Annotated in this window: 55 protein-coding genes, 1 tRNA gene and 1 pseudogene (2 of these 57 running past the window's edge); 22 read left to right on the top strand and 35 right to left on the bottom strand. The window is 62.9% G+C overall.

Annotated features, from left to right (window positions below):
* Positions 1-87 carry the beginning of a DHA2 family efflux MFS transporter permease subunit gene (locus tag GQ59_RS16230; RefSeq protein ID WP_037082984.1) on the bottom strand. 1,326 nt of this gene lie to the left of the window's left edge, so the window shows 87 of its 1,413 coding nt (coding positions 1-87); its start codon is at positions 85-87; the stop codon falls past the left edge of the window.
* Positions 88-338: 251 nt separating this feature from the next.
* On the opposite strand from GQ59_RS16230, the gene GQ59_RS16225 reads away from it, so the two are divergent.
* The 3 genes from GQ59_RS16225 (at position 339) to GQ59_RS16215 (ending at position 4,525) form a co-directional block, all read left to right on the top strand.
* The gene (locus tag GQ59_RS16225) at positions 339-1,157 is read left to right on the top strand and encodes an IclR family transcriptional regulator (protein WP_167336303.1); all 819 of its coding nucleotides are present in this window, start codon (positions 339-341) and stop codon (positions 1,155-1,157) included.
* Between the two features lie 276 nt (positions 1,158-1,433).
* Entirely contained in the window at positions 1,434-2,669 is a 1,236-nt protein-coding gene (gene pepT / locus GQ59_RS16220; RefSeq protein WP_037082982.1) for a peptidase T, read from the top strand.
* Between the two features lie 278 nt (positions 2,670-2,947).
* Positions 2,948-4,525 carry an ABC-F family ATP-binding cassette domain-containing protein gene (locus tag GQ59_RS16215; RefSeq protein WP_037082980.1) on the top strand — a complete coding sequence of 526 codons (1,578 nt, stop codon included), beginning with the start codon at positions 2,948-2,950 and terminating at the stop codon, positions 4,523-4,525.
* Between the two features lie 6 nt (positions 4,526-4,531).
* Here GQ59_RS16215 and GQ59_RS16210 read toward each other — a convergent pair whose 3' ends face one another.
* The 5 genes from GQ59_RS16210 to GQ59_RS16190 form a co-directional block, all read right to left on the bottom strand.
* Positions 4,532-5,089, bottom strand: a complete 558-nt coding sequence (locus tag GQ59_RS16210; protein WP_037082978.1) for an isochorismatase family protein — start codon at positions 5,087-5,089, stop codon at positions 4,532-4,534.
* 224 nt (positions 5,090-5,313) lie between these two features.
* Positions 5,314-5,547: a hypothetical protein gene (locus GQ59_RS16205; protein WP_037082976.1), complete on the bottom strand. Its 234-nt coding sequence runs from the start codon at positions 5,545-5,547 to the stop codon at positions 5,314-5,316.
* A gap of 157 nt (positions 5,548-5,704) precedes the next feature.
* Entirely contained in the window at positions 5,705-6,487 is a 783-nt protein-coding gene (locus GQ59_RS16200) for an SDR family oxidoreductase (protein WP_037082974.1), read from the bottom strand.
* A 76-nt stretch (positions 6,488-6,563) separates the two neighbouring features.
* Entirely contained in the window at positions 6,564-6,983 is a 420-nt protein-coding gene (locus GQ59_RS16195) for an HD domain-containing protein (protein WP_037082972.1), read from the bottom strand.
* A 59-nt stretch (positions 6,984-7,042) separates the two neighbouring features.
* Complete coding sequence (locus tag GQ59_RS16190; protein WP_037082967.1) at positions 7,043-7,417, bottom strand: GFA family protein; 375 nt, start codon at positions 7,415-7,417, stop codon at positions 7,043-7,045.
* Between the two features lie 154 nt (positions 7,418-7,571).
* On the opposite strand from GQ59_RS16190, the gene GQ59_RS16185 reads away from it, so the two are divergent.
* Complete coding sequence (locus GQ59_RS16185) at positions 7,572-8,075, top strand: hypothetical protein (protein WP_037082964.1); 504 nt, start codon at positions 7,572-7,574, stop codon at positions 8,073-8,075.
* 23 nt (positions 8,076-8,098) lie between these two features.
* Here the strand turns inward: GQ59_RS16185 and GQ59_RS16180 are convergent, their stop codons facing one another.
* The 6 genes from GQ59_RS16180 to GQ59_RS16155 all read right to left on the bottom strand — a co-directional run bounded on the left by GQ59_RS16180 (position 8,099) and on the right by GQ59_RS16155 (position 16,540).
* Complete coding sequence (locus GQ59_RS16180) at positions 8,099-9,475, bottom strand: FAD-binding oxidoreductase (RefSeq protein ID WP_037082961.1); 1,377 nt, start codon at positions 9,473-9,475, stop codon at positions 8,099-8,101.
* Positions 9,472-11,148, bottom strand: coding sequence for a thiamine pyrophosphate-requiring protein (locus tag GQ59_RS16175; RefSeq protein WP_280114050.1), 1,677 nt, complete (start codon positions 11,146-11,148; stop codon positions 9,472-9,474). Before GQ59_RS16175 ends, GQ59_RS16180 begins: the two co-directional genes overlap by 4 nt.
* An 8-nt stretch (positions 11,149-11,156) precedes the next feature.
* Positions 11,157-12,386, bottom strand: a complete 1,230-nt coding sequence (locus tag GQ59_RS16170; RefSeq protein WP_037082955.1) for an alpha-hydroxy acid oxidase — start codon at positions 12,384-12,386, stop codon at positions 11,157-11,159.
* Between the two features lie 12 nt (positions 12,387-12,398).
* Positions 12,399-14,099, bottom strand: coding sequence for a thiamine pyrophosphate-requiring protein (locus GQ59_RS16165; protein ID WP_037082953.1), 1,701 nt, complete (start codon positions 14,097-14,099; stop codon positions 12,399-12,401).
* Positions 14,100-14,146: 47 nt separating this feature from the next.
* The gene (locus tag GQ59_RS16160; RefSeq protein WP_051903997.1) at positions 14,147-15,610 is read right to left on the bottom strand and encodes an NAD-dependent succinate-semialdehyde dehydrogenase; all 1,464 of its coding nucleotides are present in this window, start codon (positions 15,608-15,610) and stop codon (positions 14,147-14,149) included.
* Positions 15,611-15,748: 138 nt separating this feature from the next.
* Entirely contained in the window at positions 15,749-16,540 is a 792-nt protein-coding gene (locus GQ59_RS16155) for an SDR family NAD(P)-dependent oxidoreductase (protein WP_037082951.1), read from the bottom strand.
* 368 nt (positions 16,541-16,908) lie between these two features.
* Between GQ59_RS16155 and GQ59_RS16150 the strand changes: the two genes are divergently transcribed.
* From GQ59_RS16150 to GQ59_RS16135, 4 genes are all read left to right on the top strand, one after another.
* A complete protein-coding gene (locus GQ59_RS16150; RefSeq protein WP_037082949.1) occupies positions 16,909-17,694 on the top strand; it encodes an alpha/beta fold hydrolase in 786 nt (261 codons plus the stop codon).
* Positions 17,691-18,851 carry an LLM class flavin-dependent oxidoreductase gene (locus tag GQ59_RS16145; protein WP_037082947.1) on the top strand — a complete coding sequence of 387 codons (1,161 nt, stop codon included), beginning with the start codon at positions 17,691-17,693 and terminating at the stop codon, positions 18,849-18,851. The genes GQ59_RS16150 and GQ59_RS16145 overlap by 4 nt, the downstream gene beginning before the upstream one ends.
* Before the next feature lie 374 nt (positions 18,852-19,225).
* Entirely contained in the window at positions 19,226-19,441 is a 216-nt protein-coding gene (locus GQ59_RS16140; RefSeq protein ID WP_152564349.1) for a hypothetical protein, read from the top strand.
* Between the two features lie 185 nt (positions 19,442-19,626).
* Positions 19,627-20,298, top strand: a complete 672-nt coding sequence (locus GQ59_RS16135; RefSeq protein WP_037082941.1) for a spermidine synthase — start codon at positions 19,627-19,629, stop codon at positions 20,296-20,298.
* A gap of 54 nt (positions 20,299-20,352) precedes the next feature.
* Here GQ59_RS16135 and GQ59_RS16130 read toward each other — a convergent pair whose 3' ends face one another.
* Positions 20,353-21,060 (bottom strand): GntR family transcriptional regulator, encoded by a 708-nt coding sequence (locus GQ59_RS16130; RefSeq protein ID WP_037082939.1) that lies wholly within the window; start codon positions 21,058-21,060, stop codon positions 20,353-20,355.
* A gap of 195 nt (positions 21,061-21,255) precedes the next feature.
* On the opposite strand from GQ59_RS16130, the gene GQ59_RS16125 reads away from it, so the two are divergent.
* The 5 genes from GQ59_RS16125 (at position 21,256) to GQ59_RS16105 (ending at position 27,208) form a co-directional block, all read left to right on the top strand.
* The gene (locus GQ59_RS16125) at positions 21,256-21,867 is read left to right on the top strand and encodes an NADPH-dependent FMN reductase (RefSeq protein ID WP_037082937.1); all 612 of its coding nucleotides are present in this window, start codon (positions 21,256-21,258) and stop codon (positions 21,865-21,867) included.
* Positions 21,868-21,930: 63 nt separating this feature from the next.
* Positions 21,931-23,055: an LLM class flavin-dependent oxidoreductase gene (locus GQ59_RS16120; protein ID WP_037082935.1), complete on the top strand. Its 1,125-nt coding sequence runs from the start codon at positions 21,931-21,933 to the stop codon at positions 23,053-23,055.
* Between the two features lie 14 nt (positions 23,056-23,069).
* Positions 23,070-23,849 (top strand): alpha/beta fold hydrolase, encoded by a 780-nt coding sequence (locus tag GQ59_RS16115; protein WP_037082932.1) that lies wholly within the window; start codon positions 23,070-23,072, stop codon positions 23,847-23,849.
* Between the two features lie 274 nt (positions 23,850-24,123).
* On the top strand, positions 24,124-26,475 hold the full coding sequence (locus GQ59_RS16110; protein ID WP_037082931.1) for a xanthine dehydrogenase family protein molybdopterin-binding subunit: 2,352 nt from the start codon (positions 24,124-24,126) through the stop codon (positions 26,473-26,475).
* A 10-nt stretch (positions 26,476-26,485) separates the two neighbouring features.
* Entirely contained in the window at positions 26,486-27,208 is a 723-nt protein-coding gene (locus GQ59_RS16105) for an enoyl-CoA hydratase/isomerase family protein (protein ID WP_051903996.1), read from the top strand.
* Between the two features lie 158 nt (positions 27,209-27,366).
* On the opposite strand, the gene GQ59_RS16100 is transcribed toward GQ59_RS16105, so the two are convergent.
* The 13 genes from GQ59_RS16100 to speB form a co-directional block, all read right to left on the bottom strand.
* Complete coding sequence (locus GQ59_RS16100) at positions 27,367-28,314, bottom strand: thioesterase family protein (protein WP_152564348.1); 948 nt, start codon at positions 28,312-28,314, stop codon at positions 27,367-27,369.
* Positions 28,311-29,369 (bottom strand): alcohol dehydrogenase, encoded by a 1,059-nt coding sequence (locus GQ59_RS16095; RefSeq protein WP_037082927.1) that lies wholly within the window; start codon positions 29,367-29,369, stop codon positions 28,311-28,313. Before GQ59_RS16095 ends, GQ59_RS16100 begins: the two co-directional genes overlap by 4 nt.
* 312 nt (positions 29,370-29,681) lie before the next feature.
* Positions 29,682-30,185 (bottom strand): MarR family winged helix-turn-helix transcriptional regulator, encoded by a 504-nt coding sequence (locus tag GQ59_RS16090; protein ID WP_037082926.1) that lies wholly within the window; start codon positions 30,183-30,185, stop codon positions 29,682-29,684.
* Entirely contained in the window at positions 30,182-31,051 is an 870-nt protein-coding gene (locus GQ59_RS16085; RefSeq protein WP_037082925.1) for a fumarylacetoacetate hydrolase family protein, read from the bottom strand. Before GQ59_RS16085 ends, GQ59_RS16090 begins: the two co-directional genes overlap by 4 nt.
* Positions 31,052-31,076: 25 nt before the next feature.
* Complete coding sequence (gene gtdA, locus GQ59_RS16080; protein ID WP_084683189.1) at positions 31,077-32,126, bottom strand: gentisate 1,2-dioxygenase; 1,050 nt, start codon at positions 32,124-32,126, stop codon at positions 31,077-31,079.
* Positions 32,127-32,288: 162 nt separating this feature from the next.
* Complete coding sequence (locus GQ59_RS16075; RefSeq protein WP_051903995.1) at positions 32,289-33,191, bottom strand: IclR family transcriptional regulator; 903 nt, start codon at positions 33,189-33,191, stop codon at positions 32,289-32,291.
* A 58-nt stretch (positions 33,192-33,249) separates the two neighbouring features.
* Positions 33,250-34,329 carry an iron-containing alcohol dehydrogenase gene (locus GQ59_RS16070; RefSeq protein ID WP_051903994.1) on the bottom strand — a complete coding sequence of 360 codons (1,080 nt, stop codon included), beginning with the start codon at positions 34,327-34,329 and terminating at the stop codon, positions 33,250-33,252.
* A gap of 87 nt (positions 34,330-34,416) precedes the next feature.
* Entirely contained in the window at positions 34,417-35,187 is a 771-nt protein-coding gene (locus GQ59_RS16065) for a carbon-nitrogen hydrolase family protein (protein ID WP_037082924.1), read from the bottom strand.
* A gap of 12 nt (positions 35,188-35,199) precedes the next feature.
* Positions 35,200-35,994, bottom strand: coding sequence for an ABC transporter permease (locus tag GQ59_RS16060; RefSeq protein WP_037082923.1), 795 nt, complete (start codon positions 35,992-35,994; stop codon positions 35,200-35,202).
* Positions 35,991-36,845, bottom strand: a complete 855-nt coding sequence (locus GQ59_RS16055) for an ABC transporter permease (RefSeq protein ID WP_037082922.1) — start codon at positions 36,843-36,845, stop codon at positions 35,991-35,993. Before GQ59_RS16055 ends, GQ59_RS16060 begins: the two co-directional genes overlap by 4 nt.
* Entirely contained in the window at positions 36,842-37,879 is a 1,038-nt protein-coding gene (locus tag GQ59_RS16050) for an ABC transporter ATP-binding protein (RefSeq protein ID WP_037083156.1), read from the bottom strand. The genes GQ59_RS16055 and GQ59_RS16050 overlap by 4 nt, the downstream gene beginning before the upstream one ends.
* 214 nt (positions 37,880-38,093) lie before the next feature.
* Entirely contained in the window at positions 38,094-39,182 is a 1,089-nt protein-coding gene (locus GQ59_RS16045) for an ABC transporter substrate-binding protein (RefSeq protein ID WP_037082921.1), read from the bottom strand.
* 73 nt (positions 39,183-39,255) lie between these two features.
* Positions 39,256-40,314, bottom strand: a complete 1,059-nt coding sequence (gene speB, locus GQ59_RS16040) for an agmatinase (RefSeq protein WP_037082920.1) — start codon at positions 40,312-40,314, stop codon at positions 39,256-39,258.
* Positions 40,315-40,486: 172 nt separating this feature from the next.
* Here speB and gcvA point away from each other — a divergent pair, with 172 nt between their 5' ends.
* The 3 genes from gcvA to GQ59_RS16025 all read left to right on the top strand — a co-directional run bounded on the left by gcvA (position 40,487) and on the right by GQ59_RS16025 (position 44,003).
* Positions 40,487-41,428 (top strand): transcriptional regulator GcvA, encoded by a 942-nt coding sequence (gcvA, locus tag GQ59_RS16035; protein WP_037082918.1) that lies wholly within the window; start codon positions 40,487-40,489, stop codon positions 41,426-41,428.
* Between the two features lie 124 nt (positions 41,429-41,552).
* Entirely contained in the window at positions 41,553-43,271 is a 1,719-nt protein-coding gene (locus GQ59_RS16030) for an ABC transporter ATP-binding protein (RefSeq protein WP_037082915.1), read from the top strand.
* Between the two features lie 36 nt (positions 43,272-43,307).
* A complete protein-coding gene (locus tag GQ59_RS16025; protein ID WP_037082912.1) occupies positions 43,308-44,003 on the top strand; it encodes a DUF2161 domain-containing phosphodiesterase in 696 nt (231 codons plus the stop codon).
* 95 nt (positions 44,004-44,098) lie between these two features.
* Here GQ59_RS16025 and GQ59_RS31215 read toward each other — a convergent pair whose 3' ends face one another.
* Positions 44,099-44,422 carry a hypothetical protein gene (locus GQ59_RS31215; protein ID WP_084683187.1) on the bottom strand — a complete coding sequence of 108 codons (324 nt, stop codon included), beginning with the start codon at positions 44,420-44,422 and terminating at the stop codon, positions 44,099-44,101.
* Between the two features lie 87 nt (positions 44,423-44,509).
* Positions 44,510-45,372: pseudogene (locus GQ59_RS16020) on the bottom strand (DMT family transporter).
* Positions 45,373-45,585: 213 nt separating this feature from the next.
* On the opposite strand from GQ59_RS16020, the gene GQ59_RS16015 reads away from it, so the two are divergent.
* On the top strand, positions 45,586-46,941 hold the full coding sequence (locus tag GQ59_RS16015) for an aminotransferase-like domain-containing protein (RefSeq protein WP_051904010.1): 1,356 nt from the start codon (positions 45,586-45,588) through the stop codon (positions 46,939-46,941).
* Between the two features lie 31 nt (positions 46,942-46,972).
* On the opposite strand, the gene GQ59_RS16010 is transcribed toward GQ59_RS16015, so the two are convergent.
* Positions 46,973-48,016 (bottom strand): GlxA family transcriptional regulator, encoded by a 1,044-nt coding sequence (locus tag GQ59_RS16010; protein WP_037082906.1) that lies wholly within the window; start codon positions 48,014-48,016, stop codon positions 46,973-46,975.
* Positions 48,017-48,164: 148 nt separating this feature from the next.
* Here GQ59_RS16010 and GQ59_RS16005 point away from each other — a divergent pair, with 148 nt between their 5' ends.
* Positions 48,165-49,241, top strand: a complete 1,077-nt coding sequence (locus GQ59_RS16005) for a class I SAM-dependent methyltransferase (RefSeq protein WP_037082903.1) — start codon at positions 48,165-48,167, stop codon at positions 49,239-49,241.
* Positions 49,242-49,333: 92 nt separating this feature from the next.
* Here GQ59_RS16005 and GQ59_RS16000 read toward each other — a convergent pair whose 3' ends face one another.
* The 3 genes from GQ59_RS16000 to GQ59_RS15990 all read right to left on the bottom strand — a co-directional run bounded on the left by GQ59_RS16000 (position 49,334) and on the right by GQ59_RS15990 (position 51,598).
* Positions 49,334-50,407 (bottom strand): glycoside hydrolase family 25 protein, encoded by a 1,074-nt coding sequence (locus GQ59_RS16000; RefSeq protein ID WP_037082899.1) that lies wholly within the window; start codon positions 50,405-50,407, stop codon positions 49,334-49,336.
* Positions 50,408-50,534: 127 nt separating this feature from the next.
* Positions 50,535-51,089 (bottom strand): sugar O-acetyltransferase, encoded by a 555-nt coding sequence (locus tag GQ59_RS15995; protein ID WP_037082896.1) that lies wholly within the window; start codon positions 51,087-51,089, stop codon positions 50,535-50,537.
* 23 nt (positions 51,090-51,112) lie between these two features.
* On the bottom strand, positions 51,113-51,598 hold the full coding sequence (locus GQ59_RS15990; RefSeq protein ID WP_037082893.1) for a GFA family protein: 486 nt from the start codon (positions 51,596-51,598) through the stop codon (positions 51,113-51,115).
* Positions 51,599-51,718: 120 nt separating this feature from the next.
* On the opposite strand from GQ59_RS15990, the gene GQ59_RS15985 reads away from it, so the two are divergent.
* Positions 51,719-52,606 (top strand): NAD(P)-dependent oxidoreductase, encoded by an 888-nt coding sequence (locus GQ59_RS15985; RefSeq protein ID WP_037082890.1) that lies wholly within the window; start codon positions 51,719-51,721, stop codon positions 52,604-52,606.
* Between the two features lie 33 nt (positions 52,607-52,639).
* Here the strand turns inward: GQ59_RS15985 and GQ59_RS15980 are convergent, their stop codons facing one another.
* Positions 52,640-53,089: a DoxX family protein gene (locus GQ59_RS15980; RefSeq protein ID WP_037082887.1), complete on the bottom strand. Its 450-nt coding sequence runs from the start codon at positions 53,087-53,089 to the stop codon at positions 52,640-52,642.
* Positions 53,090-53,239: 150 nt separating this feature from the next.
* Here GQ59_RS15980 and GQ59_RS15975 point away from each other — a divergent pair, with 150 nt between their 5' ends.
* Positions 53,240-53,542 (top strand): Rdx family protein, encoded by a 303-nt coding sequence (locus tag GQ59_RS15975; RefSeq protein ID WP_037082885.1) that lies wholly within the window; start codon positions 53,240-53,242, stop codon positions 53,540-53,542.
* 102 nt (positions 53,543-53,644) lie between these two features.
* Positions 53,645-53,731, top strand: a tRNA-Leu gene (locus GQ59_RS15970).
* Positions 53,732-53,734: 3 nt separating this feature from the next.
* Here GQ59_RS15970 and GQ59_RS32810 read toward each other — a convergent pair.
* Positions 53,735-53,935, bottom strand: coding sequence for a hypothetical protein (locus tag GQ59_RS32810; protein WP_037082882.1), 201 nt, complete (start codon positions 53,933-53,935; stop codon positions 53,735-53,737).
* Between the two features lie 749 nt (positions 53,936-54,684).
* Here GQ59_RS32810 and GQ59_RS15960 point away from each other — a divergent pair.
* Positions 54,685-55,671: a winged helix-turn-helix transcriptional regulator gene (locus GQ59_RS15960; protein ID WP_244447976.1), complete on the top strand. Its 987-nt coding sequence runs from the start codon at positions 54,685-54,687 to the stop codon at positions 55,669-55,671.
* An 18-nt stretch (positions 55,672-55,689) separates the two neighbouring features.
* On the opposite strand, the gene GQ59_RS15955 is transcribed toward GQ59_RS15960, so the two are convergent.
* A protein-coding gene (locus GQ59_RS15955; protein WP_037082880.1) for a xanthine dehydrogenase family protein molybdopterin-binding subunit crosses the window boundary here: on the bottom strand, positions 55,690-56,085 show its end. 2,004 nt of this gene lie beyond the right edge of the window; only the last 396 of its 2,400 coding nucleotides appear in the window; its start codon lies beyond the right edge, outside the window; its stop codon occupies positions 55,690-55,692.

Raw genomic sequence — 56,085 nt, 5'->3', positions numbered from 1 at the left:
CAGGGCCGTGGCGATCGCCGTCGAATCGATCTGCTGCATGATGAGTGCTGATGCGACGATCAACGGTACGGTCTTGCGGGTATCCAAGTGGTTGGTCTTTCGGTTTAAGTCCTTGTTCGGTAAGCGCGGCACCAGGCATGCCAACAAACCGCGCGGCCACCGATGGCGTTTCCGCTTGCTTCGGTCGTCGTTGTGTGTTCTTCTATACGGAACAATGGTCCACATACAGGATATTCCCTTGGATATTGGGCTGTCAACGGCGCTTTTGAAATCGCTGGGTTGACGGCGCCTGTTGCCCGGATGCGGGCCGGCAGATTGTCATGGGAGCGACAACCGACATGAAGACCACGAGGGAAATGGGCGCGCAGGACGAGGACCGGAAGGGTCGGCTCTCCTCGGTTTCGATGGCGATCCGCATCCTCAAAGCCTTCGAGGGCGACGAGGCTGAGATCGGCGTCACCGAACTTGCCCGTCGTCTCGGTATCGCCAAGAGCACCGTACACCGGCTGGTCGTCACGCTGATGGCGGAGGATTTTCTGGAGCAGAACCGCGAGACCGGCCGTTACCGGCTGGGGCTCGGGCTGTTCGGCCTTGGCTCGCTGGTGCGAAACCGCATGGATCTCTCCACCGAAGCGCGCACGCTGCTGATGGATCTCAGGCAGGAGACGGACGAAACGGTGCTGCTTGCCGTGCCGACCGGGCCTGAGATCATGTATCTCCGCGTCCAGCCCTCCCGGCAGGCGGTGCGCATCAGCGCGGAGATCGGCATGCGCGCGCCTTATCATTCGACGGCCGCCGGCCGGGCGCTGCTCGCCTTCCTGCCGGAAAGCCGTATGGCTGCGCTCACCGCGGCGCCCTTGCCGCTGCGAACCCCGAAAACCGTCACCGATCCCGACAAGCTGCAGAAACTGCTCGGCAATATCCGGCGCCTCGGTTACGCGGTGGAGGATGAAGAGAACGAACTCGGCATGCGCGCCATCGCCGCGCCCATCCGCGACGCCCAGGCCGAAGTTGTCGGCGCGGTCGCCATCGCCGGTCCGGTCCAGCGCCTGTCGCTGAAAAATCTGAACGGTTTTGCCGAGCCGCTGCTCGTCGCGGCACGGGCGATATCCGCCCGGCTGGGGCATCGCGGCTCGCTCGCAGGCAGCGAATCCTGACAAGCGGCAGCGTGAACGATTAATGGTCCAGAAGGGCTGCCGCGGGTTGGCCCCAAGATGGTTGCGTTAGATCGCTCGGCTCGATCTCATCGGTGCACTTCGTTGCGGCGGTCAGCGACCTTTTCTCGCCGGGGAGGGTCTCCTATGGGATGAAGGGCAGAGGTGGCTGGACGCTTGATCATATCCAGCCACCCACCTTCATTTCTCGCCTTCACGCGACCCATTCCTCTCGCTACAACTCCCATTATTCCGTTCCACAATTTGGATTTGAGAGCCATGGCCGACAGCGTTACCGATCGTTTTCTCCGTTATGTCGTCATCGACACCCAATCGGACGCCAAGTCCCCGTCCCAGCCGTCGACGATGAAGCAGAAGGATCTCGGCCGGCTGCTGGTCGAGGAAATGCTGGCGATCGGCATTACCGACGCGCATCTCGACGAGCATGGTTATATCTACGGGACGATCCCGGCGACGACGTCGAAGAACAACGTGCCGGTCATCTGCTTCTGCGCCCATATGGACACGGCGCCTGATTTCACCGGTACCAATGTCAAGCCGCAGATCGTCAGGAACTACCAGGGCGGTGATATCCAGCTCACCGGCGACAAAAGCCAGGTCATCAAGGTATCCGAACATCCGGTGCTGAAGGACCAGATCGGCAACGACATCATCACCTCCGACGGCACCACGCTTTTGGGCGCCGACGACAAGGCCGGCATTGCCGAGATCATGTCGGCTGCCGAATTCTTCATCAACAACCCGGATGTCAAGCACGGCGCGATCCGTATTCTGTTCACCACCGACGAGGAGATCGGCCGCGGCGTCGACAAGGTCGACCTCGCAAAGCTCGGCGCCGATTTCGGCTATACGCTGGACGGCGAGACCGCCGGTACGATCGAGGACGAGACGTTTTCAGCCGATGCGGTGGAGATCGCCATTAAGGGTGTCGCCATGCATCCCGGCTTCGCCTTCGGCAAGATGGAAAACGCCATCAAGATCGCCGGCGGCATCGTCGCCAGATTGCCGAAGGACATGACGCCCGAGACCACCAGGGGCCGCGACGGCTTCATCCATCCGACCGGCATGTCCGGCGTGATGGAAAAGGCGAACCTCTCCTTCATCATCCGCGATTTCACCGAAGAGGGCCTGAAGAGCAAGGAGACCCTTCTCGAGGAGATCACCAGGCAAGTCATCGCCGATTACCCAGGCTCGTCCTACACCTTCACGGTCAAGGAACAGTACCGCAACATGAAGGTGGTGCTCGACCAGCATCCGGGCATCGTCGATTACGCGGTCGAGGCGATCAGCCGGGCCGGCATGACCCCGGTGCGGGGCAGCATCCGCGGTGGCACGGACGGTTCTCGCCTCTCCTTCATGGGCCTGCCCTGTGCCAACCTCTTCGCCGGCGGCCACGCCTTCCACTCGCCATTGGAATTCGTCAGCAGCCAGGACATGGAACTGGCGGTGAAGACGGTGGTGGAGCTTGCAAAACTGTGGGAGGAGCGGGCTTAGCCGCTCTATCCAGCGCCATCCTGATACACCCAAAAATGGTCGATCCCGAGCGACAGCGATATCCCATGCCTGTGCTTCAGGCCCACGAGGCATCTCCTGGTGCCTCCAGCCAACAGGCAAGGAACCCTCGCGCTCCCCCGCGAGCATCTCCGGCCCAGTCTTGAACGCGCCGCATTTTCCGCATAGAAAATCGCCATCTGCAGCACCAGCAGGATGGTGGATCATGGACCTCAACCGAAACGCAACGCCGCTTTGCCTTGCCATTCGGGAATCTGTCCATGCCTTCCATTGCGCTTGCCAATCTTTCGTGGTCCACGCCTGACGGCCGGCCGCTTTTCTCTAATCTGAACCTCAGCTTCGGGCCTGAACGCGTCGGCCTTGTCGGGCGTAACGGCGTCGGCAAGACGACGCTGCTCAGGCTGATCACCGGTGAACTGAGGCCCGCATCCGGCACGGTCTCCGTTTCCGGCAGCCTCGACGTGTTGCGCCAGAGCGTGCAGGCCACGTCCGGTGAGACGATCGCCGACCTCTTTGGCACATCCGATGGATTGGCTATCCTTGCCCGCGCCGAAGCGGGCGAGGCGTCCGCAGAGGAACTGGCCAAGGCCGACTGGACGCTGGAGGCTCGCATGGCCGAAGCGCTGTCGCGGGCAGGCCTCGATGCGGATGCCAGCACGCCGCTCCAAGCGCTTTCGGGCGGCCAGCGCACCCGCGCGGGGCTGGCGGCTCTGATTTTCGCCGAGCCGGATTTCCTGATCCTCGACGAACCCACCAACAATCTCGACCGGGACGGAAGGCGGGCGGTGATCGATCTTCTGGCCGGCTGGCGCGGCGGGGCGATCATCGTCAGCCACGACCGCGAACTTCTGGAAACCGTCGATGCGATCGCCGATTTGACTTCGCTCGGCGCCACCCGCTACGGCGGCAACTGGAACCGCTACCGGGAGCGCAAGGCGCTGGAACTGGCGGCCGCCGAGCACGATCTCACCGACGCCGAAAAGCGGATGGCGGAGGCCCGCCGCGTTGGGCAGGAAACCACCGAGCGCAAGGCGCGCAAGGACAGCGTCGGCAAGAAGAAGGCCGCCCGGGACGACATGCCGCGCATCGTCGCCGGCGGCATGAAGCGGCGGGCGGAAAACACCAGCGGCGACAATGCCCGGCTTGCCGAGCGGCTGCGAACCCAGGCGGCTGACGACATCTCCGCTGCGCGCGAAAAGATCGAGATCCTGCAGCCGTTTTCCGTGACGCTGCCGCCAACCGGCCTGCCCGCAAGCCGGGTCGTGCTCGGGATCGACAACGTCACCGCCGGTTACGAGGCCCGAAAGCCGGTCCTGCGCGATATTTCCCTCGAGATCACCGGGCCGGAGCGCATCGCCGTCATCGGTCCGAACGGGTCGGGAAAGACGACGCTCCTGTCGCTGATTTCCGGCAGCCTGCCGCCCTTCTCTGGCACGGTGCGTGTGTCCGTCAGATCTGCCATGCTCGACCAGCGGGTGAGTCTGCTCGATCCGACGCTGTCAATCCGCGACAATTTCCGGCACCTCAATCCGCAGGCGGGCGAAAATGCCGGCCGCGCGGCGCTCGCCCGCTTCATGTTCCGTGCTGATGCCGCCCTGCAGGTGGTCGGCACGCTCTCGGGCGGACAGATGCTGCGGGCGGGGCTCGCCTGCGTGCTCGGCGGGCCGGAGCCGCCGTCGCTGCTCATCCTGGATGAGCCGACCAACCATCTGGATATCGATTCCATAGCCGCGGTCGAAGCCGGATTGCGCGCCTATGATGGCGCGCTGCTGGTGGTCAGCCATGACGAGGTGTTTCTCGAGGCGATCGGCATTACCCGCCGGCTGGAGCTGGGCTAGAACCGTTCAGGCGGCCGAGGAGCCGGTCAGCGCTTCGGTCGTCACCAGATTGACGCCGGCCTCGGCGAACTGGGCATTGTAGCGATGGATGATGGTGGCGGCGCTCTCCGGCGGCTGGTCGAGCGTGCTATGGGCATCGGAAACCACCGTCACCTTGAACCCGGCCGCGAGAGCGCCCTGCACCGTGCCGGCGATGCAGAAATCCGTCTGCGCGCCGAGGATCACCACTTCGGGTGCCCCCTGGCTCTCGACCCAGGCGCCGAGTTGCGGGTTGCTGAAGGCATCCCGGACGGTCTTCGAGAAGGTCGGCTCGTCGTCCCGCTGTCCGAGCGCCGGCCAGACGGGCCAGCCCGGCTCCCCCGGCGCCAGGGGATCGCCTTCCGGCCCGTCATGGCGCACGAAGCCAATCGCCCGACCTTCCCGCCGCGCCCAGTCGATCACCTTGCGGGCGCGGTCGGTGAGGAGATCCGCATCATGAAGAGGCGGCTCGACAAGGCCGTCGAACATGTTGGTCTGCAGGTCGATGACGATGACCGGTGCTTTTCCCGCCGATATGCTGGACATGGCTTGCCTCCATTGAGGACAGAAAAATTGCCGGATTCCTCGGGCATTTCAACGGAATTTTGACGGCTGCCCGCAGGATTGATCGCAGGCATATTCGGACCTATCGACGGGCCTCCTCAGCCGCAAGGCGATCCAGAAGCTCCGGTGCGCGTCCCGATCGGTTTTCCCGAGGGAGAGGGCGCCGGCCCGATCGCCGCCGCCCTCTATCGTTTGCGGTCCGGCGATCAGCGGCAGACGCGGGTGGTCTTGACGACGACCCGGCCGTGGTAGCGTGTCTTCACCTTCTTGACCATGCAGTCGCGATTGCGGGGACGATACGGACGGTAGACTTCGCGAACGGTGTGACGCGGCGCGACCCGCTCATTTGTGGTGATGGTGACACTCGCGGCATCGGACGGGCCGGCGACCGAGAGAATGGAAGAAATGGCCAGGGCCGATGCGAGAAGCAGGTTCTTCATTGGGTGTTTCCTCAAGCTTTTGCGCGACATGAACGCGGATCGAGGGTCCGGGTTCCACGAAACGGATTGGGACTGAAGTCCTATGCCCGCCTTTCCACCGGCCGGTTTCCCCCTCGACGGCACCACGTCGGCAGCGCCGATCAAGCGGAAAACAATCCTACCTCAGCAGCCCCTGGCCGCCGTCCACGTAGATCGGGGTGCCGGTCACATGCCGGGCGCGGGCGGAGGCGAGGAAGGCGATGACTTCGGCGACGTCCTCGCTTTTTCCCGGCCTGCCGTCGCTGATCGGGACCTGGCCCTGCGGCCATTCCACCGGAATCGCGGTTTCCCGCTCGTGGCGGAGCTTGGTGTTGTCGCGAATATTGGTCTCGATCTCGCCGGGGCAGACGGCGTTGACGCGGATGTGGTGCTTGCCGAGTTCCAGCGCCAGCTGCTGCACCATCGCCACCTGCGCGGCCTTGGTGGCGGTATAGGCGGTGGCGCCAGGTGTCGTGAAGGTGCGGTTGCCGTTGATCGACGAGACGACGATGATCGAGCCGGCGCCCTGCGCCTTCAGATGCGGCACGGTGAGATGCAGCGTCAGATAGGTGCCACGCAGGTTGACGGCGATCGTCTTGTCGAATTCTTCGGGCTTCAGGTCGTCGATCGGCGCCCAGACACCGTTGATCCCGGCATTGGCGACGACGATGTCGAGCCGCCCGTATTTTTCCGCAAGCTGATCGATCGCTTCGCGCATCCGGTTCTCGTCGGAAACGTCCGCTTCGAGCACCAGCGCTTCTCCGCCGGTCTTCTCTATTTCCTGGGCAGTCTTTTCGATGTCGGTTCTCGTATGGCCGAGCAGGCCGACCTTTGCGCCTTCCGCCGCGAGTTTCATCGCCGCCGCCTTGCCGATGCCGGAGCCTGCTCCTGTTACCAGAGCCACCTGATTCTTGAGTTCCATAAGCCCATCCTGTCGTCGGATCGCGGCTTCTGCCGCGCGAAAACGAACGGCAGGGGATGGTGCATGGTTCCCGGGATCAGGACGGATATCGCTCGTTGAGGATGTGCAGGCCTTCGGCGAATTTCGAACCGTCGCCGCCCATCTGGCGCATCTGGGCGAGATTGTCGGTGAGGTCGGCGCGCTTCACCGCTCGGGCGAGCGGGTTTTCGATCGAGCGGCGGACGAAGGCGAAATATTCCTCGCCGTCGCGTTTGCTCATCGCGTCGACGGCGTCGACCACCGCTTGGGAAAAACCTTCTTGGCGGAGACGCTCGAAGGTCCAGCCGGGGCCTTTCTCGACCACGTCATGCAGCCAGGCGACCTGCTTCTCCTCCTCGCCGGCGACGTTTTCGGCGACGCGCCGGACATGGTCTATGAACGGACCGCCGGTTTTCGACGACTGTCCTTCATGCGCCTGCGTCGCGATGACAATCGCCTTGTCGATCAGTTCCGACATTTGTCTGTCTCCCGGCCGCTCGGCGGCACTCTACAGGGGCCACGCATGACCACAATGCGTCAATTGCGGTCTTCTTCGAATTGAGTGACGGGCAGCGGGCTCTGCCAGTTCTCCCGCCGCTTCACCCAGAGTTCGTAGGTCGGTTCGAGGTCCGTCGGTGCCATGTCGAGCGAGCCGACGCGAATCTCGATCTCGTCGCCGTCGGCTTCACTGAAGACGCGCGCGCCGCATTCGGGGCAGAAACCGCGGCCATGGAAATATTTGACCTCGCCGCTGCTTTCAAAGGCATGCCGCGGCCAGATGCCGAACGTGGCGAAGCTCGAGCCGCTTTCCTTGCGGCAGTCGGTGCAATGGCAGAGCCCTATCCTGAGCGGCGCATCCTTCACAGAATAGCGCACCTTGCCGCAAAGGCAGCTTCCGGACCGGATGATCATCCTCTCTTCTCCTTCTCTCTCGTTCGGAAAATGCAGTTAGGGCAGGGGAGGATGAAGGAAAGAGATGAACCGGGTTGCGGGACGGCCATCTAGGGGCGTTGTGGAACGGAACGGCTTGGCGGGCGTTCGGAGCAGACACAATGGGATTATCGCCATGCGCTCTCTTCTAGTCTCTGCCGCGTTTATCGCCTCGACCCTGTCGCCGACCCTGGCTCCGGCGGCTGAGGGTGATTTTTTAAAGACGCTTGCTGGCAGCTGGAGCGGCAACGGAACCGTCCTGACACGCATCGGGAGCAAACCCATCAATGTCGCCTGCGACTTCACTTCGACGGCCGGGGCGACTACGCTTTCGATGCAGGGGACCTGTCGCGGCCTGCTGGTCGTCCGGCGCAGCATATCCGCCGACCTGCAGGCCTCGGATCGCGGGTATAGCGGCACTTATCTCGGACCGTCAGGCCAGCCTTCGGTGCTTTCCGGCAACCGCCGCGGCAATGCGATCAATCTCGGGGTCCGCTGGGCGAGGGTGATCAACGGGGATCGCGTCGCCAACATGACGATCGAGAAGATCGGCAACGATCGCCTCAGGCTTCAAACGGTCGACAAGGACCTTTCGAGCGGCAAATCGGTGGTGACCAGCCGCATCGATCTCAGTCGGTGACCATCTGAGGGCTCTGCTTACCTTTACTCCACCTGACCGAGCTTGCCGGGGTTCATGATGCCCTTCGGGTCGATCGCGGCCTTGATGGCATTCATCATGTCGACCGCGTCGCCATGTTCGCGGCGGAGATATTTCAGCTTCGAAATGCCGATGCCGTGTTCGCCGCTGAACGTGCCGCCCATGTCCATGGCGCGCTGGTAGAGCCGTTCGGCGAGGCGCTCGGCTTCGGCCAGCTCTTCGGGGATTTCCGGCTTGATCAGATACCCGACATGGAAATTGCCGTCGCCCACATGGCCGATGATCTTGCCCGTCACGAAGGAATTATCGATGTCCTCGCGGGCGGCGAGCACCGCTTCCGCCAACCGCGAGATCGGCACGCAGACATCTGTCGTAAACGCCTTGCAGCCGGGGCGCAGCGTCTGGTTGGAATAGATCGTCTCGTGGCGGGCCTTCCACAGCCGCTCGCGGTCCTCGGTGCGGGTCGACCATTCGAAGTCCGAACCGCCGAACTCGTTGGCGATCTCGCGAACCGTGTTCGACTGCTCCTCCACCCAGCGCGGGCTGCCGTGGAATTCCAGGAAGAGGGTGGGCGCGAGTTTCAGGCTCAGGCCCGCATGCCGGTTGGCAGCCTCGACCGCCACTTCATCGAGGAATTCGATGCGAGCGACCGGGATGCCGCTCTGGATGGTCGCAACCACGGCTTCCACCGCCCCGCGCATCGTCTCGAAGGCGCATACGGCCGAAGCAATGGTTTCCGGGATCGGGTGCAGCCTGACGGTGACCTCGGTGATGACACCGAGCGTACCTTCGGCGCCGACATAGAGCTTGGTCAGGTCGTAGCCGGTCGAGGATTTTCTGGTGCGGCGGCCGGTGGTGATGATCTTGCCCTGCGGCGTGACGACACGCAGCGCCAGCACGTTTTCGCGCATCGTGCCGTAGCGCACCGCGGTGGTGCCGGAGGCACGCGTCGAGGCCATGCCGGCGAGCGAGGCGTCGGCGCCGGGATCTACGGGGAAAAACAGGCCGGTGTCGCGGATATGGGCGTTGAGCTGCTTGCGGGTGACGCCCGCCTCCACCTGTACGTCGAAATCCTCGTGGTTGACCGCGACGATCTTGTTCATGCGGGTAAGGTCGAGCGAGATACCGCCCTTCAGCGGGATCGTGTGACCTTCCATCGACGAGCCGGCCGCGAAAGGCGTGACGGCAATACCGCTTTCAAAACAGGCGGAGACAACGCGTGCCACCTCCTCCTCGTTTTCGGCATAGACCACCGCATCCGGCAGTCTTGTGGGCTGCCGGGACATGTCGTGGCCGTGATGTTCGCGCACCGCTTCTGTGGTCGAAAGCCGGTCGCCGAAATGGAGCTTCAGGGCGTCGAGCGTGGATTGCAGGGAGGTCATTTCTTCTCACCCGTCAGCATGCGGTGGTAGCGCGAACGGGCGATTTCCTGCGTTGTGATGAATTCGAGGAGGACCGGCACGCCCTTTTGCGTCTGCTCGATGCCGCGCTTGATCGCCGGGATGATCTCGCTCGGTTCGGTGACGCGTTCGCCGTAACCGCCGAGCGCGCGGGCGAAGGCGGCGTAGTCGCCGGAAATGTCGGTCGAGCGGTATTTCTCCGTCGAAACCTTCATGATCGGCAATTCCATCGCCATCGAGAAATTGTTGAGCAGGATCGACAGGATCGGCAGGCGCTCGCGCACCGCGGTTTCGAAATCCATGCCGGTAAAGCCGATCGCCGCATCGCCCCAGACATTGATGCAGAGCTTGTCGGGATGCATCAGCTTGGCGCCCATGGCGAGGCCCAGGCCGTAACCGAGCTGGGTCGTCTTGCCCCAGCCGATATAGGTGAGCGGCTTCACCGATTTCCAGAACGGCGAAAGCTGGTCGCGCGGGCTGCCGGCATCATGGGTGATGATGGTGTTTTCGATATCGACCGTGTGCTGCAAATCCCAGAGCACGCGGTAGGGCGACAGCGGTTTGCTGTCGGAGGTGAGCTTCGGCATCCATTCGGAAAGCCATTCGTCCTGCACCCTGGCGATTTCGGTGGCGACTTCCGTTTGATCGCGCGGAGAAACCTTGCGGGCTTCGAGTTCGGCAAGCACCGCGTCGAGCGTCAGCGCCGCGTCACCAACCAGCGCCACCTTGGCTTCGATGTCCTTGTTGACGTGGTCGGGATCGAGCGTCGCGTGGATGACCGTCTTGTCGAGTGGCATCTGCACGCCGAAGGCGGTCTCGGTGAAGGAGCAGCCGATGCCGAAGATGAGATCCGAACTATCGAGGAAATGGCGCAGGGTCTTGGAGATCGCCGCACCGCCGGCGCCGACCGATAGCGGGTGGGTTTCCGGAAACGCGCTCTTGCCTTCGAGGCTGGTCGAAACCGGGATCGCCAGCAGTTCGGCGAGCTGCTTCAGCTGCGGCCAGGCCTGCGCATAGTGGATGCCCTGGCCGGCATAGAGGATCGGCCGCCTGGCGGCGAGCAGCAGGTCGACCGCGTCGCGCACGGCAATCGGGTCCGGCCCGTAGCGGGTGGACAGAACCGGGCGATAGTTCAGCGGTTCCGGCACCTCGTCCTGCCACATGTCGTTGGGGATTTCGATCAGAACCGGACCGCCGCGGCCATTGCGCAATTTGGAGAAAGCGCGTCGAAAAATGTTCGGGATCTCGGCAGCCGAGGTGATCGGCTCGGCGGACTTGGTGATGTCGCGCATCGAGCGGGTCGCGTTGTAGTTCGGATCGACATGCGCGACGCGGCGCTCATAGCCCATCGGCAGGACCAGCAGTGGAACGGATTCCGAATAGGCCTGGGCGATGCCGCCATAGGCGTTTTCGGTACCCGGTCCGAGCTGCATGGCGAAGACGCCGATCGTCCTGCCGGAGCTCAACCGCGACATGGCGTCGGCCATGTGCAGGCCGTGGCGCTCCTGGCGCACGATGATCGGGCGGATATCGGCCATGGCCGCGTGTTCGAGAACGTGGTTCACGGGGTAACCGCAGATGACCTCGATCCCCTCGCGCTTCAGAATTTCCACGATGGCGTCGGCAACTTTCATGGGTTTCTCCTCCCCGGAGATGTGGTCGATTAAAGGTGCGGTTGGAAATCGTCCCGAGTCCAGGCGCCCGGATGGCGCACGGCCGCGCGACGGGCCTGCTCGGTATTCAAAAGCCCGCTCTGGCCGAGCGTGATGCGATATTCTTCGATAAAGGCCTGCGCCATGTGGGCGGCGCCATGGTCTCCGAGTGCGGCAAGGCCGAGCATGAACGCGCGGCCGGCAAAGGAGGAATGGGCACCGCAGGCAATTGCGCGCACCATGTCGACGCCGGAGACGACGCCGCTGTCGAACAGGACCGTACCACGGGTGCCCACCGTGCGGGCGATTTCCGGCAGCACGTCGATCGTCGCCGGTGCCGCGTCGAACTGGCGGCCGCCATGGTTGGAAACGACGACACCGTCGAGGCCGAGTTCCAGCGCTTTTTCCGCATCCGCCGGATGCATGACGCCCTTGACCATCATCGGTCCGGTCCACTTGTCACGAAGCCGGGCGATCTGTTCCCAGGGGAAGCCGCCGCCAATATGTTTCTGCACGAAGGCAGAGGTCGCCACGCGGTCCGGGGCGCCGGCGAAACCCGCCATGTTGGCGAAGGTCGGCATGCCCTTGCGGCGGATCGCATTCAGCCAGAAAGGGGCCAAGGCCGCAGCCAGGATCGTCTTCGGCGTCAGCTTGAACGGCATGGTGAGGCCGTTGCGAAGATCACGGGGACGCTTGGCACGCACCGGCACGTCCAGCGTCGCGACCAGAACCCTGGCGCCGGCGAGGCGGGCGCGGTCGGCCATTTCGAGACTGTATTGGTGATTGTTCGGCGCCATCGGGTAGAGCTGGAACCAGGTGACATCAGGCGCCCACTCCACCACCTGCTCGATGGTTGCGCAGGCAAGCGTGCCAACCAGATAGGGGATGTTGTGGGCCTGGGCCGCCTTGGCGAACTGTTCGGTGGCGCCCGGCCACATCATGCCGTCGAAGCCGATCGGCGAAATGCCGATCGGGGCGGCATAACGATGGCCGAAGAGCTCAACCGAGGTGTCGACCTTGGACACGTCCAGCCCGTAACGCGGCACGATCTCGACCGCCTGAAGCGCTGTCCGGTTTCGGTTGAGGCCGGTTTCATCGCCGGCGCCCCCCTGCAGGAACTCGTAGGCAAAACGCGGAATACGCCATTTCGCCCGTTTCTCCAGGTCGCCGACCATCGGATAACGCCGGCGGAGTTCCGCCAGCGTTTCTGTCGTCCTTGCGTCGTTCCTGGCTCCCCCCATGTCGGACGCCTCTTAGTAGGAAACCATGACTTCGATCATGGCCTGCTGGCCGCTCCTGGTCGCGGCCAATGCCCGCTGCAACGCCGCCGGCAAGTCGGCGCCGGTCTCGACGCGTTCGGCACGGGCGCCATGGGCGCGGGCGACGGCCGCGTAGTCCGGAGCAGGGTCGAGCGCGGTGATCGGCATGGTGTTGGCGGTCGCGGCGCTGCCATCCGGATACATGTAGAGCGTCGAGCGACGCACGGCGTTCCAGATGCCGTTGTTGAAGACGACCGTCAGCAGCGGCAGTTTCAGCGCGGTCGCGGTCTGGTGGCAAGCCACAGGGTTGGCGAACATGTAGGAACCGTCGCCGATCGTGGCGATCACCTGGCGGCTGCGGTCTGCGAGCTGGGCGCCGAGCGCTGCGGTCAGGCCGAAGCCGAGACCGCCGGAAAGCGGGGTCGAGAAGTAGGATTTCGGATATCTGAAACTCATCACCGACGGATCGATGCCAAGTTCGTTTACGACGGTCGTCCTGTCGTCCAGAATATCGGAGATGCAGCGGCTGACATAGGCCGGTGTCATCGGCGAACCGTTGCCCAGGGCGGCGCGCTTGTCGGCGGCCTCGGCCTGGGCCGCCTTGACCTTCGCCCACTTTTCGCGGCGCTCGGAGAAGGTTTCCGATGCCGGGACGCGCTCGGCCATGGCGGCGGCAAGCGCCGCGATCGTCTTGTTGATGCCGCCCGCGAGCGCGATGTCGATCGGAAAACTGCGGATAGGTACGCGGCTATGCTGAGGGTCCGGACCGATGGCGATGACCTTGGCGCCTTCGGCTATGTGAGTATGGTCCGAAATCCACGGCACCGCGGCATTGATCACGACGACGACGTCGGCTTCCTTCAGGACCTGGGTCGAGTCGCGGCCGATCATCATCGGATGGTCGCTCGGCAGTGCCAGGCGCGTCGCCCACATCTCGATGGTCGGTAGCGCGAACTTTTCGACGAAGCCGGCGAGCGGCTCGAAATCCGCAGCGAGCTCCGGGCTCTGGGTGATGATCAGCGGTTTTTTTGCCTTGGAGAGCAGGTCGGCGGCCTGAGCGACCAATTCCGGATCGGCCGGGCCATAGGTGGTCGGGGTGACTGTCGAGCGGTGACTGATCTCGACCTCCGCACCTTCGGCCAGCGCCTCGCGCGGCAGGCTGAGATAAACCGGGCCGCGCGGCTCGCTCATGGCGATGCTCATGGCGCGGTCGATGACGATGCCCGCCTGTTCCGGATAGCGCAGCTCATAATCCCATTTGACCACTTCGCGGACCATGCCGCCCTGGTCGAACATTTCCTGGCCCCAATGGATCGGCGAGGAACGCGAGCCGAACCGTCCGTGTTCGGTGATCGGCGTGCGGCCGGAGAACATCATCACCGGCACGTTTTCCGACCGGGCGTTGATCAGGCCCATGACCGAGTTGGCAAGCCCGACATTGACGTGGACGATGACGCCGGCCGGTTTTGATGTCATCAGGTAATAGCCATGCGCCATGCCGACCGCGACACCTTCATGCGGGATGACCAGGGCTTCGGGCATCTTCAGTCCGGTTTCTGGCTGGCGGGCAAACGCCTCGATGATCGACGGAAAGTCGGTACCGCCATTGGCGAACAGGACATCGATGCCTGCGGCCTTCATGTGGGTCAGCACAGCTTCGGCGGCGAAAGTGCCGGTCGTTTTTTCGTGTTTCATGCTGCAATCCTTGTGGAAATTCTTGGAAACCCGCCGGAAACCCGTCCTCAGGTGATGCTGATCGTCTTGGTGACCATGTAGGCATCGACGCCCTCGATCCCGACCTCGGAACCGTGACCGCTGGCCTTTACCCCGCCGAACGGCGTTTCCGGCATCGAAATGTTGAAGGAATTGATACCGACCATGCCCGCTTCCAGCGCGTCGGAAAGTTTAGCGATGGTCTTGTGCGAATTGGAGAAGGCATAGGCCGCAAGGCCGTAGGGCAGTTCGTTCGCCTTGGTGACCGCATCCTCGAAATCCGAGAACCGGTTGAGCACGGCGACGGGGCCGAAGGGCTCCTCGCTCATGATCCGCGCATCGCTCGGCACGTCGGCAAGAACCGTTGGGGCATAGAAAAAGCCTTCATTGTTGATGCGATGCCCGCCAGCGAGCAGTTTGGCGCCCTTCGCGGTGGCGTCCTGCACCAGCGCCTCGATGGCGTCACGCCGGCGACCGTGCACCAGCGGTCCCATGCCGGTCGCCGGATCGAGGCCGTCGCCGACCGTGATCTTGGCGGCACGCTCCGCAAAGCCGGCGCAGAAGGCGTCATAGGACTTGTCCTGTACATAGAACCGGGTCGGCGAAACGCAGACCTGGCCGCCGTTGCGGTATTTGCGCTGCACCGACATGTCGAGCGCGGCCGTCTGGTCGGCGTCGTCGAAAATAAGCACCGGCGCATGACCGCCAAGTTCCATCGTGGTGCGCTTCAGGCTTTCCGAGGCGAGCCGGATGAGGTGCTGGCCGACCGGAACCGAGCCGGTGAACGAGATCTTGCGGATGATCGGCGAGGCGAGCAGATGGCGCGAGATGAAGTCCGGCACGCCATAGACGACGGCGATGACGCCGGCCGGAACCCCCGCATCGATGAGGCACTGGGCGACGGCGGCGGCGGATGCCGGAGCCTCCTCGCCGGGCTTGTAGATCATCGTGCAGCCGGCGGCGAGCGCCGAGCCCATCTTGCGGGCGGCATTGCCGACCGGGAAATTCCACGCCGAAAAGCCGGCGGTCGGGCCGACCGGTTCCTTGATCACCTGGAAGCGGGTTTCGCCGATACGGCCGGGAATGACGCGGCCATAGGTGCGGCGGCCTTCCTCGGCGAACCACTCCATTTCTTCCGTGGCGAAATGGGTCTCCAGCCGCGCCTCGGCGATCGGCTTGCCCATTTCGAGCGTTGCAAGGGTGGCGATCTCTTCCTGCCGCTCGTGCATCAGCTGGGCTGCGCGCTTCAGGATGCGGCCGCGCTCGCGCGGGCTCATGGCGCGCCAGAGGGGAAAGGCGCGCTTGGCGGCCTCGAGTGCCCAGTCGAGATCTTGCGCCGTCGCATGCGGCACCACGCCGATCGCCTTTTCGGTGGCCGGGTTGATCAGCGGCTGCGTCTTGCGGTCGCCGTTTTCCAGCCAGACACCGTCGATCAGGAGACGCGCGGATTGGTAACCGTCGGACGAGCCGGCTGGATTGGTCGCGATGTTCATGGTCGTCTCCTCCGTTTTTATGAGACGAGTGCGTTTGGCATCCGTCAATTTCGGGTTTTCTCAAACCCGGCTTCCTCGTCCACTTCAAGGGGATAAAGCAGGGAGCCTGATATTGTCAATTCCGACGTTCACTTCGGCTCAAATAGCGACCGTACCGCCGTCGATCGGGATCACCGCTCCGGTCATGAAACTCGATGCTTTCGATGCCAAAAGCAGGGCGAGCCCCATGATCTCGTCCGTCTCGGCGATGCGCCCGAGCGGCACGGTGTCGGCAAAGGCCTTTTCCACCTCCGCTTCGCGAATGCGGCCGCCAGCGATATTGGTGCGGAAGGGGCCGGGCGCGATGCCGTTGACGAGAACGTTATAAGGCGCAAGTTCCCAGGAGGCCTGCTTGACGAGATTGACGACGGCGCCCTTGCTGGATGCATAGGCATAACCGGTCATCGGGTCGGCGCGTAAGCCGGCGATCGAGGCGATCGCGATGATGCGGCCGCTCTTCTGCTTCTTCATGTGCCTGGCGGCGGTCTGGACAGCGATGAACGTGGCGGAGAGGTTCACGTCCACCACCCTGTTCCACAGATCGTCGCTGACATTCTCGATCGCGCCGGCCTCGGTGCGGGAATTCGGGCCACCGCTGATGCCGGCATTGGCGACGAGGATATCGAGATGCCCGTGCTTTTCGGCAATACCGTCGATCGTGTTCCGCAGACTTGCACGGTCGGAGACATCGACCTGATGGCTCTCGGCGGAAAAGCCCTGGCCGTTCAGCCATTGACAGGCGGCGGCGAGTGTTTCCGGGTTGAGGTCGATGAGCGCCACATGCGCGCCGTTGGCGGCAAGCGTCTTGGTGATGGCGAGCCCCAGGCCGCTTGCAGCGCCCGTCACGATCGCCACCTGACCTTTGAGATCAAACAGTTTTTCGGCCTGCATTTTTTCCTCCCTATAGTCTCCTCGCTCTTGCCCGAAGCGCCTCTCACCCGCCTCCGCTTCGCTCGGCCACCCTCTCCTCGAGGAAAGAGAGGATCTGCAACGGTGCGGCATACCGCCTCTCCCCAGCGGGGAGACGGTGTCGGCAGGCGGATGAGGGGGTCTTCGAGAAACCTTCCCGCGGCTCAATCCACCCCGCCAACCTTGTATGCAATTTCCCAAGATGCAAGTTAGAAATTTGCTATTATCAATCAAAATTTGACAGAATCATATTGACCCTCCCCAAAAGGTTATACAGATTGCCGCCATTCGCGGGTGCCGAGGAGCGCCTGCCATAACGGTCGTCAGGTCCCGGGGAGGGTGAAACACCGATGAGCTTTACCGAAAGTCTTGAAACCGTCACCGGCACTAAGATCCGGCTCATGCGGGGAGGCAAGGGGGCTCCGCTGCTCTTCCTGCATGGTGCGAGCGGCGCCTCGCGCTGGCTGCCCTTCATGGAGAAGCTCTCCGAAACCCACGAGGTGATCGTGCCGGAACATCCGGGTTTCGGCGCCTCCGACAGCCCCGAATGGCTGGACAACATTTCCGACCTCGCCTTCTTCTATCTGGATCTTCTCGACCATCTCTGCCTTGAGAAGGCCCACCTCGTCGGCACGTCGATCGGCGGATGGCTGGCGGCCGAGATCGCCATCCGCAACGCGACAAAGCTCAGATCCCTGACCGTCGTGGCGCCTGCTGGCATCCGCGTGAAGGGTATTCGCAAGGGCGACGTCTTCATGTGGAGCCCGCAGGAGACCGCCCGCAATCTCTTCCACGACCAGGCGTTTGCGGAAGCGATGCTGGCGGCGCCGCCGCCGTCGAAGGAGGAGATGGAAATCCTTCTCAGGAACAAGCTCACGTCGGCCAAGCTCGCCTGGGAGCCGCGTTTTCTCAATCCGGACCTGCACAAGTGGCTGCACCGCATTTCGCTACCGACGCTGATCGTCTGGGGCGATGACGACAAGGCGATGCCGGTCGTTTACGCTCCGGCATGGCGCGACCTCATTCCCAATTCGCGGCTTGAGATCATCGAAAACTGCGGACATCTGCCGCAGATCGAAAAAGCGGACCGTTTCGTCGAACTGGTCAACGGCTTCATCGGGGAGGTTACGCGATGAAATTCTACTTCATGCACCTGATGCCCTATGCGGATCTCGATCTTTCCTATGACGAGAAACACAATTCCGCCTGGGTCACCCTGCCGAACACCTATTACGACCCGAAGAAGGGCCACCAGCTCTACAACCGCTACCTGGACGAGCTCGAATATGCCGACCAGCTCGGGTTCGATGGCATCTGCGTCAACGAGCACCATTCGAACGCCTACGGCCTGATGCCGATCCCCGGTGTCATGGCCGGCGCGCTTGCCCGCCGCACCAAGAACGTCAAGATCGCCATCCTCGGTCGCGCGCTACCGCTCCTCAACAACCCGCTGACCGTCGCGGAAGAATTCGCGATGGTGGACAACATTACCGGCGGCCGCCTGATCGCCGGCATGGTGCGCGGCATCGGCGCCGAATACCATTCCTGGGGCGTCAATCCGGCCTTCAGCCACGAGCGGTTCCAGGAAGCCCACGACCTCATCCTGCAGGCCTGGACGCAACCGGGTCCGAGCGTCTTCGAAGGCAAGCACTACAGTTTCGAATACGTGAACGTGTGGCCGCGGGTCTACCAGGATAATCCGCACCCGCCGATCTGGATCCCGAGCCAGGGATCCAGCGAGACGATCGAATGGGCCGCCCATCCGGATCGCAAATACACCTATCTCCAGACCTTCGCCTCGGTCTCGACCGTCGCCCGCTACATGAAGATGTACAAGGACGTCGCTGCCGGCTACGGCTACGAGGCGACCGAGGACCAGCTTGGCTGGTCGCTGCCGCTCTATGTGGCCGAGACCGACGAGATCGCCCGCCGCGAAGCCAAGGACCATATCGAGGCCTTCCTGCAGAAATTCCTGCGCATGCCGATGGAGATGCTGCTGCCGCCGGGCTACACTTCGGTGAAGTCCATGGTCGGGGCGATGTCGGCCAAGGCCGGCCATTCGATGAAGCAGACGATCGACAGCGTCATCGACGAGGGCAAGTTCATCTGTGGCAGCCCGGCTACGGTGCGCGAGAAGCTGGAAGAATACCAGGACCAGATCGGCTTCGGGCATCTGCTGACACTCCTCCAGTTCGGTACGCTACCGGCCGAGCTAACCCGCAAGAACATGGAGATCTACTCCAAGGAGGTCATGCCGTATCTACGCAACGTGACCGCCAGGCGGGTGGCCTGAGGAGGGATGCCAATTTGATGATTTTGACAAGTCTATGAAGCCTTTGGGCGTAGTCATATAACCCAAGGTTCATCTTGATGTGCGGTCGCGATTGTCGTCATTTGAGGCGCAGGACCGCACTATTGTCACCCCCCAGTCGCTGCGGTCTTAGCGGCCGGCGCCCCAAAAGCCGGCCGCTCCCCTGGGGGCTATACCCCTTGTGCTAGGTCTTTTGGACGAATTGAGGACTTCGCGGTCCGGAGTACAATGGTGTTCTCCCAAGTCGAGCGTAGAAGAGGTTACGTCTTGGGAGAGGCCCGCGCAGGGGGAAAAGGCGCGGGCCTTTTTATTTTGCAGCACAGCATCAAAAAAGGTGATGCTATTTACCAAATTTCATGCATGTTCGCCGCGGGCTGGGGCGAGACATGATTCCAAAAAACAACGACGGGTGCCCGGATGATCTTCCGAAAGGAGACGATTATTCGGAGCTTACCGATGGCGAACTCGAAGAGCTTGCTTTTGTGCTGATCGAGGCGCTGACAATTCCGCCGCTGTCGGCCTGTTTTAGGTCGGGTGTTGCCGAGCCTGCCCCACAACTGCCATCGGAATGAAGAGGGAGGTAGTCCCTCCATGCCCCAGCTTGGCCTCTGGCGGCCGTTTCCACGCCGGCGATATCGAAGCCATCTTCAGCATGGCCTCGGTGAGCATTCTTAAAGCCGACCGCCGATAGTCCGTGTTTTCGCTGCAACGTCTGTGTTAGGAGGCGTCCCAGACGAGACGACGATGAGACAGAGCGATGCTTCCCTGGATCCAGCTTGACCGCGCTACCATTCCCGGCGAGGACGGCGAACTGCGCCTGAAGCAGCGTGGAGCCGAATTTTCCATCATGCTCGGCTCGACCGAGCTGATGAACAGCCGGCTGAGTGGTTCGGAAGAGGCGCTGGCGACGCTCTCCTGCGAGCGGATTGCGGGCCGGAAAAATATCCACATGCTGATCGGAGGCCTCGGCATGGGGTTTACGCTGCGGGCGGCCCTGGGAGCCCTGCCGGACGATACCAGGGTCACCGTCGCGGAGCTGGTTCCGGCGGTGGTCGACTGGGCGCGCGGGCCGATGGCGGAGTTTCACAAGGGGACGCTCGACGATCCGCGTGTCGATATTCATGTCGGCGATGTCGGGGCGCTGATCCGGTCGCGCAACGCCGCTTACGATGCCATCCTGCTCGATGTCGACAACGGCCCCGACGGGCTGACGCGTGCTTCCAACGACAGCCTTTATAACCACGCGGGGCTTCGAGCCGCCAAGGCTGCGCTGCGCGACAACGGCGTCCTGGCCGTCTGGTCGTCGGCGCCGGATGCCGCCTTCACCCGGCGGCTGCGGGACGTGGGATTTGCCGCCGAGGAAGTTTATGTCCGTGCCAACGGCAAGCGCGGCGGCCGCCACGTGCTGTGGATGGCCACCAACCGGTAGCGGATCGGCAACGGCCAGTCCGCGGGAGCTTCGAAGAGAGCGGCACTACCGCACTCATTCCGCCCCGTCTTCATGCTCAAGCGAGCCTGAAGCGGAGGGCAAGAGCGAAAAGAGATGGGCGTTCATCGCCGCCTGCGCCCATTCGGGATTGCGGGCCTTCAGCGCCGCGAGGATTTCCCGGTGCTGGGCGTGGGTACGGCGCGTGCGCACCTCGACCGGTTCCGAATAGCGGTTGAAGATCGAGGCCGGCAGTTCCAGCGAGGAAGCGAGGATTTTTTCGAGCCGCGGGCTTTCGGCGGCAGCGGCGATCACCGCGTGGAATTCCCCGTTGAGCTTGTCGAAGCCTTCGAGATGTTCGTTCCAGCCGAGTTCCTCGAACTGGGTCTCCATCAGCCGTTCCAGCTCCTCCAGCCGCCGCAGGTCGGCTTGCGAAATGCGGGTGGCGGCGCGGCTGGTCGCGTGACCTTCGAGAATGGCGCGCAGCCGAAAGATCTCGACCGCGTCGTCGAGCGAAAAATCCGCGACGATCCCCCGCCGGTAGCGTTCCAGCACCACGAGGCCCTCGGCATTCAGCCGGTTCAAAGCCTCGCGGATCGGGGTGCGGGAAACGCCGATCGCGGCGGCGAGCTGGTTTTCGAGCAGCTTGTCACCGGAGCGCATCTCGCCCGTGAGGATCAGGTGCCGGATGCGATGATAGGCGGTTTCGACGGCGCTTTGCGTCGCCCCGTCCTTGGCTCCGTCCCTGGTTGTCTCATTCGTCAAACCGTCACCTGTTCCTTCGTCCTGGCGGGGGAGATTACGACAAACCATTCACCGAGGCCAACCGACAAAAAGTGTATACCAGTTGATGGATAGTGGCTTTGAAACGGCATAATAGCCTTGACATTTGCTGTAAAGGTATACAAGATCTTCTCAGGAGGCCTGATAAGGCAATCGGCTTTGCCGAAGGAGAGACCTATGACGCAGCCCCGCAAACCTTTTATCGTCGGTATCGGCGGGACCCAGCGCCCCGGTTCGAGCTCCGAGCTCGCGTTACGCTATTGTCTCCTGGCTGCCGAACAGGCCGGCGCGGAGATCGATCTCATCTGCGGAGCAGAACTTGAGCTGCCGCTCTTCGATCCTGGCGTGACGCACCGCACTCCGGCCGCCCTTCGCCTGCTCCAGTCGATGCGCCGTGCCGACGGCATCGTCATAGCAACGCCGAGCTATCACGGCGGCATGTCCGGCATGATCAAGAACGTCATCGACTATACGGAAGACATGCGGGGAGACGCGCGCTCCTATTTCGACGGCCGCGCCGTCGGCTGCATCGTCTGCGCCGCCGGCGACCAGGCGCTCGGCGCAACGCTGATCGGCCTGCGTTCGGTCGTGCATGCGCTGCGCGGCTGGCCGACCCCTTACGCGGCGACCATCAAATCCAACGAGAAACCTTTCGTCGACGGCAAACCGGCCCGCCGCGAGGTCGCGCAGCCGCTCGAAATCGTTGCCTCGCAGGTCGTCAGCTTCGCCGAAATGGTGATGGCGAGCCGCGTCGAAGACGGCGCGCCGCGCCTCGTCGTCAGCAACTGATCCAATTTCAATCATCGTCGGATCCGTTGCCCTCACCTGGCGGCGGTCCCAGCGGAGCTTGCCATGAAGTTCAATTTCTTCCACCTGATGCCCTATCCCGACTACGACAAGCTGCCGCACGAATGGCCGGTCAGCACGCACGGGATCGATAGCACCCGCATCCAGGCGCTCTACAACGAATATATCGACGAGATGGTCGACGCGGAAAACTACGGTTTCGACTGGGTGGGCTGCAACGAGCACCATTTCAGCCCCTACGGCCTGATGTCGAACCCGAACCTGATCGCCGGCGCGCTCGCCCGCCAGACGTCCAAGGCGAAGATCGCCATCGTCGGCAACCTCCTGCCGCTCTTGAACCCGATCCGCGTCGCCGAAGAATATGCAATGATCGACGTGATGTCGGGCGGTCGCCTGATCGCCGGCTTCCTGCGCGGCATCCCGCACGAATACATCGCCTACAACATTCCCCCGAGCGAATCCCGCAGCCGTCTGCGCGAAGCGACCGAGCTGATCATCAAGTGCTGGACCGAGGACGAGCCCTTCGGCTGGGAAGGCGAGCATTATCAGTTCCCGGCCATCTCGATCTGGCCGAAGCCCATCCAGAAGCCGCATCCACGTATCCTGATGTCCGCCAGCAACGCGGAATCGGCGGAGTTCGTCGCCAAGATGCGTGCGATCATGGGCATCACGCTGATCCAGGACCTGTCGATCGCCAAGGCTGCCGTCGAGAATTTCAAGAAGACCGCCCGCTCCTACGGCTGGGAGCCGACGCCGGACGATATTCTCGTCGGCCAGCAGATCTGCATTGCCGATACGGACGAGGAGGCCAGGCACCACATGGCCGCCGCCCAGACCTACTTTCACCAGACGCTGATGCGCCCGCAGCGCTCCGCCCAGCAACTTGTTCTCGGACAGAGCCGCTACTACACCGAGGCCGATGCCGGCGAGAACTTCCAGAAACGCCTCGCCACGCTGCGCGGCCGCACCGTCGAGGAACAGATCGAAGCCGGTTCGATCATCTGCGGCAGCCCCCAATCGGTCATCAGGCAGATCAAGCGCCTGCGCCAGGAGCTCGATTGCGGCCTGCTGAACCTGACGATCAAGGTCGGCAACATGCCGGGCAGCGTCGTTCGCCGGGGCATGGAGCTGTTCCGCGACCGCGTCGCCCCTGAAGTCGCTGGCCTGTAAGAGGAGTTTGATCCATGGGCTTTGAATTGAAGACGATCGAACTTTCCGGCGGCAGGCTCTCCTATCATGTCGGCGGCACGGGGCAGCCGGTTGTCTATCTCCATGCCGCCGGCGGCGTGATGCTGACCGAACCGCTGAAGGTGCTGACGGCGAACCACACGGTCTATGCGCCGATCTGCCCCGGCTTCGACGGCACCGAAAGCAATGATGGCCTGAAGTCCGTGCGGGACTGGGCGAGCATGGTCGCCGAGTTCGCCGAAAAGCTTGTCGGCCCGCGTTTCGACGTGATCGGTTCGTCCTTCGGCAGCTGGTCGGCCCTGTGGCTTGCCGCGGAGTACCCGAAAATGGTCGACCATCTGATCCTCGGCGTGCCTGCCGGGTTCCGCTTCGAGGGCAAGGGTGGTCTGCCGGCCGATCCGGACGCGCGGTTCAAGGCGCTCTACTCGCATCCTCAAAAGATCAGGTCGGCGCCGAAATCGTCTGATATCGTGGCCAACAACGGCAAAACCTATGAGCGCCTCGCCAATGACATTCAGGTTGACGAGGCACTGAGTGCACGCCTGCCCTCGATCGAGGCGGTGACGCTAATCCTGCTCGGCACCGAAGACAAGGTCGTGCCGGGCGAGGCCGGCGCACACCTGAAGCGCAACATCCCGATCTCGCAGCGTGCCTTCATCTTCGACGCCGCCCATTCGATCGAGGTCGACCAGCCGGAGCGCACGCTGCGGCTCTGGACCGACTTCCTGAAGCGCGGGCCCGGATATGTGCTCAACCAGGGGCCGGAGGCCGCCTGACGCCATTCCCTTCCCCGGGGAAGCCTGGCCCAGACCTCGGTCTGGGCTTTTTTCTTGCGGGATATAGCGTTTTCCCTCATTCCGGTCGGCGCTCGGTTGTCGTCGAGAGAGGAAGGCGTTCGAGACCAAATACTGCAGGCCATAATTTTCAACATTGACGGATATGATATGTCTATTATGAATTGATTTGCGTTTCGCTTCAGGAAGGCCCAAGAGCCGCCTGCGGAATGCCGTCGTCCGGGATATGCGGGACGATGTGAATGGGAGGAATGGCATGATCGGCGAAGACGTCAGGCGCAAGGAAGACAACCGGTTGATCACCGGCAAGGGTCAATATGCCGACGACCTCAAATTCGAAAACACCGCCTATGCCGCCTTCGTGCGTTCGCCGCATGCCCATGCGATCATCCGCGGCATCGACACGTCGGCCGCCCGCGACATGCCGGGCGTGCTTGCCGTCCTGACCGGCGAGGATATCGTCGCCGCCGGCATCGCGCCGATCCCGCATGCGATCGGCAGTTCGCAGTTCGGATCCGACATCCGTATCAAGAACCATGACGGCACGGAGCGCGCCCGCACCCACCATCAGGCGCTGCCGACCGACCGTGCCCGCTTCGTCGGCGAGGCGGTCGCCATGGTGATCGCCGAGAGCACCAATCTTGCCAAGGACGCGGCAGAAGCGATCGAAATCGAATGGGAGGAACTGCCCTCCGTCGTGCGCGGGGTCGACGCGCTGGAAGAGGGTGCGCCGCAGCTTTGGGACAATGTTCCGGGCAACAAGGCGATGGACGGCGAAATCGGCGACAGGGCCGGCACCGCAGAGGCCTTCGCCAAGGCCGCTCATGTCCTTGAATTCACCAGCTGGGCGCAGCGGGTCACGGGCGTCCACATGGAGCCGCGTTCCTCCGCCGCCGAATACGACCCGGAGACCGGCAAGTTCACCATCCACGCTTCCGGCGGTCATGGCGTCGTGATGATGCGCGAGCAGATCGCGGCGTCTCTCGGCGTCGACATGGCCTTCGTGCGGGTCGTCGCACCCCGCGATGTCGGCGGCAATTTCGGCACCCGCAACGCCACCTATCCGGAATTCGTGCTGTTGCCCTACGCCGCCAAGCTTGTCGGCCGGCCAGTCAAACATCAGGCGGAGCGCATCGAGGCCTTCCTGTCGGATTTCCAGGGCCGCGACCTGCATGTGAAGGCAAAGCTTGCGCTCGACGAAAACGGCAAATTCCTGGCGTTCCACTCGATCAATACCAGCAATATCGGCGCCCACACGGTGTCCTACACCGCCCTCAACAAGGGCATTCAGCTGATGACAAGCCTCTACCGGGTGCCGGTCGCGCATGTGGAATTCCGCGCGGCGATGTCGAACACCGTGCCGACCATCCCATACCGTAGCGCCGGCCGTCCGGAAGCCATGTACATCATCGAGCGGATGATCGACCTTGCCGCGCGCAAGTTCGGTTTCGACCGGGTGGAATTGCGACGGATCAACATGATCCCCGATGACGCATCGCCCTATTCGAACCCGGTCGGCGTCACCTATGACAATGGCGAATATATCGCGGCCATGGACAAGGTGCTCGAGATGGCCGACTGGAAAGGTTTCGAGGCGCGTCGCGCAGAAGCCCGCAAGCGTGGCATGTATCGTGGCATCGGCCTTTCCAACTATATCGAGGGCACCAGCGGCGTGCCGCGTGAACGCGCCGAGATCACCATCGATCCGACCGCCGGCATCGTCGATGTCGTTATCGGCACCCAGAATACGGGGCAGGGGCACGAGACGGCCTTCGCCCAGCTGGTCGGTTCCTTCCTTGGCATTTCCCACGAGGTCGTGCAGATCCGCGCCAGCGATACGGATTTCGTCTCGGCCGGTGGCGGTTCGCATTCCGGCCGCTCTTTGCGCTTCGCGAGCATCGTCATGCACAAGGCGACTGCCGAGATCATCGAACGCGGCCGCAGGATCGCCGCCTTCATGCTGAATGTCGCGCCGGAAGTGATCGACTTCACCGACGGCCATTTTCGCGCCCGCGGGTCGAACGGCGTCGTCGGCCTGTTCGAGGCGGCGCAGGCTGCGAATAACGATCTCGGCCTGCCGGACGAGCTGCGGGGCACGCTTGCGGCGATTTCCGATGAAACCACCCACGGGCTCGCCTATCCCTATGGCGCTGCGGTCTGCGAGATCGAGATCGATCCGGAAACCGGTTTTTTCCATATTCCGCGTTATTCGACCGTCGATGATGTCGGCAAGGCATTGAACCCCATGATCGTCGACGGCCAGACCCATGGCGGAATCGTGCAGGGGGCCGGCCAGGCGCTATTTGAATGGTCGAATTACGACCAGGAGACCGGCCAGAACCTGTCGGCCACCTTCATGGATTACCAGGTGGCGCGCGCGTCCGATTTCCCGAGCTTCGACACCCATATCAGCGAAGTGCCAGCCAAAAGCCATCCGCTCGGTTTCCGTCCGGGCGGCGAGGGTGGTACGACACCGTCGCTCGGTGTGACGATCAACTCCATCACCGATGCGCTCGCCGATCTCGGCGTGACGCATATAGAAATGCCGGCAACGCCCTCCCGGATCTGGGAAGCGATCCGAACGGCAAAAGCCAAACAAGAAGCGTGAGGAGAAAACATTGTCCGACGTCCTGATCAATACCCGGGGGAACGTCCTCGAGATCACCCTCAACCGTCCCGACAAGGGCAATGCGCTGACGCCCGAGATGGCGCAGGCGATCACCGCCGCGCTGAAGTCTCTGTCGCCGGAAATCCGCGTCGTGCTGATGAGTGCCAAGGGCGGTGATTTCTGCACCGGCCGCAGCGCGGCCATGCCGGCCGCTGGCAGTCGAGCCACCGCGCTCGACCTGCGCACCGCGATCTCCGATCCGGTGCTCGATTTCTATGAAGTGCTGCGCGAAATCCCGGTTCCGTTCATCACCGCCATCCGCGGCAGGGCCGCCGGTGTCGGCTGCGCCATCGCGGCTCTCGCGGACGTCGCGATCGCCGCCGAAAGCGCGACTTTCCAGGTGCCGGAAATGAACCACGACATCGCCCCGACGCTGGTGCTCAATGCTCTCGCAGACCGGGTTTCCCGTGCCACGCTCGCCCGCATGGTCTTCACCCGCGATGTGATTCCTGCGACCGAAGCCAAGATGCTCGGCATTGTCGGCATCACGGTTGCCGATGCCGGCATCGACGCCGAAGTCGAACGTATCGTCGGCCAGCTCGAAAAGAACTCGGTGCCGACCGTTCGCGGCATCAAGGCCTTCCTCTCGATGAGCCCGGAAACCTCGTTTGCCTCGCGCAAGGAACTGGCCGCGCTCATCAACTGTGTGGCGACGGCGGAGAAGTTCCGGTAGGTGTCCTCACCCCATTGCTCGGTCACTCTCTTTGAGGGGAGAGGAGGATCGGCCGCGGCGAGGCACAAATACCTTCTCCCCAGCGGGGAGAGGTGGCCCGAAAGGGTCGGAGGCAGGGGAGATGCTGTGAGAAACTCGGGCCCTAAAGGGTTACGCCCCTAAAGCGCTAGCCCCTCGATGACCAGCGCTGCCAGCGCCTCGGTGGCCGCCGGCGAGATCTGCACGATCGACCGTGCATCGAGATCGAACACGACAGCGACCGACTGCATCGTGCCGAATACCCGACCGCTGAAGGGATCGACCATCCAGAAGATCAGCGACATGACGCGGTGGTCGGTCTTTTGCAACCCGCCCCAGATCTCGAAACAGTCGCCGACGCGCGGGGTTTCACCGTAGAGGATGCGGAATTCCAGCACCGCGCCGCCGATCTTGCCGGGCGGCGTCACGGCATGTTTGCTGACGATTTCGCGGATCGGGCCGGTGAGCTGCTTCACACCGCCACCGACCGCGCCGATGAAATTCTGCGGGCCGAGGCGATTGAAGGCGTCGCAGGCTTCCGGCTCGATCAGGCTCATGGCGGTGCGCCTCAGACCGAGCGAGAGCGCCCTGTCGCGGGAGGCGCTGATCGTAACGGGTTCGTCGCCGGTGCCGCGGGCAAGCGCTTCCCTGGGGGTCTCGACCAGCAAGGCGAAAACCTTTTCGCGGAAAGCCGCAGGCCAAAGGCGGGGCGTCTTGAGGTCGGCCGCATCCACATGGGTGAGCCGTATCCGGAAGCTCGCGGCCAGCTGGCCGGAATGGCTGTTATACAGCATCAGCACCGCAAACGCCGTCGTCTCGCCGATATCGAGGAAACCAGCGGTCATATGCAGCGAAGTGCCGGCATGTGCCTCGCGATGGAAGCGGATGTGATGCTCGTCATAGGCGATCGTCTTGGCCGACGTCGGCGAGAAAAGGCCGGGCAGGCCGTTGAGGCCGAACAGCACTGCCAGGCCTTCATTGGCACGGGCGACATAATACTGAGTGTTCCAGTGGGCGTTCTCGTCCACCTCCCACTGGCGCACGCTGCCACGCCAAACCTCGATCATTCCGCCCTGCTGTGCGCTCACGCGGGCTCCTCCACCAGAACGATACGTCCCTTGACCGCACCTTTGGACAACCGGCTCATCGCGTCGTTGATCGACGATTTCGGCAGAGCCTCATAGGGGATGGCGTCGAGTTTTCCGCTCTTGGCGAGTTCCACCAGATCGCGCAAATCCTGCAGCGAGCCGGTAATGCTGCCGATCAGGCTCAAGCCCCCTTGCGCCATACGCATGGTCGGGATGGTGAGCTGGCCACCGAACATGCCGACCATGATGACGCGGCCGCCGCGCGCCAGCGCCGGGAAGCAAAAGGCGGCCGTCTGGCTGTTGTTGACAAAATCGATAACGGTGCGGACGGGCCGGCCGACCGCATCGACGATCCTCTTCGTTACGTCGTCGCCGGTCGAAAGCACAGATTTCTGAGCGCCGGCCTCGGTTGCGATCTTCAGCTTCTCTTCCGAAACATCGACCACAATGATATTCCGGTGCCCGAGCGCCTTCAGGATGACGATGCCGCTGAGGCCCAGTCCGCCGGCCCCGACCACGACGATCGCCTCGTCGGGGCGAACTGGCATCGCCTTGCGGATGGCAGAATAGGCGGTAAGGCCAGAGCAGGCATAGGTGGCGGCAAGTGCGGGGTCGAGATCACCGGTATCGATGAGATAGCGGCTGTCCGGCACCACCACATGGCTACCGAAACCGCCGGGCCTGCGCATGCCGAGCGGCCGACCCTGCATGCAGAGGTTCTCCTGGCCGGCACGGCAGGTTTCGCACTCGCCGCAGCCGAGCCAGGGATAGACGAGCCTGACATCGCCGACCTTGACGTCCTTGGCCTCGGGGCCAATGGCAGTGACGGTGCCGAGGATTTCATGGCCGAGGGTGAGCGGGCGCTTCATCCCGATACTGTCGATCGACACCTGTTTGTCGCCCATGTCGAAAATGCCCTTCCACAGGGTCAGGTCCGAATGGCAGAGCCCGCAATGGGATACGGAAACGACGACCTCGCTCCCGGTAGGCTCGGGCGTGGCCTCCTCGACCTCCCGCAGCACTTCCGATGCCTCGAATACCTGCCATGACCGCATGATGCCGCTCCTCCCAGATGCATGCGCAATTAATATCAGGGCGCCTGTTATGTGGCAATCGGGAAATGGGTGGCTGGTTATATGGTCGCTTCTAAATTGGTGGCGGCTGTGCAACCACACCGTCATCCGCAGGCTTGACCCGAGGATCCAGCGCCGCCCCTGCGGCGAAGGCCTCTTTTCACGCGAAGGACCTTGCGTGGATGGATCCTCGGGTCAAGCCCGAGGATGACGACGGAGAGGTAGGATAACTGCGGGGAGGCTGGAACGGCTCTCCATAAAGAAGGAGAACCAGGGCAGCCGCATCGAGTCCCGTTACTCCTCCGCCTTTTCCTGCCCCTCGATCGCCGCCTCCGCTCCGGCTATCGCCTTGTCCAGCAACTCCAGAAACGTCTGCCGCTCCTCCACAGACAAAAAACGCAGCAGATCCGCCTCGTGCTGCGGCAGCGAGGTATCCACCAGTGCTGCGGCGTCCAGCCCGGCCTTGGTGAGGCGCAGCTCGGAGACGCGGCCGTCATCGGCGGCGCGGTCGCGTTCGACGAGTTTGTGTTTGATGAGCGGGGCGAGCGTCTGGACCAGCGTCGGCGGTTCGATGCGCAGCCGCCTTGCGAGCGCGATCTGGCTGATGCCGGGATAACGGCGGATCAAGAGCAGCACGCCGCCCTGGACCGGAGTGACCGCAAGCGAGCGGGCGCGGAACCAATTCTGCCAATGATTGCCGAACAGCGCCTGCAGGCGCCGGATGCGGATGCCGACGACACCGTCGAGAAGGACGGCATGCCCGTCTCCCTCTGCCGATGGGTTGGGCTCCGAACTCATGCCTTGTCCCAGTTGCCGTAGACCTTCACGTCCATCGTGCCGATGCCTTCGAACCTGCCGTGCAGCACGTCGCCGGGAACGATCGGGGCGACGCCTTCGGGCGTGCCGGTCATGATGACGTCGCCCGGATAAAGCGTATAGGCCTTGCTGGCGAATTCGATCAGCTTCTGGACGTTGAAGATCAGCATGTTGGTATTCGACTTCTGCCGGCTCTCGCCATCGATCGTCAGTTCGAAATCGAGATTGTTCGGGTTCGGGATCTCGTCTGCGGTGACCACATAAGGTCCGAGCACGCTGAACGTGTCGAGCGACTTGCGGTAGCTGCGCTCTTCAGGGCCACGAATGGTGATGTCGTAACAGATGGCGTAGCCGGCGACGTAGTCGAGAGCATCGGCCTCCGACACGCGAAACGCCTTTTTGCCGATGATCACGGCGAGTTCGATCTCATGGTCGGTGCGCCGGTCGGCCCAGTCGACGACGACGCCTTCCGATGGGCCGATGAGCGAGCTTACCGCCTTCAGGAACACGCCTGCCTCGGCGATCGGCTTGATCTTCATGCCGTGATGCAGCTGGTCGCTGTCCAGCACCTCGTCGAGATGGAGCCGGTAGTTGACCGGGGCGCCGACGATCTTGCCGGGATTGGCGATCGGGCTCAGAAGCGCGACGTCGGACAGCGGCTTCGAGGGCGCGGTCTTCGCCATCTCCTCCATGACGGGCCGCAATTCGGCGAAATGAGCCATGAACTGGTCGCCGTGAGGCAAGGGGTAACGGTAGTTCGGCAGGCGATCGAGGACGCTGGTGACGTCCTTCACCTGATCGCCGACGACCACACCGAGACGATTATCGTCATAGCGACAAAAACGCATGATTTCTCTCCCTGATCTCGTTCGCTCAGACGCGGGTGCGGTCTTCGCGGAAATAGCCGAGCTTCTCCTGCGCCACGCGGTCGGAGAAGCAGAATACGACGACGTCTTCGTTCGCCTTGAACGAGCGCCACGACCACCCGGGCACGACGATCACGTCCTTCGGGCCGAAATCGAAGGTTTTGGCGCCGATCGTGATCGAGCCGGTGCCTTCGGCGATGCACATGACGATATGGTCCGTCGAACGGATTTTTGCGGTTTCCATGCCTTTCGGGACATGGCTGAGCCAGGCCGACATGGTCGGCATCGTCCAGCCGCCGTCGAGCGGATTGGAGTATCGCAGCGTCGTGCCGATATGGGCGTCAATCTCTTCGCCACGCGAGGCGCGATAGAGGGCTTCGCGGCTGCGCTCATAGGGATAGTTGAAGATCGGCGTCGTGTGGCCATAGGGGCTCGTGCCGCCGATCGGCAGCATGCCGGAGCCGAAACGGGCGAGCGAGTCGCCTTCCGGCCGAAGCAGTTCCTGTTCGGTGTCGTTGGAATCCTCGCGGAACACCGCTTCGAAAAAGGCGATCATCGGCACGTCGAGACCGTCGAGCCAGGCGGCTGGTTCGGTGCCGTCATTGCCGTGGTCGTGCCAGGCCCAGACGGGCGTGATGACGAAATCGCCGAATGCCATGCGGGTGCGCTCGCCCCCGACGGTCGTATAGGCGCCCGATCCTTCCAGCATGAAACGCAGCGCCGACGGCGTGTGCCGGTGGGCCGGCGCCACTTCGCCCGGCATGATGATCTGGATGCCGGCATAAAGCGTCGAGGTGGCGCGCGACTGGGCCGGGAAGGCGGGGTTTTCAAGGATCAGCACCCGGCGCTCGGCCTCTTCGGCTGTCAGCAGGCTGCCGGATTCGAGGATCAGCGGGCGGATGTCGTCGTAACGCCAGCGATGCGCCTGCGCCTTGGAGGTCGGCTCCGGCGGCAGCATGCCCTTCATCACTTCCCAGAGGGGCGCCATGTTGTGCGGCTTGATCCGGGCATAAAATTCCTCCCGTTTCGCAACGGTGGCTGCATCGATCTCGTGCATGAAATCCTCCTCCTCGGCTCCTCCAGCCGAAGATCGTAAGGTATACTAATTAATTTGATGGCGTCAATCATGGACGTATGAAGGAGGCAGATCAGCCCATTGCGATGTCCTGCTTCACTGCACACGAACCCTCGTCAACCCGGGGTGCAATATGGGCGATAATTACCGTCCCGCCGTGCTCTTTGCCCGCGTCGGCTTCGGCGGCGCGGGCAGTTTGACGCTGTCCTCGTTCGTCGCCCCGCGGCCGGGCGCGCCGAGCCGTTCGGAGAGCCGATGGGCGGCGGCCATAAGGGCGTCGATCGTCGGTTTCTTGCGGGGGCCGGCGAGCTGTTTGTCGGATCCGAGCACGGTCATGGTCGCGACGATCCGGCCGCTATAGTCGAAGACCGGCGCGGCGACCGCGGCGAAGCTCGAATTGATGCTGTTGACCGTCATCGCATAACCTTGGTGGCGCACGGTCTCGATGATCTTCTGGATTTCCTTGGTCGTGGTGACGCGCGGCGAGAGCGAGGCCGCATCATCCGACGCACCCCGCTTGGCAGCAGCGATCTCGTCCTGCCGCACCGCCATGGTCTCGCTTTCGTTGAGATAGGTGAGGAAGACCTGGCCGGTTGCCGAGGTCAGGAGCGGCAGCACGTAGCCGAGGCGCACGGCAAGCGATCCCTGCCGCTCGCCGTCCACCTTGGAAACGATGCCCGGGCCGCGATCGCCCCAGAGCGAAAGATAGGTTGCGAAACCGGCGGTGCGCTGCAGCGCCGCGAGCTCTTCGCGGGCGAATTCCACCACGTCGAGCTGGCGGATGGCCGACAGGCCGAGCTGGATCGCGAAGCGGCCGAGCCCGTAATGTCCAGTGACCGGATCCTGGAAGGCGACGCCCTCCTTGACGAAGCTGACAAGGTAGAGATGTGCCTTGCTTGGCGGCATGCCGGCGGCGGCGGCGATATCGCGCAGCGGCAGCGGCCCGTTCGCCGCCTCCATGGCGCGAATGACCTGGAAGCCGACCTCGATCGATTGAATGCGGCGTTGGGTCCATTCCTCCGGCGCCTTGGTCTTATCTGACGGCATCCTAAATCCCCTGTGTTCCCAGTTGATTATATTTATATTTGTAGCAGGTCGAGCCGCTTTAAACGTAGTTTTCCACAGCACGGAAGGCGGCGACCAGATCATTCGCATCGAGCATCCGCTCCTGGTTGACCAGGAATGGGCTTTCTGCGCAGGCCGTCGCGAGTTTTTCGATCGCCGCATCACCGATATCGGGCATGCCGAGCGCCGAAAGCCGGCGCGGCATGCCGATCTCGTCGAAGAAGCCGAACAGCGTCGTCAGTTCGTCCTCGGGGCGGCCTTCCGCCATTGCCTGCACCAGCGTGCCGTAGGCGGCATGTTCGCCATGCAGCGAGTGTTTTCGCACCGGCTCGATCGCACCGAGTTCGGTCGCGACCGCATGGGCAATGGAGAGGCCGGTGTTTTCGAAGGCGACGGCGCTGACCCAGAGGATCGTCTCGACGACGGCTTCGAAATCCGGCGTCACCTCGCCGGTGCCGGCCACCCGCATGGCGCCGGCCCCGTGTTCGAGCAGCATCCGGTAACAGATATCGCCGAGCATCACGCCGGTCCTCAAGGGCCGCGTACCCTGCTTGGAGAGGCCGGTCCCCTTCCAGGCGCCTTCCGTCTCGAATTTTGCGGTCAGCGCATCGCCGATGCCGCCGAGCAGCAGCCGGGCAGGGGCCTTGGCGATGATCGCGGTGTCGACGATCACGAAGGCCGGGTTCTGGTCCATCTGCTCGACGGCGATCATCGTGTGATGGTCGTCGTAGATGACGATGCCGCGGGTCGACGGCGCATCGGTGGAAGCCGCCGTCGGCACGCTGACGAAGGGAAGGCCGGCGCGGCGAGAGACACCCTTGGCGACATCGAGCGTGCGGCCGCCGCCGATGCCCACCACCACCTCGCCGCCCTTTGACCGCACCAACTCGGCCAGGCGGTCCATTTCCCGATGGGTGACGTCCGCATCGAAGGGGATGATTGTGGGCGTGATATCCTGCCGGTTCAGGGTCTCGGTGAGATCCGCCTCGATATGCGGTAGCACGACCGAATCGCAGATCGCCACGACCGAACGGCCGAGCGTCGCCGCCTTTTCGCCAAGCAGATTTAAGGACCCCGGACCCTGGATATAAAAAGCCGGCGCCCGGAATATTCGTATCATGCCTCCCCCCGGAATGCTGTAACGCTGAATGCTATACAACATTATCAAAGGGAATGGGAGCTTCACGTTGCTCCGGAGGCCCGGGGTTCACACGAGATCGGCGAGATAGGTGTTTTCCGCTCGCGACTGGGCGTAGGCCGCAGGATCGACCTCGGTGATGATCAGGGCTTCGCCCTCCGCGGGTGCCTCGGCAATCAGCTTGCCGTCAGGTGCTGCAATGCGCGACAGGCCGGCATAGGCGAACAGGGCGTCGGAGCCGCAGTGGTTGATATAGGCAACGAAGACCTGGTTCTCGAAGGCGCGGACCTGAATCATGTGTTCGGCGATGAACTGACCGGAGCCGCCGGTCGGCAGCGCGGTCGGCACGACGACGAGATCGGCGCCGCCCTTTGCGAGTTGGCGGACGTTTTCCGGGAACTCGACATCGTAACAGATCAGGAACCCGAGCCTGATGCCGCCGAGTGTCACCAGAATCTGGCGGCGGTCCTCCTGTCTGAACCATTTGCGCTCATAGGGGCCGTAGAGATTACATTTGCGGTAGACCGCCGTCTGGCCCTTGCCGTCGGTGAAGAAGGCGCTGTTGAAGGTGTTTTCGGAAGTCTTTTCGGCAAAACCGGCAACGATCGCCAAGCCATGTTGTGAGGCGATCTCCGACAGCCGGTCGGTCACGGGGCCATGGGCGGGCGTGGCAAGGTCGGGAAATTTCTCTGCTGCGCCATAACCGATCAGTGCCAGTTCCGGGGCGATCAGCAGGGTGGCGCCCTTGGCGGCCGCCTCTTCGGCCGCCGCGTCGATCTTGGCGAGATTTGCCTCGATATCGCCGACGACGGGCTGCATCTGGAAACCGGCGATCTTCATGGGCTTGTTCCTTTAGCGCTCGTCCGACATGGCGCCCAAGAGTTTCGGCAGGTCTCCGAAGCGCGCCACGAGACCGAAAATCACCGCCGCGATGACCAGGAACAGCACAGTCACCGCTGCCATGGTCGGCGTGTAACCGTAGCGCAGCGCGTTGAAGATCTTGATCGGCAGGGTTTCCATGGTGAAGCCGACGGTCATGTAGGCGACGATATATTCGTTCAGCGACAAAACGAAGGCAAAGGCGTAACCCGAGACAAGATAGGGCAGGATCAGCGGCAGCACGACGGTGCGGAAAATTACCCGATCGTCGGCGCCCATGGTGGCGGCCGCTTCCACCAGCGAACGGTCGATGGCCGAAAAGCCGAGCGACAGGGTCACCAGCGGCAGAGTGACGAAGAAGATGCCGTGGCTGATCACCGCCGTCCACGGTTGGCCGTAGAAGCCGGTGGTCGCCCAGAAGGTGAGGAGCCCAAGCGCGGTGATGACCGGCGGCAGGGTAAAGGGCGCGACGCCGAGAAGCTGGAAGATGTTGGCCCAGGGGGCGATCCGCCTCCACAGGAACCAGGCAAGCGGCAGGGCGATCAGCAGCGCCAGAAGCGCCGAGGAGGCGGCAAGCGTCAGCGAGGCGATCAGCGCATTGCGCCATTCGGGATTGGTGAAGATCTGGCCGTACCAGGAGAGCGAAAAGCCCTGCGGCGGAAAGGCGAGCGTCTGGCGCGCATTGATCGAGACGCCGGCGACGACGATCAGCGGCAAAGCGAGGAACAGGCCGACGACGAAGAAGAACAGGCGGCGGAGTGCTGTCATTTCGCTTGCCTCTGCTGTCCGGCATAAAGGGCCAAGCCAACCAGCGCCAGCGACACCAGCACCAGGAAAACGGCCATGGCGGCAGCGAACGGCATGTTCGACTGGTAGATCGCCTGGTCGGTGATCAGCACCGACAGCGTCCAGTGCTGCGGCCTTCCAAGCAGCTGCGGCAGCAGGTAGGAGCCGAGCGCGAAGATGAAGACCATGATCAGCGTCGCCAGAATGGTGTTGCGCAGCGCCGGCACCACGACGGTGAAGAAGGCCTTGACCGGCGAGGCGCCGAGCGTGCGCGCCGCTTCCGTCAGCGTCGGGTCGAGGCGCACCAGCGCCGGATAAAGGACCAGGACCGTATAGGGGAAGGCCTGGTAGGTCATGGCGGTCATAACCGCCCCGAAACTCGGGGTCAGCGCCTGGGCCTGGGTCATCAGCCCCAGCCAGACGAACAGGTTGGTGATGCCGGCGGTGCGCGAAAACAGCGTCGACCAGGCAAAGCCAATCATCACTTCCGAGAGCGACAGGATGGAAAGCAGCGCCACCAGCCAGACGATCTGGATTTTTCGGGGCGAGCGGGAGAGGAGATAGGTGAAGGGAATGCCGATGACCACGCAGGCCGCCGCGACGGCGATCGCCAGGAACAGCGAAAAACCCAGAACCTTGCCGAAGAACAGGCTGAGGAAACGGGCGTAGTTGTCGAATACGAAGGCGGGTGTATAAAAACCGCCCTGTTCACGTTGGAAGACCGACACGGCGATCATCGTGGCGAACGGCACCACGAAAAACACGATCAGCATGCCCGCCGGGAAAAAGAGCGGTCCGTAGTCGGCAAGACGCTGCGGCGGTTCGCGTCTCATCGGGCGAGCACCACGCTGGTGGCTGGATCGAGCCTTATGCCGACGCTCTGGCCGACCGAGACGTCAGGCCGGTTGCGCGGCGAAGATACCGCGATCACCTGGGTACCCCCGGCTTCCACGAAGGTTTCGATGGCGCCGCCGAGATCGCGAATGAAGGTGACCGTGCCGGCAATCGCGCCATGCCCGGGAGCGGTAAGTTGCACGTCTTCCGGCCGCACCGACAGCATGCCTTTTGCCGCACCGGCGGGGAGCGAAATTCCCTCGACCACCTCGCCAAGCACGCTGGCGCGGCCGGCGCTGTCGGCTGCGACGGGCAGGAGGTTGGTCTGGCCGATGAAATCGGCGACGAAACTGTCAGCCGGGCGGCGGTAGATATCGACCGGGGCTGCTGCCTGGCGGATCTCGCCGCCGTTCATGACGACGACCGTGTCGGCCATGGTCATCGCTTCGCGCTGATCATGGGTGACGACGATGGTGGTGATGCCGAGCCGCTGCTGCAACTGACGCAGCTCGACCTGCATCGCCTCGCGAAGCTTCGCATCGAGCGCGGATAATGGTTCGTCGAGCAGGAAGAGCTTGGGCGAGATGGCGAGGGCGCGGGCGATCGCCACGCGCTGCCTTTGGCCACCGGAAAGTTTTGCCACCGAACGGTCCGCGAAGCCCGGCAGGTGGATCATCGCCAAGAGTTCATCGACGCGCTTCTTCTGTGCGTCCTTGGGCGTACCGCGGATGCGCAGCGAATAGGCGATGTTCTCGCCGACCGTCAGGTGCGGGAAAAGCGCTAGCGACTGGAAGACCATGCCGAGATCGCGCTTGTGGGTGGGGACCGCGGTGATGTCTGACCCGCCGAGCTCGATCGAGCCGCCGGTCGGAAGATCGAGGCCGGCGATCATCCGCATCAGCGTGGTCTTGCCGCAGCCGGATGGTCCGAGCAGGCAGACGAACGTCCCGTCCGGCACCGACAGGCTCACGTCGTTGACGGCCGTGAAGTTGCCGAACTGCTTCGTCACATGGTTGAGGTTCAATCCGGACATTCGGTCTCCGCAGGTGAGTTCCGCCTGGTTGGTGAGATGAGAGGTATGGCGCCACCCCTTCATCCGCCCTTCGGGCACCTTCTCCCCGCTGGGGAGAAGATATTTGTGCTGCACCCTCGCCATTCCCTCCTCTCCCCCTGAGGAGAGAGTGGTCGAGCGAAGCGGAGGTCGGGTGAGGGGTTTCCTGCCCCGACCTCACAAGACTATCAAAAAATCACCCTGCGATCATCTCCGTCCACTTCTGGTTCAGGAAGTCGGACTTGGTCTGGTAGAGATCGTAACGCGGGATGATCGGCTCGATATCGGAAGAGACCGAGGCGAATTCGGCGGCAGTCAGGTCGAGCAGGTCGCGCTTGACGGTCGGCGAGGTGCCGACCTTGCGCGACAGGGTCGCCTGAATGGCTGGCTGGCACATGTAGTTGATGAACGTGTGCGCTTCCTCGGTCTTCTTCGAGGCACGCGACAGAGCCCAGCAGCCGCTGTCCTGAATGCCGCCCTCCTTCGGGAAGGTCGAGCGGACCGGGCTTCCCTGCGAGGCGGCAAGGCCGGTGACGTCGTGGTAATACTGGCCCATCGGAATTTCACCCGACTTCAAAGCCTGTTCGAACTGTGCCTCGTCGCGATACCAGAGGCGGACGTTCGGCTTCACTTCCGCGAGCTTTTCGAGCGCCTTGAGGATGCCCTCGTCGGTGTCGAGCGCCTTGGTGCCGCCCATGAAGGTCTTTGCCGTCACTTCGAGCAGGAAGGAGTTGGAGACGAGCGCGAGCAGGCCGAGCTTGTCGGCATTGGCCTTGTCCCACAGGGCCGCCCAGGAGGTCGGGGCTTCCTTGTAGGCCTGCGTATTGGTCACCAGTGTGATGTACCAGGAAACGGCGCCGATGCCGGCGATCTTGCCGTCCGGATATTTGTTGACGAAGTGATCGATAAGGTTCTTGGAATTCGGCAGCTTGGCGGCGTCGAGCGGCGCCCAGAGCTTGGTCGACTGGCCCTTCAGCATGGCGACCTGCGACATCATCGAGACGTCGGCCGGAGCGGCACCCGCCTTGGCGGCCTGTTCGAGCTGAACCAGCCAGGCTTCGCCGGTCGGCTCGGCGACGGATTCGATGGCGATGCCGGTTGCCTTGGTGAAGTCCGGAAAGATGTTCTTGTCGAACGAATCCTTGAAGAAGCCGCCATAGACGCCGACCTTCAGCGACTTGTCCTGGGCGCGCAGCACCGAGGGCATGGCCAGCATGGAGGCGCCGGCGAGACCGGCACCGAGCACGCCGCGGCGGCCGAGTTTGGCGTTCAGAATGTCACGCATGATGTTCTCCTTTGTTTTTAGGCCTGCCGGTGCTTCGCCGGCCGGCGAGTTCCCTTGTTGTTTGCAGTTTATGTCAGGCGCGGCCCTTCACGGAAGGGCTGAAGACCATCAGGCTCAGAATTTCGAACAATATCTGGGCGCCAGCATGGGCCGTGTTGTTGGTCGCGTCATATTGCGGCGCCACCTCGACCACGTCGCCGCCGACAATGTTGATGCCCTTGAGGCCGCGGATCAGTTCCAGCACTTCGCGGGTGGTGAGCCCGCCGATCTCCGGCGTTCCGGTGCCGGGCGCAAAGCTTGGGTCGAGGCTGTCGATATCGAAGGAGACATAGGTCGGGCCGTCGCCGACGATTTTCTTGGCCTTCTCGATGATCGCCGCAAGCCCCATGCCGGTCACTTCCTCCGCATGGATGACGGTCATGCCGGACTCGTAGGAAAACTCCCAGAGATATTCGGCGGCACCCCGGATGCCGATCTGGATCGTCCGGGTGGGGTCGAGCACGCCGTCGAGCACTGCGTTGCGGAACGGGCCGCCGTGGTGGAACTTGGTCTCGTCGAAAAAACCGCTCGTATCGCAATGGGCGTCGATATGGATCATGCCGACAGGCGCTCGTTTGCCGACCGCCTTCAGGATCGGATGGGTGATCGAATGGTCGCCACCGACCGAGAGCGGCAGCACGCCGGCATCGACGATCTGGCCCACACGCTTTTCGATGTCGTCATGGCTCATTTCCAGCCGGTAGCGGCTGCGGAAGGCCACGTCGCCGATATCGGCGACATTCAGTTCGTAGATTGGCGCGCATTCCATCACGTGGTTATAGGGGCCGACACGCTCGATGGTGCGCAGCGCCCGCGGCCCGAAGCGTGAGCCAGGGCGGTTGGTGACGCCGAGATCCATCGGCATACCGATCATCGCCACCTGCAGGTCGCCGAAATCCGGGTTCGCCGCGTCGAGTGGCCTGTAGGGTGCATCCAGAAGTGTGGGAATGCCCGCATAGGGCGCGAGGCGGGTGCCGGCCTTGTCGAAGATTTTTTCGCCGACCTTTTTGAATTTCGGATCGAAAATCTCGCCGCCGGGGCTGTCGAGATATTTTGCGCGCAATTCGTCGAGCTTCTTCGCGTCGAATGTCATGATCGCCTCACCTGTCAGCAGGGCTGCTTGTACGCAGCCTATTTTTTGTTCCACCGGGCTTGCAGCCCTTGTTTTCATCATTATCCGTCAGGTGCGGGTGGAAAAGCAATTGAGATTGTTCTAGCGGTAGCTGTGAGAAAAACTAACACTTAGGTTCAGCGCAGGGAATGAAATGACCAACCGCCTGCCACCCCTCAATCCGCTGCGCGCCTTCGAGGCGACCGCCCGCCGCGGCTCGGTTTCGGCAGCGGCGCGGGAGCTCAACGTTACCCACGGCGCGGTCAGCCATCAGATCAAGGCACTGGAAAGCTCGCTGCAGGTTTCGCTGTTCGAACGCGGCGCCAAGCGGCTGAAGCTCACCTCGGAGGGCGCGCTGCTGCTGCCCGCCGTCAGCCAGGCCTTCGGCGAGATTGCCGCCGCGACCGCGCAGATGAAACGGCCCGCGACATCAGGTGAGCTGTCGATTACCTGCGTGCCGGCGCTGCTGTCTTTCTGGATCGTGCCGCGCCTCAATTCCTTCACCGAGCAGTTTCCGGGTGTCACGCTGAAGCTCGCCGCCTCCAACGATCCGGCGGTATTGCATTCCTCGGATGTCGACGTCGCCCTTCTTTATGGTGACGGCAATTGGCCGGATGCCTGGACGCGGCTCTGGAGCAACCTGCAGCTCTTCCCGGTCGCCAGCCCGACCCTGCTCAACAGCCGGCCGCTACGCTCGATACACGACCTGGAAGATCATGTCCTGCTGCATGGCGATGCGGACGGGCGTGAGTGGAACACCTGGCTTTCTGCCGCCGATGCCGTCGACCTGCCGCGCCGGCAGCAATATTTCATGGGCGACGCGCGGTTTTCGACGGAAGCGGCGCTGCACGGCCAGGGGATCGCGCTCGGCGACACGATCACCGCCAGCAAGCTGATCGCCCGCGGCGAGCTGGTCGTGCCTTTTGACCTCAGCGTTCCGGCCAACGACGCCTTCTACGTCGCCTGCCGGCCGGCCATGCGATCGGCACCGATCGTGCGCGTCTTCCTCGACTGGCTATTCGCCTCGCTGGAGGCGGATCAGCTCGCCGAACCGCACACGTCGGCCCGCACGCTGTTGCGCAGCCGCCGCGCCTGATATCTATCCCATATCTATTGTCCGGGCGATCAGGAGAGCGGAGGTTTACCTCGTCGGCGAACCCGGCTAAGCGGGTTCAAAAAACTTGCCACTTTTGCTCACCTATTAATTTATAGAGTGTCCGATGCTTCGTCGCTTCTTTGACTATTACCGACCGTATCGCGGGCTTTTCATCCTGGATTTCGGCTGCGCGATCATTTCGGGTGTGCTGGAACTTGGTTTTCCGATGGCGGTGAAGCTGTTCGTCGATCGGCTTCTCCTCAGCCAGGAATGGCTGCTGATCCTGCTCGCCTCGGCGGCACTGCTGGTGATCTATGTGATCAATACGGGCCTTATGGCGATCGTCACCTATTGGGGCCACATGCTCGGCATCAATATCGAGACGGACATGCGACGGGCCGCCTTCAACCATCTCCAGAAGCTCTCGTTCAGCTATTTCGACAACCAGAAGACCGGCCATATCGTCGGGCGTCTCACAAAGGACCTGGAGGAGATCGGTGAGGTCGCCCATCACGGACCGGAAGACCTGTTCATCGCCATCATGACCTTTGCCGGGGCTCTCGCCCTGATGTTCTCGGTCAACCCGCAGCTGGCGTTGATCACCGCCGTCGTGGTGCCGCTGACCGCCTGGGTCACGAGCCATTTCGGCGGCCGCATGACCGATAACTTCCGCCGGCTGTTCCAGCGTGTGGGTGATTTCAACGCCCGTATCGAGGAGAATGTCGGCGGCATCCGCGTCGTGCAGGCCTTTGCCAACGAGCAACACGAGCGGAAACTGTTCGAGGAGGACAACCAGAACTACCGGCGCGTCAAGCTCGATGCCTACAAGCTGATGGCGGCGAGCAGCTCGCTCAGCTACATGAGCATGCGGTTGACCCAGATGGTGGTGATGATCGCCGGCGCCTATTTCGTGCTGTCGGGCGAGCTGACCGCCGGTGGGTTCATCGGCTTCCTGCTACTGGTCGGTGTATTCTTCCGCCCGGTCGAGAAGATCAACTCGGTGATCGAGACCTATCCGAAGGGCATTGCCGGCTTCCGTCGCTTCACCGAGCTGATCGATACCGAGCCGGATATCGCCGATGCGCCCGACGCGGTCGACGTCGATCACCTCAAGGGCGAGATCGCTTACGAGAACGTCTCTTTCGGCTACAGCCCGGAAAAGCCGGTGCTCGAAAACGTCAACCTGGCGATCCGCGCCGGCGAGACGATCGCCTTCGTCGGCCCCTCGGGCGCCGGCAAGACCACCATCTGCTCGCTGCTGCCCCGCTTCTACGAGATCGGCGCCGGCAGCATTACCATCGACGGCATCGATATCCGCGCCATGACCAAGGTGTCGCTGCGCCAACAGATCGGTATCGTCCAGCAGGACGTCTTCCTGTTCGGCGGCACGATCCGCGAAAACATCGCCTATGGCCGGCTTGGCGCCAGCGAGGCGGATATTGTCGAGGCGGCGCGACAGGCACGGCTCGAAGAGATGCTCGCCGGCCTGCCGCAGGGGCTCGATACCGTGATCGGCGAGCGCGGGGTGAAGCTCTCGGGCGGCCAGAAGCAGCGCGTCGCGATCGCCCGCATGTTCCTGAAAAACCCGCCGATCCTGATCCTCGACGAGGCGACCTCGGCGCTCGATACCGAGACGGAACGCGCCATCCAGCGCTCGCTCGCCGAACTCTCGCAAGGCCGCACGACCCTGATCATCGCCCACCGGCTTGCCACCATCCAGGGTGCCGACCGCATCGTCGTCATCGATGGCAACGGCATCCTCGAACAGGGCACCCACCAGGACCTGATCGCCAAGCGCGGCGCCTATACCAGGCTCCACGCGGCGCAGGTTGGGACGATGTGATAGTCTCCACCCACTGATTCACCGCCGCCGGACCGCATGGAAACGTCGCTTTATCTTCCCGTCAAAACCTTCCTGGAAAGCTTCGGATACGAGGTGAAGGGGGAAGTGGGCGGCTGCGATCTGGTGGGGTTGAGCGAGGCGGACCCGCCGGTCGTAGTGATCTGCGAGCTGAAGCTCACCTTCAACCTCGAACTGATCCTGCAGGCGGTCGACCGGGCCGGCGTTTCAGACGAGGTCTGGATCGCGGCGCGTGTTTCCGCAAAGGGCAGGGGCCGGGAGGCGGACAAGCGGTATCGCGATCTCTGCCGCCGGCTCGGGATCGGCATGCTCGGCGTCTCGGATACGGGCGAGGTGAGCGTGCTGGTCAGTTCGGTCTCGCCGATGCCGCGCACCAATCCGAAACGACGCACGCGGCTGGTCAATGAACATCGCAAGCGCCGCGGCGATCCAGCCGTGGGCGGCAGCACCAAGGTCCCGGTGATGACCGCCTACCGACAGCAGGCGCTCGCCTGTGCCTCGGCGCTTGCCGGTGGGCCGTTGCGGCCGCGGGATCTCAAACAGGCCGCGCCCACAGCGGGTGCGATCCTGCGTGCCAATTATTACGGCTGGTTCGAGCGCATCGACAAGGGCGTCTATGGGCTGACGAATATCGGACGGCAGGCGCTGGAGCGCTGGCCGCAGCCGAGGCCGGGCGAGATCGAACTGGCCGCGCCGAGCGATATCGGCGGCTAGCTCAGCACGAGAGCTTCTTGTGCTGTCCCGGACAAGGTAGAAAAACCGCCCGCCTCGAAGGGCGGACGGCTTTGTTTATATCTCAAGCACCAGCCTTACGGCTGCGTACCGGTGCCGCCAGCTGCGCCACCTGCCGGCGGAGTTGCCGGAGCGGGGCTAGCTGCCGGCGGAGCTGCCGGGGTCATCGGAGCCGGTGCGGGCGACGACGTGGAGTTGTCGGTTACCGGCGGGTTGGTCGAAGACGTGGTCTGCGGGTCGGTCGAGGAACCGCCCATCTGCGACCAGACGAAAGCGCCGACCAGAATGACGGCGATCACGGCTACCCACGGTACCCACGAAGAGGTGCTGCTCCGGACTTCAGTGACCCGGACCTCCGGGTCACGGGTCTCGAACTTTCTGTCATTGGGGTCAAAAGTCATGATTGCTTCCTCCTTCTGCAGCCGGATAATGCCTCGGTGCGGGTTTGGTTCCCGATTTCGTGAACGACGCAAGCGGCTCGTGCCGAATTAACGTGCAAATCTCTTGGCGCCTGCCACGCAGGCAACCACCGCAAGCGTCGCGGCGAACAGCCGAGACTGACCTTTTCGCCGAGAAGTACGGCGGCCAGAACCAGGCCGAAAAAGGGCTGAAGAAGCTGCAGCTGGCTTACGCCGGCAATGCCGCCGAGCGCCAGGCCGCGATACCAGAAGATGAAGCCGATCAGCATGCTGAACAGCGATACATAGGCAAGACCGAACCAGGACCTGCTGTCGATATCCGGCAAGGAGACCGGCATTGCGGCGATCGACAGGGTCAGCATCACAGGCAGGGAAAGTGCCAGCGCCCAGGAGATGACCTGCCAGCCGCCGAGCTTGCGCGACAGGCTGGCGCCTTCCGCATACCCGAGGCCGCAGGCGATGATCGCCCCCAGCATTAGGAGATCGCCGACCGAGGAGGCAGCCTCCTCCTGAAACAGGGCAAAGCCGGCAACGATGGCGCTGCCAAGGCAAGAGAACAGCCAGAAGACGGTCTTCGGGCGCTCCCCGCCCCTCAGCACCCCGAAGATCGCCGTCGACAGCGGCAGCAGGCCGACGAACACGATGGAGTGGGCCGAGGTGATGTGTTTCAGCGCCAGCGCCGTCAGCAGCGGAAAACCGATGACGACGCCGAGCGAAACGATGGCGAGCGGCAGAAGATCGGACTGGGCCGGGCGTTTTTCGCGAAAGGCCAGCAGCAGGCATATGGCGAGCAGCCCGGCGATCGTGGCCCGCGCCACGGTCAGGAACAGCGGATCGAAATCCGCAACGGCAATGCGGGTAGCGGGAAGCGACCCGCTGAAGATCAAAACGCCAACGAAACCGCTGATCCAGCCGCTTGTCGTGTTGTTCATTGAAAGTCTCCCGATTTCCAAGTTTTGCCCTTGAACACCTCCCTTGGACGTTCATCGCAGGCATTCCTTGGGGCATGCCCCGCTATCGGCCGGAAGCCATGGCGACGCCAGAGACAATGCGATACAATTTACGGAAACTGTTATGGTTTGTGGAGCAGTACGGTGGATGCAAGGGCGGATCAGAAGGGCGGTGGCCAGCGTATCGGGGCCGTCATGGCGGAGATTCGCAGCCGTATCTCCGGCCGCGGGCTGGTGCCTGGCGCACGGCTTCCTTCGGTGCGTGCGTTCGCCAAGGCGATGCATGTCTCCGCCTCGACCGTCGTGGAGGCCTATGAGCGGCTGGCCGCCGAGGGACTGATCCGCTCTCGGCCCGGGTCGGGTTTCTACGTGTCGACCCCGCTGGCGCCGCTGTCGCTCTCGGAGATCGGCCCCAAGCTCGACCGGGCGATCGATCCGTTCTGGGTGTCGCGGCAGGCGCTGGAGGAAGGCGACCTGTTGAAGCCCGGCTGCGGCTGGCTGCCGTCCTCCTGGATGCCGGAGGCGGCGATCCGAAGGGCTTTGCGCAATGTGTCGCGCAGCGAGGACCGGACCCTGTCGGACTACGGCACGCCGCTTGGGTCGCTGCAGCTGCGGCAAGTCCTCTCCCGCCGGATGGGCGAGCATGGCATAGCGGCGGCTCCGGACCAGATCATCCTCACCGAATCCGGCACCCAGGCGATCGACCTTCTCTGTCGTTTCCTGATCGAGCCGGGCGATGCGGTTCTGGTCGACGATCCCTGCTATTTCAATTTCCATGCCCTGCTGCGTGCACATCGCGCAAAAGTCGTCGGCGTGCCGATGACGCCGGCCGGGCCGGATATCGAGGCTTTCGGAAAGGCGATCGAGGAACACAAGCCGCGGCTCTACATCACCAATTCGGCGATCCACAATCCGACCGGCGCGACGCTTTCGCCGGTTGTGGCGCATCGGCTGCTGAAACTCGCCGACCTGGCCGGGCTGACGGTCATCGAGGACGACATCTTCGCCGATCTGGAGCAGGAGCCCGCGCCGCGTCTGGCCGCCTTCGACGGGCTCGACCGGGTTGTGCATATAGGCAGCTTTTCGAAAACCCTGTCGGCTTCGGTACGTTGCGGCTTCATCGCCGCCAGGCTGGAATGGGTCGAGGGTCTGCTCGACCTGAAGATCGCCACGAGCTTCGCGGCGGGCCGGCTGTCATCGGAGCTCGTATTGCTGCTGTTGACCGATGGCAGCTACCGGAAACATCTGGCAGAACTGCACGTCCGGCTGTCGCGGGCAATGGACGCGACTACGGGCCGGCTCGCAGCACTCGGCATCACCCCTTGGCTGCAGCCGCGCGCCGGCCTGTTTCTCTGGTGCAGGCTTCCGAACGGAATAGAGGCGACGGATGTGGCGCGCGCCTGCCTTGCCGACAATATCGTACTTGCCCCCGGCAACGCATTCAGCCTCTCCCAGAACGCCGGCAGCTTCCTGCGTTTCAACGTGGCGCAGTCGGAGGATGCGAGGATATTCCGGAGCCTGGAGCGAGCGCTGGACGCCTTGCGTCAATAATGAGTGAGAGCTGCCGGCCGGGGTTCGGTCGTCAGGTATTCTTGTCCGAGCGCGCGAAATCCGGGATTTGGAAACGCCGCCGGTAGGCGCCGGGTGCCAGGCCCGTGACGCGCTTGAACAGACGGCGGAAGAAGGCGGGCTCTTCATAACCGACCTGCCAGCTGATCTCGTCGACCGAAGCTTCCGTCCGCTCCAGCCGGCGCTTGGCCTCCTCAATCCTCAGGCGCTGCACGTAGGCGATCGGGCTGACACCTGCTGCAGCCGTGAACCGACGCTTGAATGTGCGGTCGGTAAGGCCGGCTCGCCGGATCATCTCCTCGAGCGGATTCGCCACGGAAAAGTGGGTTGCGACCCAATCCTGTGCCGCCTGGATCGCCGTGTCGCCATGGTCCTTGCGGCCTTCGAAGACGATATAGGGGGCGAGCCCGTCCTGATGCCATTGCAGGGCGAAGTAGCGCGCGATCGATTGCGCCGCCGCAGCCCCCATATGGCGGGCGATGAGATAGAGGACGAGGTCATGCCAGGTCATGGAGGCGCCCGAGCTGATCAGCTCCTCGCGCCGCCCGGAGACGACCAGTACCCGCTCGGGATGGATCGGCACCTGCGGAAAGGCGGCCGCGAAGGCACCGGCATAACCGAAATGCACGGTCGCCTCGGCACCATCGAAGAGGCCGGTCTCGGCCAGCAGGAAAATGCCCGAACAAGCCGAACATATCAGCGCGCCGCCGGCATGCATCCGGTTTACCCAGTCGACCAGCTCCGGGTAGCGACCTTTCCGCCATCCGTCGGGCTTCAAAAGGATCGACGGAACGATGACGATATCGGTCGCCTCAAGCGTGGCGATGCTGCGCTGGACGGTGACCGGCACAAGGCTCGCGAGCGTCAGCGGCCCGGTCTCTATTCCAACAATCTGGACTTCGAACGGGCGGGTTATCGCAATGTCCGGCGGCGGCAGGACGGAAAAGGCGTTCATCACATCGAAGACGCCGCTCAGCGTCGAGACCACTGCATCGGGAATGGCCACCAGGCTTACATGCAGCGGCTTCAAACGTGTCCCGGTCGCCTCACGCGGCATGACGATCCTCCAATGATCAAATCCGTACACCGAGCCGGAGAATGGCGCAAACAGCCCGATTGTGGATTTTCCCGCTCTGCCCGAACCGGTTCGGACCTGCGATCCTTGGTCATCATCAACTTCCGATGAAGGAACAGGAGATAGCAATATGGACTATGTCAAGACACACGAGATCGATCCGGCCAAGCTGGACGCGATCGTTTCCCGCGCCATCGGCGATCTGTCGGCGGGGTACGGAGGCGTCATGGTCAGTATCGGCCACCGTCTCGGCCTCTATAAGGCGATGGCCGGGGCCGGACCGCTCAGTGCCCACGAACTGGCAAGCCGCACCGGCTGCGCCGAGCGTTACATCCGCGAATGGCTGAGTTCGCAGGTCGCCGGCGGCTATGTTCTGTTTCATGCTGTCAGCAACAGCTTCGAACTTACCCCGGAACAGGCGCTGGTGCTTGCCAACGAGGATAGTCCGGTCTTCCTCGCCGCCGCCTGGGGCGTGCCGGCTTCCATGTGGTCGGATGAGGAAAAGGCGCTGGAGGCCTTTCGCAAGGGTTCCGGCATTCCTTGGGGCGACCATGATGGCCGGCTTTATTGCGGCGTCGCCTCGCTCTATCGCAATGCCTACAAGGCAAGCCTGGTCGCGGAATGGTTGCCGGCCCTCGATGGTGTGGTCGACAAGCTGAAGGCAGGCGCCTCGGTGGCGGATGTCGGCTGCGGCCATGGTCACTCCACGGTGCTGATGGCGCAGGCTTTCCCGGCCTCCCGTTTCCATGGCTTTGATACGCATCGGGTATCCCTCGACGAAGGCCGCAAGATTGCGGCAGAAGCGGGCGTCACCGGAAGGGTCGCGTTCGAGACGGCGCGCGCTGAAAACTATCCCGGCAATGGCTATGACCTGATCTGCTTCTTCGATTGCCTGCACGACATGGGCGACCCGTTGGCGGCGGCCCGGCATGCGGCGAGAACGCTCGCGCCTAATGGTACGGTGATGCTCGTCGAGCCCTTCGCCAACGACCGCGTCGACGACAACATCTCGCCCGTTGCCCGCATGTATTACGCCGCGTCGACGACGATCTGCTGCGCCCATGCGATTTCCGACGGCGGCCACATGGTGCTCGGCGCGCAAGCCGGCGAAGCAAGGCTGCGGGAGATTTTCTACAAGGCCGGCTTCACCCGCTTTCGACGGGCGATGGCGACGCCGTTCAACCTCGTCCTCGAGGCGCGGCTGTAATCCGGCCGCATTGACCTAACCTCCAGGGAGTGCGCGGGGCCGGTTTCACAGGCCCTGCGCGCTTGTTCTTTCACCTGCCTCGTTGCCGGCGTCTAATTCTGTGCAATCGTCGTGCGCGGCGAGGCCCAGTTGTGCCACTGCTCTTCCGAGCCGTGGAAGACGTTGAGGTCGATCTTGCCGTCGACGCCGTGCGACAGGCCGGAGCCGGAATATTGCCAGAACAGCCACCTGCGGCCCGGATAGACCTTGGAAGGATGCTGGGCGACGGCGCGCAGCCAGAAGGGATAGTTGAGCAGTTCGCCCGACAGGTTGTCCTCGTAGAAATCCGGCGCCGTGTAGATGATCGGCCGCTGGCCGTAATAGCGCTCCAGCTTGTCCATGAAGACCTGCATCTTTTCGAGCACCCGGGCGCGGGAGAGTTTCGCCTTGCAGCTCGACTCGCCGTTCCATTCGACGTCGATCACGGGCGGCAGCGCGTCCGGATCGCGCGGGACGTTGCGGATGAACCAGTCTGCCTGTTCGCCGGCGGTGCGGCACCAGTAGAAGAAATGGTAGGCGCCGCGCCTGATGCCCGCCTCCTTGGCTCTCCGCCAATTGGTCCTGAACATCGGATCGAGATGGTCGCCGCCATCGGTGGCCTTGATATAGGCGAAGTTGGCCCCCTGGGTCCGCAGTTTTGCCCAGTCGATGTCGCCCTGCCAGCGCGACACGTCGACGCCGTGCACCGGGTAGCTTCTTGGCGAAACCCTGCCGAAATTGATCGGCTTGGCGTCGCGGAACTGGCGGCTGTAAATCTGCATGCGCCCTCTGCGGGGCGCGGGTTCCGCCTCCGGGCTGTCGGGCATCAGCATGGCGACCGGTCGTTCGGCGGGAAGCGGCATGCCGACCGTCATTTCCCGCGCGAAAGCCTGCGGCGCCGGCGTCGCGCCGTTCCAGGCGATATCCTGCTGCTGCGGCAAGGTCTGCTGCGGGGGTACTTGCGGCGCGCCGAGGCGCGAGGTCTTGCCGACACCGACCGACGGGACGGGGGCGGCGGGGAGATCGACCGAGCCTGTCTTTTCCTGGGTTGCGACGCCGGCGGCCAGTTCGTCCGGACCGGATGCCGAGGCGCAGCCTGCCAGGGCGAGGCAGGTGACGAGGAGTGCTGGTACAGCCGATAAACGCATTTTGAAACCCGTACGCAAGACAACAAAGACGGCCGCCCCTGCCGTCGATAAACCCCGACAGGAATTGCTAACGGAAAATTACCAAAAAATGCTGAATCCAATCTTTACGCGCGGAGATGTTCTGAAATCAGCCGCGCGGCGTGATCAACCGCGCCGGATTTCCCGCGACCGTGGCGCCCGGCGGCACGTCCCGTGTGACGACGGAGCCCGCCCCGACGATCGCGCCGTCGCCGATCGTGATGCCGCCGAGAATGATCACGCCACCACCAATCCAGACGTCTGCGCCAATGCTGATCGGGCGGCCGATCTCAAGACCCCGGGCGCGCAGGACGGGGTCGCGGTGATGATCGGCGCAATAGAGCTGGACGCCTGGCCCCAGCATCGAACGAGCACCGATTCTAACCGGCGCGGTGTCGAGGATCGTGCAGCCGGCATTCAGATACACGCCTTGCCCGAGAGAGACATTGAAGCCGTAGGCGCAGTGGAAGGGCGCTTCCAGAAACGCGTCCGGGGCTGCGCCGAACAGCATGCGCAGGGCGGGCGCCATCGCACCCCGTTCGGCGGGCGACATGGTGTTGTGCGCATGTACGGCCATCCGCGCCTTATCCCTCAATGCATCGAGTTCCGGATCGAGGCAGCAATACCACTCGCCGGCCGCCATCTTTTCGCGTTCGCCCGCCATCCCGTCTCGTCATCCTTCCTGCGTCAGCGTTCCGCCCCGGCCTTGACCCGGGCGGCCTCGCGCCGCGCGAGGCTTTCGGGCGGCCACATCGTCTTCGTACTATAATATTCATCGAAAACGTTGGCGCCTTCCGGCAGGCCCACCCAGCCGACCTTCGAACGGGTGAATATATGCACGTCGGGGGAGAACTCGGCGCGCCTTTCGAGCGTCTGGACCCGGACGAACAGCATCCATTGCCGCCGACCGTAATCGCTCCAGACCGCTGTCTGGCATTGCGGGCAGCGGTAGATATCGTGGGGCAGGCCGCTATCGGTCTTCATGGCCACCGCGACCGGATGGCTCTCGGTGATTTCCACCCGGTCGGCTTCTATCAGCGCATTGATGGCAAAGGCACCGCCCGTCTGTTGCTGGCAATCGGTGCAATGGCAGCAATGGATGAACATCGGCCGCCCGTGCATGCGATAACGCACCTTGCCGCAGAAGCAGCCGCCCTCGAATATTTCACTCATCTTCCGTCCGGGCTCCCTCAGATTACGCATGTCGAATATGAAATATTCCTCAGCCCTCCCGCAACGCAAAATGAACAAGACGAGATCGGCAGGTTCTGCTTTAAAGTTCGCAGACACGACATGAGCAGGATCAAACGCATGACAAGAGAGCGCATTGGTATCGTCGGCCTCGGCCGTATGGGCGGCGCCATGGCGGAACGCCTCGCAATGCAGGGCTTTGCGGTGACGGGATGGACACGCAGCGGCCTTTCAGCGGACAGGGCTGCGGCCATCGGGATCGCCACCGCAGTTGACCTGGCTGCACTTCTCGATGCTTCGGATATCGTCGTCCTTGCACTGCTCGACGATGCCGCGGTGCACGCGATGCTTCGTGAATTCGCCGCCGCCGATCTCGCCGGCAAGCTGATCGTCGATACCAGCACCGTCAGTCCCGAGACGCTGCGTGCCCATCAGGATGCGGTAGGCAGGGCGGGTGCGACGCTTCTCGACGCACCGATTTCCGGTGGTCCGGAAATGCTGCTGGCGGGTACGGTCGGCCTTTATATCGGCGGCGCGGAAAAGGATTTTCAGCGTTTCCTGCCGGTAGCCGAGGTGCTTTCGAACCGTATTCACCACGTCGGCAGACTGGGCCACGGGGCCTCGGCGAAACTCGTCAACAACATGATGCTGATGGGACTGTGGCAGATCATGAAGGAGGCCGTCGAGCTTGGCGGCAAGGCGGGGCTCGGGCGCGACAAGATGATCGAGATCCTGTCCGGCAGCCCGGCGGCGAGCCCGGCCATGCGGTCGCGGCTTCCGGTCATACTCGGCGAGACCGAGGCAGTCGGCTTTCCGGTATCCGGCGTGTTGAAGGATATGGGCGTGGTTCTTGATCTTGCCCGCGGTCTTGGCGTCGCGACGCCGGCCATCGAGGCGGCGCGCGCCAGCTTCGAGAATGCAGCGGCGCTCGGGTTTGCCGAAGCCGATCTCGGCACCGTCGTGCGGTTGGCGCTCGAAGGAAAATACTGAGCCCCCCGGGGGAGGCTCAGCCGTGATGCGAGGTCAGAACGTCCGGGCGAGGCGGGCGTCGACCGAGTGGCTGTTGCCGCCGCGCAGGGCGAAGAACAGGAAGATCGCGGCCCAGAGAATGGACTTTTCCGCGCCGGCGAGACCCTGGTTCTGGGCGATGCCGTGGAAATAGACGGTGACCAGAAGCACGATCATCGCCGCGAAGGAGGCCGGGCGGGTGAAGAGGCCGATGGCGACGAGAATGCCGCCGAAAAATTCCGTCGCGGCGAGCAGCGGCGACCAGAAGACGCCCGGATAGAAGCCGAGGCTTTCCACCATGCCGGTTGCGCCGAACGGATTGGTGATCTTGCCGAAACCGTGGGTGACCAGCAGTACGCCGGCCGTTACGCGCAGGATGGTCTCGACGATCTCATGGGCGGAGGTATAAACAGGGGCGAGCGCGGGAATGATCAGGCGGGAGCGAGTGGTGGATTGAAAAGCCATGGGACCTCTTTTTTTGAAAACGACGCGACTATCGGTGGTGCAGCCCAAATTGACGTTCGCGTCCTTTCTGTCGAGATGCGCGCGTTCAAAACCTGACCGTCCTGGTTGACATTATCGTGAGACCGAATTGACTTGGGTAGAAGGCGAAACATGATGGAAAAACCGCGCATTACGATTCTCTATTGCACCCAGTGCAACTGGCTGCTCAGGGCCGGCTGGATGGCGCAGGAGCTTCTGCAGACCTTTGGCGACGCGCTCGGCGAGGTGGCGCTGATTCCCGGAACCGGCGGCAATTTCGAGATCCAGGTGAACGGGACGCTCATCTGGGAGCGCAAGCGCGACGGCGGGTTTCCCGGCCCCAAGGAGTTGAAGCAGCGGGTCCGCGACATGATCGACCCGGGCCGCGACCTCGGCCACGTGGACCGCAAGGCGAAGGAAGACGGCGAGAGCTGAGGCCCTCCGTGACAGATCCGTGAAGGTTTTTTGGCGACGGGCACGGAAACTTTAAAAAGCCAGTTGACAGGGGAAGGTCACACCCGTACATGGCTCTCCGTCGCCCAGATGGCGGAATTGGTAGACGCGCCAGCTTCAGGTGCTGGTACCCGAAAGGGTGTGGAGGTTCGAGTCCTCTTCTGGGCACCATTCCTATTTTCGAGCATTGATTTTGCTCGCATTTTTCATCGCTTTTTGTCTCACTTTCACCAACCCCTTGGGGCGTGGGGCAATTTTCGATGCTCGTTCTTCCGACCTCAGTTTGTGGATTGCGCCGGCCGCCAGCTTCTTGCGGTTCGCCTGCTTCGTATAGAGGGTCGTCTGCTTCTTTGTCGTCCATCCGAAGGTCGCCATCAGCTCGTCGCCGGTCGCGCCGTTCTCGGTGGCGATAGTCGCGCCGGCTTTGCGCAGGCCATGGGTGGAACAATGGAACCGTCCAGCGTCGTCGCATCAATCCCGCAGTCGCTGAATTGCAACCCCGTTTCGATGATGGAGGAACCTTCGTGTCGCCTTCTAGTTGATCTTCCTAAGGGGTATCAATTTTGGGTAAATGCATATTGGTTTTCATAATTTGTGTTGTAATCGTCGCAGCCGTCGTGCTCTGGGCGTTTCGGTCCACACATTCGCCCCCAGATGATCCAGGCTGATTCATCTGGGGTGCTGGTGGCAGCGACAGAACCCACATCGCGACACGGATCGCTTCTGTGTAGGCAACCGGTTTGTTGCGCTTGATATGTTCCCAGTCGCCTGGGTTCGGTTGCCGAAGCTGGCGGCAAAAGGGGCGGACATGTTTAGTTGTGTCCCATCGAATGCAAATATCGCACAAAATCAGACAGCATCACATCAGCGTAATGCGCAACTTAAGTTCGCCGTCTGCGCCGCCCTAACGGATCACCAAGAAATTGCAAAAAGCTTGATGCGTCAGGGGATGCCCGTTCAAGAACTAAGAAGCCGGGCTGTGTCACGACGTTCATCGACTGCCATGTCGAGTTGCCTGAGGAGACCACCAAAATGGGTCGAGCAACTTTCAATATTAGACTTGATGCTCTATGATCGTCCGGATTTGATGGAGTTTGCCTAGCTTGAAGACGGATGCCGTTACCATGAACGACATAGCTAAAATATTCACGGATCCACCGTTGCCGATCGGGTCGGAAAGGCCACGGCTGGTTCAGCGGCACTCCTCCGTGCGCCGGACGATGGAGATCGTTCTCGACACCTGGAGCTTCCTCATCCTTCGCGAAGCCTATTTCGGCGTGCGCCGTTTCGACAAGTTTCAGCAGCGGCTGGGCATTCCGCGCCAGACCCTTTCATCCCGGCTTTCTGCGCTGGTCGCCAACGAGATCGTCAGCCTCGGGAAGCGACCGAACGAACCGGGTCAGCAATACTTCCTGACCGCTCGCGGCAAGGAATTGTTCTCGACCATGCTGTCGTTGATGGAGTTCGGCGACAAGTGGCTCGCAGGTGATAACGAGCCGCCGCTTCAGTTGATCCACAAGACCTGCGGCTGCGAATGCCATCCGGTGACTGTCTGCAGCGAGTGCCTGGAGCCCTTTACGGCCAAGGAAGTGGCCCCCCGGGACGGACCGGGCGCAGGTTATGCCCCCGTGGAAAACCGGCCGACGTCGCGCAGGAGTTCCGACGCGGCGCTGCTGGAAAGGGTAAGGCCTTGTTCGGTTGCGCGCACGCTCGGTATTATTGGCGATCGCTGGAGCTTTCTTATCCTTCGCGAGGGCTGGCATGGTGTGAGGCGCTTCGAGGAAATGCGGGAGAACCTCGGTATCGCGACCAATATTCTCGCCGATCGACTGGCGCGGCTGGTGCAGGCGGGCGTGTTCCGGAAAGTGCCTTACAATTCCGGCGACCGGTTCGAATACCGGTTTACCCAGATGGGGCTCGATCTCTACAAGCCGATGTTGGTGATGATGGCCTGGGGTGACCGGTGGCTCGCGGATGGCAAGCCACCCATGCGCCTGCGGCACAAGACCTGCGGTCATGATTTTTCGGCCATCGTCGTATGTTCGGAATGCAGGAAGCCGCTGGCGGCCAAGGATACCGATTACCTGCTTCGGTATTCGTTCGACCTGTAAGCCTCGCGTAAATGCAGATCAAGCGGCATCCGTAGTCTTTGCCGATACTCCACGTTTTGCGTGCATCATCCGGTATATCCGTTCGGGCGTGACCGGAAGCGTTTCGACCGAAATGCCCAGATGGGAAAGCGCGTCGGATACTGCATTGGCGATGGCTGCCGGGGCGCCGATCGTACCGCCTTCGCCCATGCCGCGGAAGCCGCCGATATTGTTTGGAAGATCGGCCTCTATGTGGACAATGCCGATATCGGGCACGCTGCTTGCGACGGGAACGAGATAGTCGGCGAGGCTTGCGGCCACGGCCTGTCCCTGATCGTCATGCACGATTTCTTCCAGCAGGGCTGCACCGATGCCCTGCGCCACGGCGCCATGAACCTGGCCGTCCACGATCATCGGGTTGATGATTTTACCGCA

Origin of the sequence: Neorhizobium vignae (assembly GCF_000732195.1) — a bacterium.
GTDB lineage: Bacteria > Pseudomonadota > Alphaproteobacteria > Rhizobiales > Rhizobiaceae > Neorhizobium > Neorhizobium vignae.
Note: the sequence above shows the minus strand (reverse complement) of the source record. Positions and strands in the feature narration are given on the sequence as shown.

Coding starts and splice junctions, on each gene's coding strand:
- GQ59_RS16115 (WP_037082932.1), top strand. CDS start 23,070: ATGGGCTTTGAATTGAAGACGATCGAACTTTCCGGCGGCAGGCTCTCC.
- GQ59_RS16085 (WP_037082925.1), bottom strand. CDS start 31,051: ATGCGTTTTTGTCGCTATGACGATAATCGTCTCGGTGTGGTCGTCGGC.
- GQ59_RS15985 (WP_037082890.1), top strand. CDS start 51,719: ATGAGCAGGATCAAACGCATGACAAGAGAGCGCATTGGTATCGTCGGC.
- GQ59_RS16095 (WP_037082927.1), bottom strand. CDS start 29,369: ATGCGGTCATGGCAGGTATTCGAGGCATCGGAAGTGCTGCGGGAGGTC.
- GQ59_RS16005 (WP_037082903.1), top strand. CDS start 48,165: ATGGACTATGTCAAGACACACGAGATCGATCCGGCCAAGCTGGACGCG.
- speB (WP_037082920.1), bottom strand. CDS start 40,314: ATGACATTCGACGCGAAGAAGCTCGACGAATTGCGCGCAAAATATCTC.
- GQ59_RS16185 (WP_037082964.1), top strand. CDS start 7,572: ATGCGCTCTCTTCTAGTCTCTGCCGCGTTTATCGCCTCGACCCTGTCG.
- GQ59_RS16055 (WP_037082922.1), bottom strand. CDS start 36,845: ATGAGACGCGAACCGCCGCAGCGTCTTGCCGACTACGGACCGCTCTTT.
- GQ59_RS16205 (WP_037082976.1), bottom strand. CDS start 5,547: ATGAAGAACCTGCTTCTCGCATCGGCCCTGGCCATTTCTTCCATTCTC.
- GQ59_RS16155 (WP_037082951.1), bottom strand. CDS start 16,540: ATGCAGGCCGAAAAACTGTTTGATCTCAAAGGTCAGGTGGCGATCGTG.
- GQ59_RS16050 (WP_037083156.1), bottom strand. CDS start 37,879: ATGTCCGGATTGAACCTCAACCATGTGACGAAGCAGTTCGGCAACTTC.
- GQ59_RS15975 (WP_037082885.1), top strand. CDS start 53,240: ATGATGGAAAAACCGCGCATTACGATTCTCTATTGCACCCAGTGCAAC.
- GQ59_RS16070 (WP_051903994.1), bottom strand. CDS start 34,329: ATGATACGAATATTCCGGGCGCCGGCTTTTTATATCCAGGGTCCGGGG.
- GQ59_RS16145 (WP_037082947.1), top strand. CDS start 17,691: ATGAAATTCTACTTCATGCACCTGATGCCCTATGCGGATCTCGATCTT.
- gcvA (WP_037082918.1), top strand. CDS start 40,487: ATGACCAACCGCCTGCCACCCCTCAATCCGCTGCGCGCCTTCGAGGCG.
- GQ59_RS16180 (WP_037082961.1), bottom strand. CDS start 9,475: ATGACCTCCCTGCAATCCACGCTCGACGCCCTGAAGCTCCATTTCGGC.
- GQ59_RS16140 (WP_152564349.1), top strand. CDS start 19,226: ATGCATGTTCGCCGCGGGCTGGGGCGAGACATGATTCCAAAAAACAAC.
- GQ59_RS15980 (WP_037082887.1), bottom strand. CDS start 53,089: ATGGCTTTTCAATCCACCACTCGCTCCCGCCTGATCATTCCCGCGCTC.
- GQ59_RS16215 (WP_037082980.1), top strand. CDS start 2,948: ATGCCTTCCATTGCGCTTGCCAATCTTTCGTGGTCCACGCCTGACGGC.
- GQ59_RS15960 (WP_244447976.1), top strand. CDS start 54,685: ATGAACGACATAGCTAAAATATTCACGGATCCACCGTTGCCGATCGGG.
- GQ59_RS16165 (WP_037082953.1), bottom strand. CDS start 14,099: ATGAAACACGAAAAAACGACCGGCACTTTCGCCGCCGAAGCTGTGCTG.
- GQ59_RS32810 (WP_037082882.1), bottom strand. CDS start 53,935: ATGGCGACCTTCGGATGGACGACAAAGAAGCAGACGACCCTCTATACG.
- GQ59_RS16210 (WP_037082978.1), bottom strand. CDS start 5,089: ATGTCCAGCATATCGGCGGGAAAAGCACCGGTCATCGTCATCGACCTG.
- gtdA (WP_084683189.1), bottom strand. CDS start 32,126: ATGCACGAGATCGATGCAGCCACCGTTGCGAAACGGGAGGAATTTTAT.
- GQ59_RS15990 (WP_037082893.1), bottom strand. CDS start 51,598: ATGAGTGAAATATTCGAGGGCGGCTGCTTCTGCGGCAAGGTGCGTTAT.
- GQ59_RS16090 (WP_037082926.1), bottom strand. CDS start 30,185: ATGAGTTCGGAGCCCAACCCATCGGCAGAGGGAGACGGGCATGCCGTC.
- GQ59_RS16045 (WP_037082921.1), bottom strand. CDS start 39,182: ATGCGTGACATTCTGAACGCCAAACTCGGCCGCCGCGGCGTGCTCGGT.
- GQ59_RS31215 (WP_084683187.1), bottom strand. CDS start 44,422: ATGACTTTTGACCCCAATGACAGAAAGTTCGAGACCCGTGACCCGGAG.
- GQ59_RS16225 (WP_167336303.1), top strand. CDS start 339: ATGAAGACCACGAGGGAAATGGGCGCGCAGGACGAGGACCGGAAGGGT.
- GQ59_RS16200 (WP_037082974.1), bottom strand. CDS start 6,487: ATGGAACTCAAGAATCAGGTGGCTCTGGTAACAGGAGCAGGCTCCGGC.
- GQ59_RS16025 (WP_037082912.1), top strand. CDS start 43,308: ATGGAAACGTCGCTTTATCTTCCCGTCAAAACCTTCCTGGAAAGCTTC.
- GQ59_RS16150 (WP_037082949.1), top strand. CDS start 16,909: ATGAGCTTTACCGAAAGTCTTGAAACCGTCACCGGCACTAAGATCCGG.
- GQ59_RS16000 (WP_037082899.1), bottom strand. CDS start 50,407: ATGCGTTTATCGGCTGTACCAGCACTCCTCGTCACCTGCCTCGCCCTG.
- GQ59_RS16190 (WP_037082967.1), bottom strand. CDS start 7,417: ATGATCATCCGGTCCGGAAGCTGCCTTTGCGGCAAGGTGCGCTATTCT.
- GQ59_RS16075 (WP_051903995.1), bottom strand. CDS start 33,191: ATGCCGTCAGATAAGACCAAGGCGCCGGAGGAATGGACCCAACGCCGC.
- GQ59_RS15995 (WP_037082896.1), bottom strand. CDS start 51,089: ATGGCGGGCGAACGCGAAAAGATGGCGGCCGGCGAGTGGTATTGCTGC.
- GQ59_RS16010 (WP_037082906.1), bottom strand. CDS start 48,016: ATGCCGCGTGAGGCGACCGGGACACGTTTGAAGCCGCTGCATGTAAGC.
- GQ59_RS16135 (WP_037082941.1), top strand. CDS start 19,627: ATGCTTCCCTGGATCCAGCTTGACCGCGCTACCATTCCCGGCGAGGAC.
- GQ59_RS16060 (WP_037082923.1), bottom strand. CDS start 35,994: ATGACAGCACTCCGCCGCCTGTTCTTCTTCGTCGTCGGCCTGTTCCTC.
- GQ59_RS16120 (WP_037082935.1), top strand. CDS start 21,931: ATGAAGTTCAATTTCTTCCACCTGATGCCCTATCCCGACTACGACAAG.
- GQ59_RS16015 (WP_051904010.1), top strand. CDS start 45,586: ATGGCGGAGATTCGCAGCCGTATCTCCGGCCGCGGGCTGGTGCCTGGC.
- GQ59_RS16170 (WP_037082955.1), bottom strand. CDS start 12,386: ATGGGGGGAGCCAGGAACGACGCAAGGACGACAGAAACGCTGGCGGAA.
- GQ59_RS16065 (WP_037082924.1), bottom strand. CDS start 35,187: ATGAAGATCGCCGGTTTCCAGATGCAGCCCGTCGTCGGCGATATCGAG.
- GQ59_RS16125 (WP_037082937.1), top strand. CDS start 21,256: ATGACGCAGCCCCGCAAACCTTTTATCGTCGGTATCGGCGGGACCCAG.
- GQ59_RS16195 (WP_037082972.1), bottom strand. CDS start 6,983: ATGTCGGAACTGATCGACAAGGCGATTGTCATCGCGACGCAGGCGCAT.
- GQ59_RS16160 (WP_051903997.1), bottom strand. CDS start 15,610: ATGAACATCGCGACCAATCCAGCCGGCTCGTCCGACGGTTACCAATCC.
- GQ59_RS16110 (WP_037082931.1), top strand. CDS start 24,124: ATGATCGGCGAAGACGTCAGGCGCAAGGAAGACAACCGGTTGATCACC.
- pepT (WP_037082982.1), top strand. CDS start 1,434: ATGGCCGACAGCGTTACCGATCGTTTTCTCCGTTATGTCGTCATCGAC.
- GQ59_RS16030 (WP_037082915.1), top strand. CDS start 41,553: ATGCTTCGTCGCTTCTTTGACTATTACCGACCGTATCGCGGGCTTTTC.